Source organism: Mucilaginibacter psychrotolerans, from assembly GCF_004519315.1.
GTDB lineage: Bacteria > Bacteroidota > Bacteroidia > Sphingobacteriales > Sphingobacteriaceae > Mucilaginibacter > Mucilaginibacter psychrotolerans.
The window spans coordinates 57,352-115,022 of record NZ_SOZE01000001.1 but is presented as its reverse complement, the minus strand read 5'-3'; the positions used below and the strand labels follow the sequence as shown (position 1 = coordinate 115,022).

General features: G+C 44.8%; 46 protein-coding genes and 1 tRNA gene (2 of these 47 only partly in view). 17 read left to right on the top strand and 30 right to left on the bottom strand.

The window, feature by feature from the left end; all coding sequences use genetic code 11:
- Both E2R66_RS00500 and E2R66_RS00495 read right to left on the bottom strand, forming a co-directional pair.
- Window positions 1-857, bottom strand: the 5' portion of a protein-coding gene (locus tag E2R66_RS00500) for an ATP-binding protein (protein ID WP_133230311.1). 307 nt of this gene lie to the left of the window's left edge; 857 of the gene's 1,164 nt are visible here — the first part of the coding sequence; its start codon is at window positions 855-857; its stop codon lies beyond the left edge, outside the window.
- Window positions 858-973: 116 nt separating this feature from the next.
- Window positions 974-1,969: a ligand-gated ion channel gene (locus E2R66_RS00495; protein ID WP_133230309.1), complete on the bottom strand. Its 996-nt coding sequence runs from the start codon at window positions 1,967-1,969 to the stop codon at window positions 974-976.
- Between the two features lie 328 nt (window positions 1,970-2,297).
- Here E2R66_RS00495 and E2R66_RS00490 point away from each other — a divergent pair, with 328 nt between their 5' ends.
- From E2R66_RS00490 to E2R66_RS00480, 3 genes are all read left to right on the top strand, one after another.
- Complete coding sequence (locus tag E2R66_RS00490) at window positions 2,298-2,828, top strand: helix-turn-helix domain-containing protein (protein WP_192901932.1); 531 nt, start codon at window positions 2,298-2,300, stop codon at window positions 2,826-2,828.
- Window positions 2,829-2,976: 148 nt separating this feature from the next.
- Window positions 2,977-4,860: an ice-binding family protein gene (locus E2R66_RS00485; RefSeq protein WP_158288302.1), complete on the top strand. Its 1,884-nt coding sequence runs from the start codon at window positions 2,977-2,979 to the stop codon at window positions 4,858-4,860.
- 75 nt (window positions 4,861-4,935) lie between these two features.
- On the top strand, window positions 4,936-6,864 hold the full coding sequence (locus tag E2R66_RS00480; RefSeq protein WP_133230305.1) for an OmpA family protein: 1,929 nt from the start codon (window positions 4,936-4,938) through the stop codon (window positions 6,862-6,864).
- A 127-nt stretch (window positions 6,865-6,991) separates the two neighbouring features.
- Here the strand turns inward: E2R66_RS00480 and E2R66_RS00475 are convergent, their stop codons facing one another.
- The 13 genes from E2R66_RS00475 to E2R66_RS00415 all read right to left on the bottom strand — a co-directional run bounded on the left by E2R66_RS00475 (window position 6,992) and on the right by E2R66_RS00415 (window position 24,678).
- Window positions 6,992-7,411: a DUF5675 family protein gene (locus E2R66_RS00475; RefSeq protein WP_133230303.1), complete on the bottom strand. Its 420-nt coding sequence runs from the start codon at window positions 7,409-7,411 to the stop codon at window positions 6,992-6,994.
- A 40-nt stretch (window positions 7,412-7,451) separates the two neighbouring features.
- Complete coding sequence (locus E2R66_RS00470; RefSeq protein WP_133230301.1) at window positions 7,452-8,234, bottom strand: hypothetical protein; 783 nt, start codon at window positions 8,232-8,234, stop codon at window positions 7,452-7,454.
- 236 nt (window positions 8,235-8,470) lie between these two features.
- The gene (gene ku, locus E2R66_RS00465) at window positions 8,471-9,235 is read right to left on the bottom strand and encodes a non-homologous end joining protein Ku (protein ID WP_133230299.1); all 765 of its coding nucleotides are present in this window, start codon (window positions 9,233-9,235) and stop codon (window positions 8,471-8,473) included.
- Between the two features lie 50 nt (window positions 9,236-9,285).
- Window positions 9,286-12,012, bottom strand: a complete 2,727-nt coding sequence (ligD, locus tag E2R66_RS00460; protein ID WP_133230297.1) for a DNA ligase D — start codon at window positions 12,010-12,012, stop codon at window positions 9,286-9,288.
- A gap of 113 nt (window positions 12,013-12,125) precedes the next feature.
- Window positions 12,126-12,202: transfer RNA gene (locus tag E2R66_RS00455), tRNA-Ala, on the bottom strand.
- Window positions 12,203-12,555: 353 nt separating this feature from the next.
- Entirely contained in the window at window positions 12,556-13,689 is a 1,134-nt protein-coding gene (locus tag E2R66_RS00450) for an efflux RND transporter periplasmic adaptor subunit (RefSeq protein WP_133230295.1), read from the bottom strand.
- Between the two features lie 10 nt (window positions 13,690-13,699).
- Window positions 13,700-18,052 carry a CusA/CzcA family heavy metal efflux RND transporter gene (locus tag E2R66_RS00445; RefSeq protein WP_133230293.1) on the bottom strand — a complete coding sequence of 1,451 codons (4,353 nt, stop codon included), beginning with the start codon at window positions 18,050-18,052 and terminating at the stop codon, window positions 13,700-13,702.
- Between the two features lie 94 nt (window positions 18,053-18,146).
- A complete protein-coding gene (locus E2R66_RS00440; RefSeq protein ID WP_133230291.1) occupies window positions 18,147-18,533 on the bottom strand; it encodes a hypothetical protein in 387 nt (128 codons plus the stop codon).
- 149 nt (window positions 18,534-18,682) lie between these two features.
- The gene (pstB, locus tag E2R66_RS00435; protein WP_133230289.1) at window positions 18,683-19,444 is read right to left on the bottom strand and encodes a phosphate ABC transporter ATP-binding protein PstB; all 762 of its coding nucleotides are present in this window, start codon (window positions 19,442-19,444) and stop codon (window positions 18,683-18,685) included.
- Window positions 19,437-20,282, bottom strand: a complete 846-nt coding sequence (pstA, locus tag E2R66_RS00430) for a phosphate ABC transporter permease PstA (protein WP_133230287.1) — start codon at window positions 20,280-20,282, stop codon at window positions 19,437-19,439. Before pstA ends, pstB begins: the two co-directional genes overlap by 8 nt.
- On the bottom strand, window positions 20,279-21,169 hold the full coding sequence (pstC, locus tag E2R66_RS00425; protein ID WP_133230285.1) for a phosphate ABC transporter permease subunit PstC: 891 nt from the start codon (window positions 21,167-21,169) through the stop codon (window positions 20,279-20,281). Before pstC ends, pstA begins: the two co-directional genes overlap by 4 nt.
- A gap of 3 nt (window positions 21,170-21,172) precedes the next feature.
- Window positions 21,173-22,021, bottom strand: coding sequence for a substrate-binding domain-containing protein (locus E2R66_RS00420; RefSeq protein ID WP_133230283.1), 849 nt, complete (start codon window positions 22,019-22,021; stop codon window positions 21,173-21,175).
- A gap of 131 nt (window positions 22,022-22,152) precedes the next feature.
- Window positions 22,153-24,678 carry a cation-translocating P-type ATPase gene (locus tag E2R66_RS00415; protein WP_133230281.1) on the bottom strand — a complete coding sequence of 842 codons (2,526 nt, stop codon included), beginning with the start codon at window positions 24,676-24,678 and terminating at the stop codon, window positions 22,153-22,155.
- Window positions 24,679-24,912: 234 nt separating this feature from the next.
- On the opposite strand from E2R66_RS00415, the gene E2R66_RS00410 reads away from it, so the two are divergent.
- The 3 genes from E2R66_RS00410 to E2R66_RS00400 are packed head-to-tail and all read left to right on the top strand — an operon-like array spanning window position 24,913 to window position 27,089.
- On the top strand, window positions 24,913-25,398 hold the full coding sequence (locus tag E2R66_RS00410; RefSeq protein ID WP_133230279.1) for a hypothetical protein: 486 nt from the start codon (window positions 24,913-24,915) through the stop codon (window positions 25,396-25,398).
- Between the two features lie 8 nt (window positions 25,399-25,406).
- A complete protein-coding gene (locus tag E2R66_RS00405; protein WP_240049195.1) occupies window positions 25,407-26,006 on the top strand; it encodes a CDP-alcohol phosphatidyltransferase family protein in 600 nt (199 codons plus the stop codon).
- 12 nt (window positions 26,007-26,018) lie between these two features.
- The gene (locus E2R66_RS00400) at window positions 26,019-27,089 is read left to right on the top strand and encodes an AI-2E family transporter (RefSeq protein WP_133230278.1); all 1,071 of its coding nucleotides are present in this window, start codon (window positions 26,019-26,021) and stop codon (window positions 27,087-27,089) included.
- Here the strand turns inward: E2R66_RS00400 and E2R66_RS00395 are convergent.
- Genes E2R66_RS00395 through E2R66_RS00385 form a run of 3 tightly spaced genes read right to left on the bottom strand, consistent with a single transcriptional unit; the run spans window position 27,086 to window position 31,770 of the window.
- Window positions 27,086-29,779 carry a cation-translocating P-type ATPase gene (locus tag E2R66_RS00395; protein WP_240049194.1) on the bottom strand — a complete coding sequence of 898 codons (2,694 nt, stop codon included), beginning with the start codon at window positions 29,777-29,779 and terminating at the stop codon, window positions 27,086-27,088. The two genes, E2R66_RS00400 and E2R66_RS00395, sit on opposite strands and share 4 nt — an antisense overlap.
- 50 nt (window positions 29,780-29,829) lie before the next feature.
- On the bottom strand, window positions 29,830-30,678 hold the full coding sequence (locus tag E2R66_RS00390) for a universal stress protein (RefSeq protein WP_133230274.1): 849 nt from the start codon (window positions 30,676-30,678) through the stop codon (window positions 29,830-29,832).
- A 54-nt stretch (window positions 30,679-30,732) separates the two neighbouring features.
- A complete protein-coding gene (locus tag E2R66_RS00385; protein WP_133230272.1) occupies window positions 30,733-31,770 on the bottom strand; it encodes a zinc-dependent alcohol dehydrogenase family protein in 1,038 nt (345 codons plus the stop codon).
- Window positions 31,771-32,292: 522 nt separating this feature from the next.
- Here E2R66_RS00385 and E2R66_RS00380 point away from each other — a divergent pair.
- The 5 genes from E2R66_RS00380 (at window position 32,293) to E2R66_RS00360 (ending at window position 41,438) form a co-directional block, all read left to right on the top strand.
- Window positions 32,293-33,024, top strand: a complete 732-nt coding sequence (locus tag E2R66_RS00380; RefSeq protein WP_133230270.1) for a hypothetical protein — start codon at window positions 32,293-32,295, stop codon at window positions 33,022-33,024.
- 5 nt (window positions 33,025-33,029) lie between these two features.
- Window positions 33,030-34,430, top strand: coding sequence for an RtcB family protein (locus E2R66_RS00375; RefSeq protein WP_133230268.1), 1,401 nt, complete (start codon window positions 33,030-33,032; stop codon window positions 34,428-34,430).
- Window positions 34,430-35,044, top strand: coding sequence for a peptide chain release factor H (gene prfH, locus E2R66_RS00370; RefSeq protein ID WP_133230266.1), 615 nt, complete (start codon window positions 34,430-34,432; stop codon window positions 35,042-35,044). Before E2R66_RS00375 ends, prfH begins: the two co-directional genes overlap by 1 nt.
- 157 nt (window positions 35,045-35,201) lie before the next feature.
- Window positions 35,202-37,034, top strand: a complete 1,833-nt coding sequence (locus tag E2R66_RS00365; protein WP_158288301.1) for a glycoside hydrolase family 13 protein — start codon at window positions 35,202-35,204, stop codon at window positions 37,032-37,034.
- Window positions 37,035-37,307: 273 nt separating this feature from the next.
- Window positions 37,308-41,438 (top strand): hybrid sensor histidine kinase/response regulator, encoded by a 4,131-nt coding sequence (locus E2R66_RS00360; RefSeq protein WP_133230262.1) that lies wholly within the window; start codon window positions 37,308-37,310, stop codon window positions 41,436-41,438.
- Window positions 41,439-41,590: 152 nt separating this feature from the next.
- On the opposite strand, the gene E2R66_RS00355 is transcribed toward E2R66_RS00360, so the two are convergent.
- Genes E2R66_RS00355 through E2R66_RS00340 form a run of 4 tightly spaced genes read right to left on the bottom strand, consistent with a single transcriptional unit; the run spans window position 41,591 to window position 48,165 of the window.
- Window positions 41,591-42,757: a Wadjet anti-phage system protein JetD domain-containing protein gene (locus tag E2R66_RS00355; RefSeq protein WP_133230260.1), complete on the bottom strand. Its 1,167-nt coding sequence runs from the start codon at window positions 42,755-42,757 to the stop codon at window positions 41,591-41,593.
- On the bottom strand, window positions 42,758-46,162 hold the full coding sequence (locus tag E2R66_RS00350; RefSeq protein ID WP_158288300.1) for an ATP-binding protein: 3,405 nt from the start codon (window positions 46,160-46,162) through the stop codon (window positions 42,758-42,760). It lies immediately after the preceding gene.
- A gap of 9 nt (window positions 46,163-46,171) precedes the next feature.
- Window positions 46,172-46,738 carry a DUF4194 domain-containing protein gene (locus E2R66_RS00345; RefSeq protein ID WP_133230256.1) on the bottom strand — a complete coding sequence of 189 codons (567 nt, stop codon included), beginning with the start codon at window positions 46,736-46,738 and terminating at the stop codon, window positions 46,172-46,174.
- A 2-nt stretch (window positions 46,739-46,740) separates the two neighbouring features.
- Window positions 46,741-48,165: a DUF3375 domain-containing protein gene (locus E2R66_RS00340; RefSeq protein WP_158288299.1), complete on the bottom strand. Its 1,425-nt coding sequence runs from the start codon at window positions 48,163-48,165 to the stop codon at window positions 46,741-46,743.
- A 696-nt stretch (window positions 48,166-48,861) separates the two neighbouring features.
- Here E2R66_RS00340 and E2R66_RS00335 point away from each other — a divergent pair.
- The 4 genes from E2R66_RS00335 to E2R66_RS28225 all read left to right on the top strand — a co-directional run bounded on the left by E2R66_RS00335 (window position 48,862) and on the right by E2R66_RS28225 (window position 50,838).
- Window positions 48,862-50,049 (top strand): MFS transporter, encoded by a 1,188-nt coding sequence (locus tag E2R66_RS00335; protein WP_204985839.1) that lies wholly within the window; start codon window positions 48,862-48,864, stop codon window positions 50,047-50,049.
- A gap of 231 nt (window positions 50,050-50,280) precedes the next feature.
- On the top strand, window positions 50,281-50,469 hold the full coding sequence (locus E2R66_RS00330; RefSeq protein WP_133230252.1) for a hypothetical protein: 189 nt from the start codon (window positions 50,281-50,283) through the stop codon (window positions 50,467-50,469).
- Between the two features lie 17 nt (window positions 50,470-50,486).
- Complete coding sequence (locus tag E2R66_RS28230) at window positions 50,487-50,639, top strand: hypothetical protein (RefSeq protein WP_158288298.1); 153 nt, start codon at window positions 50,487-50,489, stop codon at window positions 50,637-50,639.
- 40 nt (window positions 50,640-50,679) lie between these two features.
- The gene (locus E2R66_RS28225; RefSeq protein WP_158288297.1) at window positions 50,680-50,838 is read left to right on the top strand and encodes a hypothetical protein; all 159 of its coding nucleotides are present in this window, start codon (window positions 50,680-50,682) and stop codon (window positions 50,836-50,838) included.
- A 71-nt stretch (window positions 50,839-50,909) separates the two neighbouring features.
- Here E2R66_RS28225 and lpxB read toward each other — a convergent pair whose 3' ends face one another.
- On the bottom strand, window positions 50,910-52,025 hold the full coding sequence (gene lpxB, locus E2R66_RS00325; protein WP_133230250.1) for a lipid-A-disaccharide synthase: 1,116 nt from the start codon (window positions 52,023-52,025) through the stop codon (window positions 50,910-50,912).
- A 63-nt stretch (window positions 52,026-52,088) separates the two neighbouring features.
- Here lpxB and E2R66_RS00320 point away from each other — a divergent pair, with 63 nt between their 5' ends.
- Window positions 52,089-52,556, top strand: a complete 468-nt coding sequence (locus E2R66_RS00320; protein ID WP_133230248.1) for a DUF7684 family protein — start codon at window positions 52,089-52,091, stop codon at window positions 52,554-52,556.
- Between the two features lies 1 nt (window position 52,557).
- Here the strand turns inward: E2R66_RS00320 and E2R66_RS00315 are convergent, their stop codons facing one another.
- Window positions 52,558-52,824 (bottom strand): hypothetical protein, encoded by a 267-nt coding sequence (locus E2R66_RS00315; protein ID WP_133230246.1) that lies wholly within the window; start codon window positions 52,822-52,824, stop codon window positions 52,558-52,560.
- Window positions 52,817-53,593: a 5'/3'-nucleotidase SurE gene (surE, locus tag E2R66_RS00310; protein ID WP_133230244.1), complete on the bottom strand. Its 777-nt coding sequence runs from the start codon at window positions 53,591-53,593 to the stop codon at window positions 52,817-52,819. Before surE ends, E2R66_RS00315 begins: the two co-directional genes overlap by 8 nt.
- 28 nt (window positions 53,594-53,621) lie before the next feature.
- Between surE and E2R66_RS00305 the strand changes: the two genes are divergently transcribed.
- Window positions 53,622-54,176, top strand: a complete 555-nt coding sequence (locus E2R66_RS00305; protein WP_158288296.1) for a Uma2 family endonuclease — start codon at window positions 53,622-53,624, stop codon at window positions 54,174-54,176.
- Here E2R66_RS00305 and E2R66_RS00300 read toward each other — a convergent pair.
- From E2R66_RS00300 to E2R66_RS00280, 5 genes are all read right to left on the bottom strand, one after another.
- Complete coding sequence (locus tag E2R66_RS00300) at window positions 54,173-55,327, bottom strand: acyltransferase family protein (RefSeq protein ID WP_133230240.1); 1,155 nt, start codon at window positions 55,325-55,327, stop codon at window positions 54,173-54,175. The genes E2R66_RS00305 and E2R66_RS00300 overlap by 4 nt on opposite strands.
- Before the next feature lie 35 nt (window positions 55,328-55,362).
- The gene (locus E2R66_RS00295) at window positions 55,363-56,703 is read right to left on the bottom strand and encodes a hypothetical protein (protein WP_133230238.1); all 1,341 of its coding nucleotides are present in this window, start codon (window positions 56,701-56,703) and stop codon (window positions 55,363-55,365) included.
- Window positions 56,704-56,839: 136 nt separating this feature from the next.
- Complete coding sequence (locus tag E2R66_RS00290; RefSeq protein WP_133230236.1) at window positions 56,840-57,025, bottom strand: CsbD family protein; 186 nt, start codon at window positions 57,023-57,025, stop codon at window positions 56,840-56,842.
- Window positions 57,026-57,100: 75 nt separating this feature from the next.
- On the bottom strand, window positions 57,101-57,490 hold the full coding sequence (locus tag E2R66_RS00285; protein WP_133230234.1) for a VOC family protein: 390 nt from the start codon (window positions 57,488-57,490) through the stop codon (window positions 57,101-57,103).
- 30 nt (window positions 57,491-57,520) lie between these two features.
- Window positions 57,521-57,671 carry the 3' portion of a Txe/YoeB family addiction module toxin gene (locus tag E2R66_RS00280; protein WP_317130755.1) on the bottom strand. 74 nt of this gene lie beyond the right edge of the window, so the window shows 151 of its 225 coding nt (coding positions 75-225); its start codon lies beyond the right edge, outside the window — the gene reads right to left on this strand; the stop codon is at window positions 57,521-57,523.

The following is a 57,671-nucleotide window of genomic DNA, read 5'->3' as shown; positions in this document are numbered from 1 at the left end:
ATATTGCCTTTAAGCCTGTTCCCGGCAAGTTCATCAGCAGACCGAACTCCTAAAAGATGACAAAGCAGCCCGGTATCATAAAAATAAAGTTTGGGGGTTTTAACGAGGCGTTTGTTAAAATTTTGATGATAAGGCTGTAACCGGAAAATGATATAACTGCTTTCTAATATGGATAACCACGCCTTCGCCGTGGGTTGGGCGATATCGCATTCATTGGCCAGGGCACTGATATTGAGTAATTGGCCTGCCCGACCTGCACATAGGCTTAAAAAGGTGCGGAACTGCCGCATATCCCGTATATTCAACAATTCGGTAACGTCTTTTTCTAAATAGGTTTGAACGTAGTTAGCATAAAATACAACCGGATTAATATCACGGTCGAAAATGGCGGGATAAAACCCTTTAAACGCAGCCGATAGATGATCATTCTCAAGCATCTCATTCGAATTCAGTTCTTTAAAATCGAGCGGGAGCAACTTAAAAAGAGCCACCCTGCCTGCCAGGGTTTGAGTTATGCTGGTTAGCAGGTGGAAGTTTTGCGAGCCTGATAATATAAACTGCCCCATTTGGCCGGATTCATCTACCCGTGCCTGTATATAGGAGAATAAGGAAGGCACGCGTTGCACTTCATCGAATATTACCTGGCTGTTGTATTGATTCAAAAAACCAACCGGATCTTCTGACGCAAATGCGCGTGTATCCGGATTTTCTAACGAAAGGTATTTATAATCGCCGAATAGCTCCTTCAACAACGTGGTTTTACCCGACTGCCTGGGGCCGGTGATTGCAAGCACCGGGAATTTAGATTGCTGCGTCTTTATTACAGGGGCCAATTCCCGCTGAATAAATTTATTCATAGTCAGCTGTTTTTCAATTCAAAGTTACATTTTATTTTGAAATTGCATGACTTCTATTTTGAAATTACACACGTTCTATTTTGAAATTGCAAACTTTCTGTTGAAAGAAGATGCCTTTACTGAGGTATAGTGGCTAATACGGGTACATGGTTTGCGCCATAAATCAACCAGCCATTTATCAACAGATAAGCTACCAACAAAACCTGCGCGCAAAGGAAATCGAATTTTTTGGCCTGGGCGAGTTTCTCCAACTTTACCAGCCGCAAGGAGTAGGATGTGCAGATGATAACCGTTAGGATAAAACCGAGGGTCACGCCGTGCAGGCTATCCACCAGCGTAAACGTAGTAGATTCGGGCAGCGTAGAATCGATAATATACTTATTACCGATTACTGCGAACAACGCGCCTACACTAAGGCCAAAACGCGAATCGATACTATCCGTATGGATGTAAAAACACATATATGATATAAGAAAAGCCACGTACATACCCAGGAACATTTTCCAGAACAGGCCCATGGCATCGCGGTCAATCTGCAGGCGCACCCTGAAGTTGCTGTACTCGGTATGTGGTTTGGCCAGGCTCTCGTCGCCAAATCCGGTTTCGTATTTTTTTACACCCGTTTTTACATCCAGGCTGTCAACGCGCCAACCCCGCAGGGTAAAACGCGGGTCGAAATGCTTGCCCAGCGTATCTGCTTTAAATGCCAGCGAGTGCGAATCGAACTGCGAATTTTCGATAGAGAAACGCAGCTTTTGCTTATCGAATGGAAAGTTATCTATCGCCCAGGAATCTTTCATTACGCATTGCAGCTTCATTAGCAAATACACGCGCCCGCCGGTGGTATCAATGGTAGAGAACGAGGTGGTGTACGATTTGGCCTGCGGCACCTCCAGGTTATGCAAAAAATCGAACTTCTTGTTTTTGTATTTAAGCCACAACCACAGGTTTACACTATACTCTTTGTCCTTAAAATTAATATCGTGGATGCTGGTGATGTACACGCCCGCCGTCACGGTATCGGGTTTGGGCTTTTGGGCATAGGCCGATGAGGCCAAAATAAGCAGGGTAATGAAGGTTGCGATTAAACTTTTGCCGTGTAGTTTTGCCATGAATATTTGTATTGGGGACTGGCTAAAAATAAGGATTTTTATCGGAAGATAGCGCTTTCTGCCAGGTGGCGTACATTCGTTAAAGCGCTAATGCAATCCTAAATACTATCCATAATTATTTTTTTTATTAATAAAATATCGTTGGATTAATTTTCCTTCAAAAAATTAATAGTTAATTTTTATTCCTTTAAAGATACTCCTAATTGGAATACTTGTTTTGACAGAGATAGGGCACTTTTAATTTAATATTAAATTAATGCAAGAAGCGCACTAAGGCGGGGTGTGCAAAACGCTATTCGGGGCACTTATATTGTAACGCTGCTACCGAATGATATTTTACATAAAAAATATGGTATGCATGAGCTGCCAGGTAGTAGTAGCGTATGAGTTGGAAAAACTCGGCTTAAACCAGCACAAGGTTGAACACGGAAAAGTTGAAATACTCGAGCCGATTTCTGATGAGCAAATCCAAACATTTAAACTGGCACTAATGCGCTCGGGGTTAGAACTAATTGATAATAAGAAGAACATTTTAGTTGAAAATATCGTAAACGCGATAACAGAAATGATAAATTATCGCCACGACGAACTAAAAATAAATTTCTCTCATCATTTGAGCGAGAAGCTAGGCCATGATTATACCTATCTGGCCAATGTATTCTCTGAAGCAAAGGATACTACGATAGAACAATTTATTATCCATCATAAAATACAGCGGGTAAAACAACTCATTTGTGATAAAGGGCTCAGCCTAACAGAAATATCATGGAGGATGCATTACAGTAGTGTAGCACACCTTTCCACCCAGTTTAAAAAAGTGACTGGAGTTACCCCGTCTAACTACAAACAGACGTGCTGAACTAGTAATACATTGCCCCAAATGTGTGAATTATAGAACATTTTAAAAAAGTTATGTAACAGCCCGGCCCCATGCCTGGTGTAGGTTTGTAACGTCCCGGCGTTTTGCTAAAAAAACCCTGGCACTCATTTCTAATAAACATAGTTACATGAACAAAAAAATTACTTTCACCGCTGGTGGCATTTTACTGCCTCAGCGTAAAAACTCCTGCGGCATATTCAAGGCGATCGGTGTGCTGGCTTTAGCCCTTACCTTTTTTACAGCCTGCAAAAAAGACGATTATAAGGGCGAAATTATTGGCGACTGCCCCGTGGTAGTAAGTACAGACCCAGCCGACAAAGCTGTAGACGTTGTATTGGCAAAAGTGATAACGGTAACATTTAATACCGCTATGGCACCGTCGACCATTACTGATAAAACCCTCATCATAAAACAGGGCGCCACAGTGATAACGGGTACTGTTGCGGCCACCGCTGATAACAAGGTTTATACATTTACACCTGCGCAGCCCTTATTGCCGTTTACGGTTTATAACGGCACAGTTACCACCGGCGTTACCGATACGCTGCGTACTGCCATGGTAGCAGATTATGTATGGAGCTTTACCACCATCCCCCAGACAACCTTATCTGTTAACCCGGCCATTGGCGGTACAGTTACGGGTGCCGGTGTATTTGCACAGGGCTCTACGGTAACGGTTGCAGCTTTGCCAAGTACAGGGTATGCCTTTACAAACTTTACCGAAAACGGTAACGTGGTTTCTACAAGTTCCAGCTACCAGTTTACTATGGCGGGCAACAAAACTTTAGTTGCCAACTTTATGCTGATACCCCCGGCCCAGTTTGCAATTGTATTATCATCGTTACCGGTAGCAGGAGGCACCACCAACGGCTCCGGTGCTTTTAATGCGGGTAGCACGGTAACCGTGAGTGCCAATCCTAACAACGGCTACACCTTTGTAAACTGGACGGATAACGGCAACGTAGCATCTACAAGCTCCAGCTATCAATTTGTATTAACGGCTAACCGCACGCTTATCGCGCACTTCCTGGCCATACCGGCATCGCAGTTTGCGCTGGTACTGAACTCCAGCCCCGCAGCGGGTGGGTCAACTACAGGTTCGGGCGCATATAACTCGGGCACCAATGTATCGGTAACCGCAACTGCTAATCCGGGTTACAGCTTTACCTCATGGAGCGGCGATGCATCAGGTTCAAACAACCCATTGACCGTTACCATGAACGCCAATAAAAACATCACGGCGAATTTTGCGCCAATAGTGGTTATCATACCACCGGCATTAGGCACGGCAGCTTTGTTTGGTGCATTTGGAGGTAATGCGGGCATTACCAACCAGGGCTTAAATACGGTAATTAACAATGGTAGCATTGGAACAACCGCCGCTGCAACATTAATAACAGGTTTCCATGATGGTACTTCGGGTGATATTTATACCGAAACGCCCCTTAATACAGGGAACGTTACCGGCAGAATTTATACTGCACCACCAGCACCTGGCACGGCAACTTCTTTTGCCATTGCCCAACAAGGGCTTTTAGATGCAACGGTAGCTTATAACAGCATATCACCAGCCTCAAAACCGGGCGGCATAGACCCCGGCGCCGGCGAGCTGGGTGGTTTAACCCTGGCACCAGGCGTTTACAAATCGGCCGCCGGTACCTTCAAAATAACCAATGGCAACCTGGTGCTTGATGCCAAAGGCGACCCTAACGCTACCTGGATATTCCAAACGGCAGCAGGGCTTACGGTTGGCATAGCGGGCCCGGAAGGTGCGCGCAGTGTAAGCCTGATTAACGGCGGCCAGGCTAAAAACGTGTTCTGGTACGTTGGCAGCGCAGCTACTATTAACGCAGCTGGCGGCGGTATCATGACGGGTACCATCATCTCATCGGCAGGTGTTACTTTCTCTACGGCTGGTAATGCGGTACAAACGGTATTGAATGGCCGTGCAATATCATTGGTAGCGTCGGTTACCATGGTAAACACTACCATAAACGTTCCGTCTAATTAATCAACAAAACAATAGGTATCAGCCCCTTCGGGGGCACTACCAAACCGTACGTAATAACCTTTAAAAAGAAATCTTATGTTACCCATAAATAAAATCATCCCAAAAGCCATCATTTTTTTGCTGGTGGTAATCATGGCCGGCACAACGGCTAAGGCGCAAACCACGCAACCTACCTGGTGGTTTGGCGTATCGGGCGCAGCCAACTTTAACATTTATAACGGCACAACCCAGCACTTAACCAATACTTTAACAACGCCTACCGCTTTTCATAAAGGCAATGGTGTGCGGCCATACGGTTCTATACTGATGGAATACCGCCCCAAAAGTGTTGTAGGCCTTATGCTGAATGTAGCCTATGATGGCCGCGGTGGTAAGTTTAAAGATGTGGTTGCCCCCTGCAACTGCCCCGCTACCCTGGGCACAGGTGCCAGCTATATAGCCATAGAGCCCAGCCTACGCTTAGGCGGCGCTTCGGGTTTATACTTTTTTGCAGGCCCGCGTGTTGCCTTTAACGTAAACAGCGATTTTGCTTACACCCAGCTTAAACAACCCAATACCAACAGCCAGTTCAGCGCTATACGTAAATCGCTTGTTTCGGGCCAGGTAGGGCTTGGTTACGATATCATGACCTCGTCGGCAGCAAACGTTAATAAAGTGAGTATATCTCCCTTTGTTTCTTACCACCCCTACTTCGGGCAAGATCCACGCAGTATTGAAAGCTGGAACATCAGCACCGTACGTGCAGGCATAGCGCTTAAATTTGGCAAGGCAACAAAAATCATCACCGAAGTAACCCCTCCCCCTGCCGCGCAGCACGATTTTGTATTCAACGTGAGGGCACCATTAGCCGCGCCGTTGAAACGCAGGGTAAGCGAAACATTGCCGTTGCGCGCATCGGTGTTCTTTGATGAAGGCTCCACCCAACTGTCGCCGCGTTATATTACCTTAACAAGCGAGCAGGCGGCCAGCTTTAAAGAAACCCAATTGCAGGACGCAACCACTGATATGACGGGCCGTAGCGCAAGGCAATTGAACGTTTACCATAACTTATTGAACATTACGGGCGACAGGCTACGTGCCAACCCCGAGGCTACCATTACGCTTACCGGTGCATCTCGTGCCGGACGTTCGGAAGGTACCTTACTGGCCGAAAATGTTAAACAATACTTAGTTACCGCATTCGGTATAGATGGCGCAAGGATTACTACTGTGGGCCGTACCAAACCGGTTATCCCATCTGAGCAACCAGGCGGCACTAAAGAACTGGTATTGCTGCGTGCAGGCGACCGCAGGGTTGATATCACCAGCGAATCGCCACAATTGCTGATGGAAGTTGGCGGAGGCATGATGAGGCCAGTGCAGATAAACACCACGCAAACAAACCCAATGGATAGCCAGGTGGTAATGAACATCGATAGCGCAAGCCAATTGCTTAAATCATGGTCGGTTGATGTTACAGACGATAAAGGTATCGCGCAACATTACGGGCCATACACCCGCGATCAGGAGAGTATCCCGGCTGCAAGTATATTAGGCAGCAATGCATCGGGCAATTACAAACTGGTGATGACCGGCGAAACACGTAAAGGTTTCCCGATACGCAAAGAAAGCACGCTGCAACTGGTACGCCAGGAGGAAGCACCTACCGTTGGCCTGCGTTACAGCATCCTGTATGATTTCAACAAATCCGACGCTACTAATGCCTATGACAAATTCCTTACGGATATCGTAGCGGCATCGATAGCAGATGGGTCTACCGTAATTATACATGGGCATACGGATGTTATTGGTAACGATGCATATAATATGCAGTTATCACGAGACCGCGCACATGATGTACAACGGGTTATAGAAGCAGCTTTAAACAAAGCAGGCAAAACGAATGTAAAATTCGAAACGCTTGGCTTTGGTGAAGATGCAGGCAATGCACCTTTCGATAATAATCTACCCGAAGAACGTTTTTACAACCGTACCGTTATTATTGATATCGTACCGGTAAAATAAGCGGCAATAACATTATCTACTAAAAAGGCCGGCCCTCAGGTAAAACTGAAGGCCGGCCTTTTTTTAAGCTAAACAGCCATAAGATGAAGATGTAAAACCAAAGTTGATTGCCTAACTGGCTTTGCTATCAGTCCTTCACTATTTCTATAAATATCTTTTCCTTCTTTTCTATAGATTTTAGCAAAGCTACCAGGTTAGCCACTTTGCTGGCGCAGTTCCATATTTTGGATTTCATATCGCTTTCGGCACCTACTAAAATACAGCCTTCCGAATCTGCAGCGGTGTTACCGCCATGGATGCGTATGCCTTCAAAGCATTTTACGTTGAGTAGCAAGGGCAGATATTTTTGAAAATGGTTACTAAAAGTTAAAGCCACTTCATATTTGCCAAAATCAATAGCCGTTTCATTTTTTATTTTGTTGCCGCAGCCACCGCTCAGGTCGCGCACCTTATCCTCGCAGGTGTAAGCGTAAAAGGCGCCGTTGATGTAAAGTTTACCAAAAGTGCTGTCGGCGTTAAATACCGAGCGGATAAGTTTTAGTTCCATAAGATTTATGTTTTAAGGGTACTATATAATGATCTGTGAATTATAACCTTGGGTCGCCGTTTAAAAAGCTGCCGGTAATGGCCTTGTAGGCATCGCTGGTGTTTTTGCCGGCCTTGCCATCTATTTTGATAATAGCACCGTTGTGTACCAGCAATTTTTGCAGTTCTTCTGCCTTTACGGCGTAGTTAGCCGAATAAGTAACCAGGGCACCCAATTGCTTTATTAATGTTAAAATACTGGAGGTGTTCACCACTATTTGCTGTTCATAAAAGCGGCGTAGTAATACCGCTGCCCCGCATTGCAGCGAAATGGCTTCCGGGTCGTAATGCCCGTCGGCCACATACTTGCCTTTGGTGTACTGGTTAGAAAAACTCCAGAGGTAGGGGCTGTTGATAGGTACAGCAAGCCTGCGGTAGCCATAACCATTATACCCCTCCAGTTTGTACAATATGCCGGGGATATCCCAATCTGGCCAGGTAGTAAGGCCCTGGTAAGTAAGCGCATCAACGGCACTGTCGCGCCAGGTAAAGGGCGGCGAGCCCTTAACGGGCCTTCCCTTGGGCACTTGTACGGTACGCGCGGTAAGCGGGTCGCCGTTGTGCAAGTGGGTGGTAAACTTACTGCTGCCCTCCATATAATGCACTATGGCAATAAAATACCAGGGGATATTTAGCTGTTTGCCCACGTCTTCATATTGTGGCCGGCCGGGTAGTATCTTTTTTATAATCGCGTCAACGGTAGCATATTTATCCGGTTTAATTATACAGGTATCAAAAACGCGTTGATACTCCGAGCGAAGTTTAGCATCATAAATTAAAGCCATAATGATATTATTTAGGGTTATAGGTGCATTGGTTAAGCAGCACAATTTAACCAATCTATCATTACGCAAACACCGTTAAAACACTGTATTGCAGGGGTATAAAAACGCAAAAAAAAATCGCAGTACAATCATTAAAAAGAAAGCATCTGAAACAAAAAAGCCCTCAGAAAATTGATCTGAAGGCTTTTGGTGGAGAATAGCGGATTGCTATGAAGTAAAAACGGCAGCTCGTAATTTTACGATACCTTTTTCAAACTGCGCTGCAACTGTTCGAATAAATCGTCGCTGCTGGCTTTTTGGGGTTTAAGTTTTTTCACTGTAGGCCGTTTGCCTTTTGCCTTCAGTTTGATAATTTTCAGTAATTCGTCGGAATACTGGTTCTTGAATTCTGATACGTCGAACTTACCTGCGTACTGGTTGATAAGCGTTATGCCCATATCCAGTTCTTTTTTGGCTACGGTGGCGTTATCGGGCACGGTAACTTCATCAGCCGGCCGTATCTCCTGCGCAAAGCGGATGCGCGTTACCACCAAAACATCGCCCACCGGGTGAACAATGCAAAGGCTTTCGCTGCTGCGCAGCACAAACCTGGCCAGGCCCGCTTTCTTGGTTTCCTGCAATGCTTTTACCAATAGCGCATAGGCCTTGCTGTTTTTACCCTCGGGTTCTACGTAGTACGATGTTTCGTAAAACATGGGGTTCACTTCGGCTATATCCACAAAGTTTTCTATGGCTATCTCCCGGCTTTTTTCGGGGGCGGCATCGGCGAAGTCTTGCTCATCCAATATCACGTAATCATCGTCGAGTTTGTAGCCCTTTACTATTTTATCGTAAGGCACTTCTTTCTTGGTGCGCTCGTTTATGCGTTGGAAACGGATGCGTTCATGGTCGCGCGAATCAAGCATATCAAAATCCAGGCTACTGGTTTGCGTTGCCGAATATAATTTTATGGGGATGTTCACCAACCCAAACCCTATCGAACCTGTCCATATTGCTCTCATGTTCCTTATATTTAATTGTTTAACAACAACCCTACGCGGCCCAAACGGTTTTATCCAAAAATACTTTTCGCTTTTTTAAGCACTTTGTCCAGCTCGATGCCTTTGCCCAATACACCTTTGAAAAGGTCGCCGGTTTCTTTAAGCCTGTCGACTGCGTTGTTTATGGTAAAGTGCTTCATGGTTAAGCCGGGCTTTACCTCGTCCCACAACACTGGCATGGATACCGTTGCGCCGGGTTTGGGCCGCAAAGAATACGGACCAGCGATAGTTGCTCCCGGCCGGTTCTGTAAAAAATCGAGGTACATTTTGCCGTTTCGCGCAGCTATTTTGCGCTCCAGGCTGGTATAATCTGGTATTTGTTTGTGTACGATGTTGACGATGATGCGGGCAAACATCTGCGATTGCTCATACGTGTATTTAGCAGATAACGGAATATAGATATGCATGCCTGTAGAGCCCGAGGTTTTGCAGTACGAGGGCACATCGATAGCGTCGAGCACCTTCTTCACTTCTAAAGCAGCTTCGATTACCTGGTCGAAGGTGTTTTTATCGGGATCGAGGTCTATAACGCAATAGTCGGGGTTATCGGGTGATTGCACCCGGCTGAACCAGGGGTTCATTTCTATACATCCCAGCGAGGCCATCCACAGCAGGTAAGCTTCATCCGAGCCCACCAGGTATTCCTTGTGTTCGCCCTCGCCATTGGTGTAGGGGAAGGTTTTGGTTATCCAATCGGGCGCCTTTCCTTTGATATCCTTCTGATAAAAACTGGGGCCGTGTATGCCATTTGGGAAACGGTTTAGCGACATTGGCCTATCCTTCAGATAAGGCAAAATATATTCGGCTACCTGGTAGTAGTAGTTGAACATATCGCGCTTGGTGATACCGTCTTCGGGCCAGTACACTTTGCTCAGGTGGGTAAACTTCAGGTCGTGCCCGCAAATTTTGCGCACCTGTGTTTCGTCTTTTGGGTTCAGCAGCGTTTTACGGGTTTTATCGCCGGGTGGCGTAATCGCTTTAGCATGGCTGCTTTCAGATTTTTTTTCATCCTCATGGTCAACTATCGCTTCGGTATCTGCGGGCGTTTCTAAAATAACATCTTTGGCGGGCTTATCGGTACGCATACCTTTAAAGGAAGCTTGCCTAAACACCCCGTCGCTGGTAACTTCTGCAAAGGCAACCTCGCAAACCAGCTCAGGTTTTAGCCAGGTGGGTTTGGCACCCATACGCTGCGGGCGGAAACGCGATGGCTTGTCTACATCAGGCTCCTGCTCAAAAGCACTTGTTTTGGTAATGAGCGGCTTAAACTGCTCCATCATCTCCTTTTGCAGCTTATCAGAAAAGCCGGTACCCACTTTACCCACATATTGCAATTTGCCTTTACTGTACACGCCCAGTACCAGTGCACTGAAAGATTTTGCCGTACCTTCATTTTTAGTAAACCCGGCAATTACGGCTTCCTGCCGCCTGCTTACTTTTATCTTCAGCCATTCTTTAGAGCGCAGGTCGGAGGTGTAGATGCTATCTGCCTTCTTTGCGATGATGCCCTCCAGCCCCATCCGCCCGGCAGCGTCGAAGAACGCAATACCGCCGGTATCAAACACCTGGCTTTGGCGTATGCTATCATTATCCTTTGGCAACACCTCCTTTAATATTGCCTGTCGTTGGGTAAGCGGTAAATCCATCAGGTTTTTACCATTGTACCATAATATATCAAAAACGTAGTAAACCAGGCTGCCATCAGCCTCGCTGCGCCAGTTCTGCAGCGCGCCGAAATCGGATATACCTTTATCGTTTAGCACCACAAGTTCGCCGTCTATTACCGCATCTGCTTTCCAGGTTTGGAGTTGTTTGTTGATTGGGTAATATTTATCGAACGGCAGGTTATTGCGCGAGAGGAGTTCCGCTTCGCCTTTTTGGATGGTGGCCAGCGCACGGTAGCCGTCCCATTTCACCTCGTACAACCAGCCGGGTTCGTCAAATGGCTCATCAACCAACGTGGCTTTCATTGGTTTGATATTTTGAGGGATGCTGCCCTTTGGCACTTTTTTCAGTAGCGCGGCAACGTCCACTTTCGCTGCATCGGGTGTTTCCACCGCATCGGCCAGTCCCTCTTCAACATCGGGCGTAGCCTTTTTCTTTGCGCCCTTCTTCGGTTTTTCTAATGCTTCTTCATGGCCGTGCTGCCATACGGCATCACTGGTTTTCTCCATCTTTTCGATGGTTTTGCCCGATATCACCGATTTATCCTTTTTGGTGATATCCGTTGCCGACGCGAATTCGTCCTTATGTTTAATCAGCAGCCAGCCATTCTCGCCCATGCCGTGGGTCTTCACCAGGGCATACTCACCCTGCAACTTTTCGCCATGAAGCTTTATCTTCAACGAACCTTCGGCAAGCTGTTTCAACAAGTGTTTTTCCTGGGCTTTTTTGCCTTTGATCGCTTCTATCGGCTCATAAGTACCCTCGTCCCATACGATAACCGTGCCGCCGCCATATTCGCCTTTGGGGATGAGGCCCTCGAAACTGCGGTAATCGAAGGGATGGTCTTCTACCATCATGGCCAGGCGTTTGTTCTTTGGGTCGGTCGACGGCCCCTTGGGTACGGCCCAGCTCTTGAGTACGCCATCCATTTCCAGCCTGAAATCGTAATGCAGCCGCGTGGCATCGTGTTTTTGTATCACGAAGACCAGTTGCTCTTTATTCTTACTGGTGCCCGCCTTAGGTTCGCGGGTTTTGCTGAAATCGCGTTTTTTTACATATTTCTCCAGTGCCATAGCCATCGGGTTTGATATGGAGCAACAAGCGGTGTGGGTAAATGGTTTGGGCTGCGGATGCAGCGGTTCGATATGAAACAGGCCTCACGGTATTCCGTAAGGCCTGTTTGTTTTGGTGGAGAATATCGGAGTCGAACCGATGACCTCTTGCATGCCATGCAAGCGCTCTAGCCAGCTGAGCTAATCCCCCATAGTTTCCCATTGGGGCTGCAAATATATTATATTGTGCAGGATTTTAAAATTATAAAAAATATTTCTCACGAGCGGCAGTGGCCCGCCAATAACTTCGAGCGTCCCGGCCTCGTCGGGAAGGGTATCGGTTTTTCTCCGATATTCTCCACATCGACAAACAGGGCTTTACAAAATATCCTAGGAACAGGCTGAAAATCAAGCATGGGCAGAGTCGCTGAATCCAACTTCTCCGCCCCGCTCATTGATTTTTAATTTAGATAGCATATAACGGGCATCTTTGCACCAGTAGTAAAGTACAGAAAACAGCGAGCCCTCGCTTTACGCCTGTTGCAAAAAATGGCACAACGCAAACTATTCAGCTTTATTCTTCATCATCATTAACAGCGAATAAGCGCCCTTAGTAACAAAAACCGCATTGGACGTCATATCCTTTGTTGGGGAAAGGATTTCTGTAAAGCCATTTTCACTTTCGCCCGTGTTTACCGGCGTCATCTCAAATTGCCGGGGCCCTGTAACTTTGTAGATATACTGTTTGCCTTCAAACTGAACGATCGCTTCGTTGGGAATGGCAAAAGCCCTGGAGTTTTTTACCTGTATTTCGGCATTCATGTAAGTGCCCGGAACGAGCGTTTTATCGTAGATCTCGAAATGGCAATGCACATCTGCGTTCCTGTCGGCCGAGAGGTCCCTGGCTATGAGCAATATCTCGGCCTCGTGTTTTTTTGCAGGCTCATTGTTGGTATAGGCCACCAGCTTTTGACCGATATATAATTTTTCCAGATCCTTCTCATATACTTTTAGTGCCAGGTGGATATCTGTTGGGTTAACCAACTCAAACAACACCTCCGTTGGTGACACGTATTTGCCGATATTGACATTTACTTTTGATACAAAACCACTGATGGGCGAGTAGATATTTACGCTCCGGGATATTTTTGACACGCTGATATTTCGCACGTTAATACCAATAAGCTGCAATTTCTCTGCTAATGAACTGATCAGCACTTGTTGGCTTCGAAACTCTGCTTCGGCCTGCTGATAAACCTTATCGCTGCTGGCTTTGCTTTGGTTAAGGTCTTTTTGACGGTTGTATTCATTCTCCAGGTAGCCGATGCGGGCCTTCGCTGTAAGGTAATCTTGTTGTAGCTGAATGTATTGCTGGTCTTCTATCACGGCAATAGCCTCACCTTTATTAACATGCATGCCGGGGAGCAACTTTGTCGACTTCAAATACCCTCCAAGCGGTACACTAATAGAAACCATGTTTTGCGGCGGAACATCAATTTTACCGTTGAGTTTTAAAATGGAAGATATTTCCTGTTGCGCGATTTTACCAGTGGTTATGGCTGCATTTTTTAGCTGTGCATCTGTTAAGATAACGATATTGGGGTTGACGGCTTCGTCTTTAGTTTCTACTGCCGTTTTTTTACCGCCGCAAGCGGATAACGTTAATATAATTGCTGATAAATATATGATGGATTTCATGATCTGAATTTTAGTTGTTTGAAAGATAGTTAAGTTGGATGATGGCCTCATTGAGGTTACGTACTGCTTCCAGATAATCATTTTTAATGGTTGTAGCCTGGTTTACCAACTGCGTCCATTCCAGATAGTTGATGTTTCCGGCGGCAATTTGTTGGTTGGCGGTATTGGCAATCAACACGGCATTTTTTAAGGGTTTACTTTCAAAGTACCGAACCGTTTGCAGGTATTTGCGGTATTGGAAAAGGGCAGCCTGATAATTGGCGGTCATACTTTGTACCTCTGCCGCAAGGTTACTATCCGCTACCTGCTTGTTCACACGGGCACTATTGATGCGGGCTTTTTGCGCGCCGGCAAAAATGGGGATACCTATGCCCACCTGTACGGAATTAAACCGTTTTGAACCATTGTAAAGCTTATTATCTGCACCGATACCTTTAATACTGGTGTTGTTATACCCGATGGAAAGATCGGGCAAAAGCTTGCTTTTTTCTAAACGGATTGCGGCATCTGCAACCTGTTGTTGCTGCGCAATCAACTTTATCGCCGGGTGTTCGGTTAAATTAAGCGTGTCTACGGCGGTTGCAAGGGCCAATTGATGATCGGAATTATCGAGCGTGAACTGCGCTGTGGTGTTGAGCAGCAGCTGGAATTGTAACCGCACGATGCTTACATCTTCTTTTAGTTGATTGAGCTGCATTTGCACCTGGCCGAGTAAGGTTTCGGCACTGGTTTTCTCCAATATATTGGTCTCTCCTTTCGCGAGGCGTAGCTCGGCTTTTCTATAGAAGCCGAGGTATAAACTATCGGTATGTTGCAGTAATAACCTCTTCTCTTTTAAATATACTAGTGTGTAAAATGCTTGCGTAACCTGTTTTTTTAACATGGCCTGGTTTACCGAAACATTTAAAACACTGCTGCTCCATTCCGCTTTAAGCAATTCCTTTTGCCTGCTATAAACCGTGGGGAAGTTGAAGGATTGCGAGATACCGAATTTAGTATCGCTATAACTGCTGTTTATCTGCCCAACTTCGCCAAAAAGCGTTGCCTGGGAGATGTTTGCCGAAGTACCGATCAGCATTTGCTGATATTTTGCCTTTAACTGTTCGTGTTTTACCTGCAAATTATTTTTTAAAGCAGTATCAATTGCGGCTTTAAGCGTAATGGGTGTTTGAGCATTTGAAGCCTGGCTAAGTACGGTCAATAAGACGATGGAAACTAAAGTTGTTGTTGTTTTGCTAAGCCCGGTTTTGAAACCTTTTTCAAACATGATATACAAAACAGGCAATACAAACAACGTAAGAAAGGTTGCTATCAATAAGCCACCTATAACTACCGTGGCCAAAGGCCTTTGTACTTCGGCACCTGCACCATTACTGATAGCCATAGGGAAGAAACCCAGTGAAGCCACAAATGCGGTCATCAGAACGGGTCTTAACCTTACCTTGGTACCCATTAAAACAATTCTTTTCAGATCTGTCATACCTTCTTTTTTTAGTTGATTAAACTCCGAGATCAATACAATACCGTTGAGTACCGCCACCCCAAACAGTGCTATAAAACCCACACCAGCACTAATACTGAAGGGCATACCACGCAACGCCAGGAAAAGGATGCCCCCGATAGCGGATAAGGGAATTGCAGAGTAGATCAATAAGCCATGCTTAATAGAGTTAAATGCGAAATAAAGCAACAGAAAGATGAGCAGCAATGAAACAGGCACCGCTATCATCAGGCGTTGCTTTGCGGCATTCAGGTTTTCAAATGCGCCGCCATAGGTAACATAATACCCGGTCGGGAATTTAAGCTGTTTATCTACCTTGGCTTGTAACTCGTTTACAATGGTTTGTACATCCCTGCCGCGTACGTTAAAGCCCACTACAATGCGCCGTTTGGCATCCTCCCGCTGTATCTGGTTAGGGCCGTTTTTTATCTGCACATCTGCAAGCTGGTACAATGGAATTTGCGTACCCTGCGGGGTCGGGATCAGTAAGTTTTGAATATCCTTCAGATCTCTCTTCTGCTCTCCGCTTATTCTCACCACTACCTCAAAGCGTTTTTCGCCTTCAAACAGCGTACCTGTGCTTTGCCCGGCAAGAGCGGTATTCACCACTTTATTAATGTCGGTTATGTTGAGGTTGTACTGTGCAATGGCACTGCGGTTATAATTGATGATGATCTGCGGCATGCCTGCAACTGCTTCTACATACAGGTTTTTTGCACCATCTACAGTATTAATGATCTTGCCCAGCTTATTCGCGTAAGCTGCAAGGGTATCCAGATCTTCACCAAATATTTTACAAACCACATCCTGGCGTGCGCCGGTCATCAGTTCGTTAAAACGCATTTGCACCGGAAACTGGAAACCCGCGGTAACACCGGGCACGGCCTGTAAGGCATTCCCCATTTTTTCAGACAGTTCATTAAAGGTTTTGGCTGATGTCCATTCGTTTTTAGGCTTTAAAATTACCATCATATCGCTGGCATCCATGGGCATGGGGTCTGTCGGTACTTCGCCGCTGCCTATTTTGGTTACCACCTTTTCTACTTCAGGAAACTGTGTTTTTAAAATATGCGCGGCTTTTTGCGTATTGGCAATGGTTGTATTCAGGCTGCTGCCCGTTAACACCCGGGTGTCCACCGCAAAATCCCCTTCTTCCAGCGCGGGAATGAACTCACCGCCCAACGTAGTTAATATAAAAGCCGAAAATATAAACAGCCCCACAACCGCCAGCAATACCACTTTCGGGAAAGCAATTACCCGGTTAAGCGCCGACTGATACGCTCTTTCAACCCTGGCCATCAACCGGTCCGAAAAGTTAGGCTGGTGCTTGATCTTCTTGCTCAGAAACACTGCGCTCATCATAGGGATATACGTGAGTGATAATATAAAAGCTCCTAATAAAGCAAAAGCTACGGTTTGCGCCATAGGCTTAAACATTTTACCCTCAATGCCTTGCAAAGTGAAGATGGGCAGATACACCACTAGTATAATAATCTGCCCAAAAACGGCACTATTCATCATTTTGCTGGCAGAACTGTTCACCTCCCTATCCATATCTTCCTGACCCAATACACCAACCTTGGTAAAATGCTTACTATGGCTAAGCGTGTGCATGACGGCTTCTACAATAATTACTGCCCCATCTACTATCAAACCAAAGTCGAGCGCGCCAAGGCTCATGAGGTTACCGCTTACGCCGAAAAGGTTCATCATAATTATGGCGAACAACATAGCCAGCGGAATTACGGATGCTACCAATAATCCCGCCCTGAAATTGCCGAGGAATAACACCAGCACGAAAACCACGATGAGCGCACCTTCCAGTAAATTATGTTCTACGGTACCAATAGCATTATTCACCATCTTGGTGCGGTCCAGAAACGGTTCTATCACCACCCCTTCGGGCAGGGTTTTCTGTATCTGTACAATACGCTCCTTTACATTTTTAATTACCTCGCTGCTGTTAGCACCCTTAAGCATCATTACCACCGCACCCGCAACCTCGCCTTCATCGTTATAGCACATCGCTCCATAGCGGGTAGCGTATCCTATTTTTACATCGGCTACATCTTTTATAAAAAGCGGCGAACCGTCAGCAGTATTTTTAATGACCGTGTTATTGATATCGTCAATACTACCAATCAATCCTTCGCTTCTTATATACAAAACGGTAGGCCCCTTTTCAATGTAAGCACCACCGGTATTCTGGTTGTTATTTTCCAGTGCCTTGAAAACATCAGTTATATTAATATTATGCGAAAGCAGTTTATTAGGATCAACTTCTATGGAGTACTGCTTCAGCTTTCCACCGAAGCTGCTCACTTCGGCAACGCCTTTAACACCAAGCAACTGGCGGCGAACGATCCAATCCTGCATGGTACGCAGGTCGGTTTCGTTGTATTTACCGGCGTAGCCTTTTTTAGGGCGCACTACGTACTGGTAAATTTCGCCCAGGCCGGTACTTACCGGTCCCAGCTCTGGGGTTCCGATACCGGCGGGTATCTGCGTTTGCACTTTTTGCAAACGTTCGGCAACCTGTTGCCTTGCCCAGTAAACATCCGTGGCGTCGTCAAAAACAATGGTCACGAGTGAAAGACCAAAACGGGAAAAACTTCGGATCTCTTTTAAGCCCGAAATATTGCTATTGGCCTGTTCTATAGGATAAGTAACTAAACGTTCAATGTCTGTGGCCCCAAACGATGGAGCGATGGTAATGACCTGTACCTGGTTGTTGGTAATATCGGGTACGGCATCAATAGGCAGTTTGGTGAATTGGAAGCTGCCATAGCCGATCAGGGCGATCATAAAAAGCCCGATGATCAGCTTATTCCGCACGGAAAAAGCGATAATATGATTTAACATAAAATTAGATTTCGAGAAATTAGTAATTCAAAAAGTACCGTATAGCAAAAATAGCCATGCTAAGCACGGTCAGTAAAATTAGATGCAAGACTAATTAACAAGATTTTGGCGGCTGCCACACGCGGGATAAGTAAGAAGATGGGATCAACTCATCCTTTGGTATGTACAATTCCTTTTCAGGGATATGTACAATATGATTCTCTAATAGATGTGCCACAGGCGGGATAACTACCGGCGATACCATGGACGCACAATTGTCTGCTGTTTTAAAAGGCAGTTTCATGTCTTCACTGTAATCTTTGTCTTTCGGGCTGCCATGCATATAATGAATGTCCAGGAACTGAAGAAAAGAGATGTTTTTATTTTTTTGCTGATGTGCTGCAAAGTGTTCAAAAACCACAGGCAGCCTCAGCAACTGGTGGAGTTCAGTTGTTGAAAACAGGTAAGCTGTTAATAAAAATATGGCTGCGAACTTTTTCAATACTGACAAAAATAGGAATAATTATGATTCACTTTTCGTTTTAATAACAGCTGATTGTCAATCGATAATCATTTCATTCTGTTTTAAATCTGAATATTTTAAGCATTAAAATCAGATAGTTTTCGATGCGTTAACTAATACGTATAATGCTACCCGAAATGACCCTGCACATAATTTTTTGTTAATTCCATACCAGGTTCATCAAATATCTGGCTCGTATCGCCCGCTTCAATAATTTCTCCGAGGTACATAAAAACCGTCTGATCCGCCACACGTTGCGCCTGCTGCATATTATGCGTTACGATTACGATGGTATAGTCTTTTTTCAATTTCAATATCAGCTCCTCTATCTTCGAGGTGCTTATAGGGTCTAATGCCGAACAGGGTTCGTCCATCAGGATCACTTCGGGGCGCAGCGCTACCGCCCGTGCAATGCATAGCCGCTGTTGCTGCCCTCCGGATAACCTGGTGGCGGGTTTCTGCAGGTCATCTTTTACTTCATCCCATATATAGCTTTCTTTCAAGGCGTGCTCTATAATTTCCTGGCGCTCTTCTTTCGGGATATCATTGATCTTTAAGCCATAATTGATATTTTCATAAATACTTTTAGGGAAAGGGTTAGCTTGTTGGAATACCATACCAATGCGCCTGCGGACTTCCGTTGCCGAAAGAGATCCTTTGTATAGATCCTCACCTTCCAGCAAAAACTTGCCCTCAATTGTTACATCGTTTGAAAGGTCATGCATCCGGTTAAAACACCTGAGCAGGGTGCTTTTACCACAACCCGAAGGGCCAATGAGCGCGGTTATTTTATTTTTCGGGAAAGCAACGCTAACGTTTTTCAATACCTGCTTACGGCCAAACCATAAGTTTGCAGCTGTCGCCGCCAGTTTAATTTGTTCTTCATTCATGCTTACTATGTTGATATCGGATATAAAAAGCGGAAAGATTTAAAAGGAATACCACAATGATCAATACCAAAGCCGTACCGTAAGCTAATGGCCTTACCTGTTCTATAGCCTGATGTTGGGTGGATAACATGTATAGATGATATGGCAGCGCCATAAACTCCTGGTTTAAATAGCCAGCCGGTTTATTGATATAAAAAGCTACGCCGGTAAACAAAATAGGCGCCGTTTCACCGGCAGCTCTGGACAGTGTTAGCACCAGGCCGGTGAGCATGCCCGGAATGGCAGACGGTAGCACCACATCGCGGATAGATTCAAATTTGGTAGCCCCAACGGCCAATGCGGCCTCGCGCATCCGGTTGGGAATACGGCGTAATGCTTCTTCTGTTGTGATGATAATGTAGGGCAACGACAAAAGGCCCAGCGTTAATCCCGCAGCCAAAAGCGAAGTACCCATTTGCAGGCCCTGAACAAACAGTGCCAGCCCGAATAAGCCATAAATTATGGAAGGCACACCTGCCAAATTCCGGATAGAAGCTCTGATGATTCGGGTTAACCAGTTATCAACTGCGTATTCATTCAAATAAATAGCACAGCAAATGCCAAAGGGCGCCGCCACCAGGGCGGTTATCAGCGTGAGTAATATGGTGCCTATAATTGCAGGCAGGATACCGCCTTTGGTCATGCCATTTGTAGGTGAGGTACTGATGAATTGCCAGGATAAGGACGGCGCTCCTTTACTGATTAAATCCCAAAGGATGGCAATCAGGAAGAAACAGACCAAGCCGGTGCTGACCAGCAAGGTGCCCCATTCAATAATGGCTGTGATTTTTTTGTTCATGAAGCCTGGTATTTGCGGTATTTGTTTACAAAATGTTCACCTACGATATTAACCAGCAACGTCATCAAAAACAGCACCGCCGCCACGGCGAATAGCGCATAGTAATGGGTGGTTTGATAAGGCACTTCGCCCATTTCTATGGCGATGGTGGCCGTCATGGTCCGCACAGAATGAAAAAAACCCTTTGGAAAAGCAGATGTATTACCGGTAGCCATCAGCACGGTCATGGTTTCTCCGATGGCGCGGCCCACACCCAGCATAACAGCGGCCAGTATGCCGGGAGCTGCGGCCGGTATAGTTACCTGGATTAACGTTTGCCACCGGTTGGCGCCTACACTGTAACTGGCCTCTTTGTATGTGTTCGGCACTCCTTCCAGTGCATCCTGGGTAACGGTAATGATGGTAGGCAAAGACATAATGGCGAGTAACACCGCCCCGTTTAACGCGTTTAATCCGTTTGATTGACCGGTAATCCCAGCGATGCCTGGGCCTAATACCACAATGCCTAAGAAGCCAATAGCCACGGAAGGAACAGATGCCAGCATCTCAATAGCTGGTTTTAAAACACTTTTAAGCTTTTTACCAGCATAGTCAGACAGGAAAGAAGCGGTTCCGATGCCTAAGGGGATGGCTATACCCATTGCCCCGAAAGTGACCAGCGTGGTGCTCATCAAAAGCGGCAGCATACCGTAGTTGGCCGGGTTACCCGATGGATCCCATTGGGAGCCGGTAATAAAATCAAAAGCCCTCACTTTCAAAAAGAAAGCAACCGTATTCCAAAGCAGCATTAAAAATATCCCTGCCAAAATTGCAATAACCATGAGGCCGGTCATCCTGAATATTAACCTGGCAGCTTTATCCGTTTTTTCTCTGATCGCTAATTTCATGGCTTATTTAGGGATAATATAGTAACCGGATGTAGTAATGATCTTTTGCCCCGCCGGGCTTTTTTCAAACTGAATAAATGCGGCCACCTTATTCCATGACTTAACCGGTATGAACTGGTATAAGGGGCGCTGAAAATAGTACCGGCGTGCTGCAATCGCTTTTACATCTAAAGGCGATATCGCACGGCTTCCCGGTTTTTCCATAATCTTTAAAACTTTAACAGGCTGTTCGCTTCCGTTATTAAGTATATAACCCGCCCCTACATAGCCGATGCCTGATTTATCGCGCTTAATGCCTTCCACTATCTGGGCACTACCATTCATTTCCTTGGCATCCCGGCTAAATTGAATCTTCAGTTTTTTACCTATAAAGGAATGCGTTCCCGAATTACTTTGCCGTCCGTAAATATTAATCAGTATATCCTGCCCGGTAACCGGTTTCCATGTTTTGTATTCCCCCTTTAATACTTTAGTTAATGTCACCACATCGATTGAATCAAGTGGGAAGTTTTTATGAACGATAAAGGCTGTAGCATCCTCTGCGAAAACTACTGTTCGTATTGGGATTCCTTTAGCTTTTAAAAGGGAAACTTCTTCAGCATTTAAGGGGCGGGAAGAATTAGCAATATCGGTTTGCCCGTTAAGCAGCGAGGCAATACCTAAGCCCGAGCCACCGCCAGAGATAGCCACACTAAAATCCTGGTGGACCTTGTAAAAATTCTCGGCCAGGCTTACAGCCAAGTTAACTTCGGTGTCGGAACCCTTAACTTTGATAGATTTGTTTGCATTACTGCAAGAAATGAACAGGACGACAAATAAGCACGTTAAGTATTTTATTATGAACTTATTCATTTTGGTAAAGTAAGAAACGAATATGTTATTGATGTTAAATATTTAATACCAATGCATTCAAAATAAGTGAGGTTGATTATACACTATTTTGGTTGACATTATCGGTATTGTACTTAAAAAGTAGTTCATGGTTACTTACGATTTTTAAGCGTATTGCCGCCAGCCATTCGTTTTCGCCATTTAAAAAGTTCAAACCATATCACAGACACAATGCCTATAGCCACGCTTATTAAAAGTTCGGATAAGGTCAACGGCTCGAAACCAAAGAAACCGGCTAACGGTTTAAGATAGATAAGCGAAGCTGTAATCAACAGCGTGATGCCAATGATTAGCAACACCAGGTTGTTTTTATACCTGATGGTTGTAAACAGCGAATAGTAGAATGAACGGTTGACCAGGGTTAGAAAAATGTTAGCCGCTATCAAGCAGGCAAAAACCATGGTACGGGTCAATTGCTCATCCGCGCCTTTGCTTACGGCGTATTGGTAGGTTGCCAGCGTGCCGATAGTGATTATTAGCCCTTGTATAATACTGGTGGTGAGCTCTTTCCAATTAAAGAAAGTGGTACTGAACGGACGCGGCTTTTGCAGCATGGTATTCTTTTCCATGGGCTCATTCTCATAAATAATGGAACAGGTGGGCCCCATGATCAATTCCAGGAAAATGATATGTACAGGAGAAAAAATATTAGGGTATATCCAACCCAGCGCCAGCGGGATAAACACGGTTAATACGATAGGGATATGGATGGAAATGATGTACTGTATGGCCTTTTTCAGGTTGGTGTAGATGCGCCGACCCATGGCTATGGCATCAACCATTTTTGATAGATCATCTTCCAGCAAGATCAATGAGGCCGCCTGCTTGGCAATTTCGGTGCCTTTTTTGCCCATGGCAATGCCAATATGGGCAGCTTTTAAAGCAGGCCCGTCGTTTACACCATCACCCGTCATCGCTACTATTTCATGCTTGGCTTTTAAGGCATTAATAATCTTTAGCTTGGCATCCGGAAACATGCGGGTAAAAATATTCACGGTTTCTACTTTCTCTCCAAGCGCCTTTTCTGAAAGCTTCATGAGTTCATCTCCGTTAATACATTGCTCCGCTCCTTGAAAATCAATTTGCCGGGCAATAGCGCCGGTGGTTTCCGCATTATCGCCGGTAATGATCTTAACCGAGATACCCGCCTGATAAAACCCCTCCAACACCGCGTTTATGTTTTTCTTAGGCGGGTCATAAAAGGCGACGAGTCCTTTAAATGCAAAAGTAAATTCCTGCTGGGTACCAGGGAAGTCATTACCTGTAAAACTCGCTTCGCCCACAGCCAATATCCGGTAACCAGCTGAGGCAAGTACCTCAATTGCGCCAGCTACCTGTTCCTTTTGCGTGCTGCTTAAATGGCTAATGCTTATCAGCGCTTCGGCTGCGCCTTTAGCCGCGATGATGCGATGCCCCTTTGCATCTTCAAACAGGTGGGTCATCATAGGCGGCTTCCCCCCTAATGGATATTCGTGGATCATTTTATATGCCGGACGCTCATCCGCAAGGCCTGTTTTGGAATAGGCTTCGTGCAGGGCAATTTCCATCGGATCGAAAGGGATTGGTTCGCTGGCCCACATGGCCAATGCTATCAGTTCTTGCTCAGTACTACCCGTTATCTTTTCCGCTGCGTCAGCGATTCTATTATCTGGCAAGGTGTACACTTTCGCCAGGCTCATCTTATTCTCGGTTAAGGTGCCGGTTTTATCCGTGCATATTACAGACGCACTGCCCAGGGTCTCCACTGTTTTCATTTGCTTCACCACGATACCCATTTTCATTAGCCGCCAGGCACCAAGTGCCATAAAGGTGGTAAAGGCAACCGGGATCTCCTCGGGCAAAATGCTCATGGCCAGGGTGAGTGCTTTAATAAGACTGTCTAAAACATTAGCCGAATGCAGATAGTTAATACCCCACACAATCAGGAATACAATCACGCCGGCAATCACCATCTTTTTTACAAAATTGTTGATCTGTAGTTCCAGCGGGGTTTTCTCTTCTGTAATAGATTCCAGGCTTTTACCTATTTTTCCAAGCCGGGTTTGATTGCCTATGGCGGTTATAGTAGCGATAGCCAAACCGCTTGCTACCGTGGTACCATGAAAAATTAAATTGTCATCAGCGGCTTTATCTTTATATACCGGCATGGATTCGCCAGTGAGGATACTTTCGTTAACCGAAAAATCATTAGATTGTACAATAATCCCATCTGCGGTTATCGATGTTCCTTCTTCTACCATCAGGCTGTCGCCAAGCACAAGTTCTTCGCTTTTTATTTCTAAAACTTCTCCGTTTCTGATCACCTTACATTTCGGTTGCGAAAAATCCTTCAATTTTTCCAGCGCGTTGCGGCTTCGCGAGTCCTGGTATAAAGAAATACCCGCAACAAGCAGAATTGCTGAAGCAAGAAAAATGCCGTCGCCGGTTTTTCCGCTAACAAAGTAGATACTCGAAGTGACTAAAAGCAGTATCACCATCGGCTCTTTTGCAAGCCCTTTGAGTGCATCAATAAATCCGTTTTCCTTTTTAAACGACAAGCTGTTAGCCCCATGTTTCAGCCTTGCGGCAAGTACCTCCTTTTCACTTAACCCGGTTATGTTAAAATTATTTACTGCCATTTTTTTTGATTGATCAATGATGATTTGTGGGCCTGCTAGATGATGTCGCTACCGGAGGTAAAGTGCTAATTGAAACACCGGGAAGCTGCCGCCATACATATGCATGACGGCATCTTTTCTAACATATAAAATTGATACTTTGTTTATCAAAAATAAATGACAGGTATCACTAAAACGCTTGATAGCAATTACTTAAATAGTGTATTTAAATAGTGAACTTGGAGAAAAAAAGTCATGAACGAGACGCACATTCACCTGCTGATCACCCACCTGCCAATCGTTGGCGCTGCGCTGGGTGCATTTGTTTTAATCCATGGGATATGGACAAAAAGCAATGCTACTTTAATTGCCGCCTATAATGTTTTGATCATATCTGCTATAGGAGCTGGTATAGCTTATGCAACCGGCGAAGGTGCAGAAGAAACGGTAGAACATTTACAGGGCATATCCAAAGATGCGATAGAAGAACATGCGGAGTCGGCCTTGATTTCGTTAATTAGCTTAATGGTTACAGGTGTGGCAGCCTTAACCGGGATTTTTGTTACACTGAAAAGTCCTTCTCTAACCAGGCCTTTGGCATTGCTTACGCTTATGGCATCATTAATTGGCTTCGGGCTGATTGCTAGGACAGGTTATTTAGGCGGACAGATCAGGCATACAGAAATTGGAACGAATACGACATCGCCGGTTAAAGATGGAACCGGTAAGGATAATGATTAACCGTAACCATGCTGATCAACCCCACCCATAAACCAAGTTACTACATGGTCAATGCGATCACCTTTTACAGGTTATTAGCAGCACCGGTACTTCTGACATTATTATTCCGTAACCATCTGGCCGTTTTTAAATGGCTGCTGGCGGTTAGCTTCCTTACAGATGCCATTGACGGCTACCTTGCCCGCCGATATAAAGTTACCAGCGTCTTCGGTTCCATCCTGGATTCTGTTTCAGACGACCTGACCATCGCGGTGGCAATTTTCGGTATAACTTTAGTGAACCCGGATTTTCTGCGGAAAGAATTGGTGTTGATAGTAGTACAAGTATTGCTTTTTATAACCCAAATCTGTTTTGCATTGATCCGTTATCGTAAAATCAGTAGTTTTCATACCTACCTGGCCAAATTTGTTACTGTTTTCCAGGGCATATTCCTGGTACTTTTTTATTGGCTGCCCGCACCTGTTTATGTACTGTTTTATTGGGTATCAGCGTTAACCATCCTCGACTTATTGGAGGAGATCGCGCTCGTCCTTATTATCCCCAAATGGGAAACCGATATAAAAGGCCTATATTGGGTAATTAAAAAACGTGCATTACAAAAAGCATAAAAACTGTACCCCATGGTAAAAGAAATGCCGGCGACCGTAAAGCGGTCCATTGAACTCATAGGTCTGTTTGTTTTAGGAACCATCATAGTGGCGGGAAACACGGTCATCATGCCGTTGTTGATGGCATTTTTCTTCAGCCTGGTACTTTTACCCGTCTTTCGCTTTTTCAGGAAATTAAAAGTACCTGAAGCGATTGCGGTTTTTTTACCGATATTATTATTGGCGATTATCCTGGCGTTGATCATTTGGCTGTTCTCCAGCCAGATTGGTGCTCTGTTAGATGATTTTCCGCAGATTCAACGCACTGTTGCCAAACATTTGGACAATTTAAGCATCTGGATCAGCAAGTCGTTTGGATACTCGCCGGCAGAACAGGTGAAATTTATTAACGTGCAGAGCAAGAAACTATTCAGTTCACTCGGCGGAGTTTTGAGCGGCGCAGCGGGGTCATTGTCGGGCGTTGCCATCTTTATAGGATTATTGCCCATTTACATCTACCTGATAATGCTGTACAGGAACCTTTTTTTAAAATTCCTGTTGATGTGGTTTAAAAAAGAGGACTATCAAAATGTGGAGCAAGCTGTAAGGCAAACTGAAAAAATGATTAAGAGCTACCTGCTGGGCTTGCTGATACAGATTACGTATATCATTATCCTGTTAGGCGGTGCCTTGTGGCTTTTCGGCATCCAAAATGCCTTACTCATCGGCATCATCTTCGCTTTTCTAAACCTTATCCCTTACCTGGGTGCCCTCATAGGCAATATCCTGGGCGTGTTGCTCACCCTTGCTTCATCAGATAGCATGGCAGATGTACTGATTGTGTTGGGAGCTATTACGGCGGTGCAGTTTCTCGACAATAATATCCTGATGCCGCGGATCGTAGGTTCGCAGGTAAAAATCAACCCGCTTGTATCCATTGTGGGTATAATCATTGGCGGGGTTATGGCGGGGCTTTCGGGCATGTTTCTCGCTATGCCGGTGCTGTCTATTTTGAAGATCGTGTTTGATCGTAGCGAAAATTATAAGCAATGGGGCGTGTTGCTGGGCGATGAACGGCCGGTAAAAAACGAGATGCAGGTTTAGCCCCTTCGGCTCTTCATTTTCTGAACGGCTTTGACGGCCTGGAAGACAAGCAATGGCAGCAGGCTGGCAACTGTAGCGACTGCCCATAATGTAAATGAAAGTACCGATAGCCCTAAAACTAAACGCATACCGGGCACAGCGAATACCATTATTGTAAGCCCACTGCAGATCAACATAGCTATCCATACCCATTTGTTCCGGGTAATTTCATTATTTATAAAACCTTCGCCATCCGATGACATGTTGAACACATGAAATAACTGGGCGAAGGTTAGCGTGATAAAAGCGATATTGTTGCAGATACGATCATCGCTATGCAGTACTTCTTTGCAATAAACAACTGCAATGACCACCGCCGAGGTGATAGAAGCCGAGTATAAGGCGATAATCAGCCATTTTTTGTTGGTGATGATATTCTTTTCGGGGGCTCTTGGCGGTCTCAACATCACCGTTTTATCGCCTGTACCCAAGCCTAAGGCCAATGCCGGGAAGATGTCAGTAACCATGTTAAGGAACAATATCTGTAACGGCAACAAGGTAGCGCCCGGTATTGCTACGCCCAATATCGTCACAATAAATATCTCGCTCAGATTGCACGATACCAGGTACACGACAAACTTTTGGATGTTCTGAAAAATCTCCCGACCATGGGCCACCGCCTGGGCAATGGATGTAAAAGAATCATCTTTCAAAATAATACTCGCGGTTTCTTTGGCTACCTGCGTTCCCCTAATGCCCATGGCAATACCCACATCTGCTTTCTTTAATGCCGGTGCATCGTTTACACCGTCGCCCGTCATGGCAACTATTGATCCCGCCTTTTGAAAAACATCCGCTATTTCCAGTTTTTGTTTGGGGGAGGCCCTGGCAAAAACAGCTGTTTCCAAAATACGTTGCCGCCATGCTTTTGTTAATAGTTCTGTTTGGGGCAGCTCCTTTCCGGTAATCACCGCATCGTCGCCCTCATCTATCAAGCCTACCTTTCGGGCAATATTTAATGCTGTTTGCGGATGGTCGCCGGTGATCATCACCACTTTAATGCCCGCTTTTCTACAACTCAGGATAGCTCCTTTGATGTCCAACCGGGGTGGGTCAAGAAAGCCGGCCATTCCAATATACACCAGCTCATTCAAATAATTATGCGTATCAAACCCTTCACCCATCCGGTAAGCAAATGCCAATACCCGCAGCCCGCCGGCGGCCATTTTTTCCGATTTCAGCAAGATGGCTTTGCGAGATTCGCTATCAAGTTTTTTGATGAGCGCCCCCGACTGTAATTTGGTGCATTTCTCCAGCAAGTTTTCAACAGAGCCTTTGGCCGCCACAAAATAGCCCGACGGTATTTGATGCAAGGTGCCCATCATCATGATCTCCGAACTAAAGGGTACTTCTGCAACACGCACATACTGCTTTATTAAAGCGCGTGTATCTAAACCGGCAGCAATGGCCATTTGTATTAACGCAACTTCTACCGGGTCACCACTAAACAGGGCTTGTTTAGCACTTTTGTCTTCCGTTTCAACAACGGCATCGTTGCATAAAATACCGGCTAATAATAGCTTATCAAAATTTTCGGCGCTTAGCTTAACTGCTCCGTCGGGGAAGTTTAAATGATTCTTTTCTACTTGTACTTTGATTGTTTCATCCGGAAACGCCAACGTATCTGCATGTATCTTGTTCTCGGTTAGGGTGCCCGTTTTGTCCGTCAGGATAACCCCGGTGCTGCCCAGCGTTTCAACAGCAGACAGATTTTTTACTACAGCGTTACGCCTGGCCATCAATAACATGCCGTAGGACAACGCAATCGTTGCAACAATAGGCAATCCTTCGGGTATAGCGGCTACTGCCAACGCAATGGATGTTTCTATGATAGTTAGTAAAGCTTTGCCCTGAATAAAGCCGGTTACCGCAAATATGGCGGTCATTACAAGAGTGATCCAGATCAGTTTCCGGGTCAATCTGTTGAGCTTCTTATCCAGAGGTGTTGATGTATCGGCAGAACTTTCTACCAGGGAGGTAATGGTACCTAATTGCGTATTGGCTGCAATACCCGTAATCACCATTTTGCCGTTCCCGTTAATAACCGATGTGCCTTTAAAAACCATGTTATGCTGGTCGCCAACAACGGTATCTGCTTTTAATGCTGCAATAGTTTTATCCGAAGGAAGAGATTCGCCGGTAAGTGACGATTCATCGCATTGTAAGCGGTTGACCGCAACCAAGCGGCCGTCTGCAGGGATAATATCTCCGGCTTCCAGCGGAATGAGATCGCCGGGGACTAGTTGTTCTGACGGGATCGATCTGGATTTGCCACCACGGATAACCTTTGCCAGGATGACATCCATTTTTTTTAATGCATTCATGGAACTGCGTGCCTGAAACTCCATAAAAAAACCGATCAGGGCGTTAATCAAGATGACGGCCAAAATGGCTGTCGTTTCTAAAATATCCTTGAAGTAAAGTGAAACAGCAGCCCCAACTATCAGCAGGTAAACAATAGGGCTTTTGAACTGTAAGAGCAGTATCAGCCACAAGCTTTTTTGTTTTTGAGTTTTGTAGCTATTAGGGCCGTAGGCACGGCCCCGCTTTTCGGCCTCATGATGGGAGATGCCTTCAACAGTATTGGTTTGTATCAGCTTTACAACTTCTTCAACAGCTAATGAAAAAGGCTTTTTTAAAGGGTATTTCATCAGCATGTTGAAATTGGTTTTATTACCTGCAATCAAGGAAACAGAAATAATTAGCTTTTACTCGCCTTATTTTTATTGAAGGTGAGTAAAGGAATTTTTCCGTAAAAAGAGTATTCTTCGGCATTGGAAGGAAAAAATAATTTTTCAAACATAGATCTTGACTGATGAGTGAACAGAACCAAAACAGAGGGTTTGCTAATTTTAACAGCATGATCTATATCCTGAAGCAAGGCATTGGTAATATCCCTTTGAGGATTTAGTATAGTCACTTTATAATCCGTTTTTTTCTGTAGTGTCGCCTCTACCAATTCCTTGTCAAAAGCAAATTCCGAGGGATAGGCAATATGCATCATCTCTACAGTAGCATGAATAGGCCGGGCAAAATCTACAACCTTTTTAAGTTCGTTTTCATAATCCGTCATATCCGATGCGTACAGAACGTGTTTTAACTCCTTTAAATGGTAGCCGCTTGGTATGCATAAAACAGGTACGGGAGAACTGCTGATCAATTTAGCGGTATGCGTGCCAAACATTTTTGTAAGGGCACCGGCACCCCGTGTACTGATACAGATATAAGAACAATTGTGCTTTCCGGCGTAATCTATGACCCCATCTACCACGTCGATATTAGATACCAGCGCTAATTGGTGGTTAATTTCGGGTTCATCAATATCATGATAGATACCGGCAATAAAAGACGATAGTTCTTCCGTTGTTTTTTCTCTAAAGCTATCGCCATACTCCGCAAATGCATGCTCGGTCCACGTGAACGGTTTTAAAAGATGATACACGTGAAGAATGATCAATTCCGCTTTACGCAGTTTGGCCAGTTTAATGGCAAAACGGATGGCGGCTTTTGAATTGGTAGACTGATCTGTTGTAACAAGTATCTTTTCCATAATATGACTGGTGCTTAAATCGTTATAGGACTACAATAATTACAGGGCTGGTGATCAGGAACTCAAAATCACTTTCAATGCTTTCTCTTTGGCTGCATTGCCAAACGTATCGTATGCATCCACAATTTGGTCTAACCTGAAATGATGCGTGATCAATTTAGCGGGTTCTATTTTTTTCGATTGTATTGTTTTCAATAACATTGGTGAAGTTACGGTGTCAACCAGCCTAGTCGTGATCGTAATGTTTTTCGACCATAAGCTTTCCAGGTGCAAACACACACTCTTCCCATGAACGCCAATATTAGCAATGTGACCACCCGGGGCTATAATTTCCTGGCATAACTCAAACGTTTCCGGAATACCTACCGCTTCAATGGCTACATCAACCCCGATATGATCAGTTAATTGCATCACCTTTTCAACTACATTTTCGGCAATGCTATTGATCGTATGTGTAGCACCGAATTTTTCAGCCACCTCCAGGCGATTTTCATCCTGGTCTATCATTATTATTTCTGCGGGCGTATAAAATTGTGCAGTAAGTAAAGTGGCAATGCCAATGGGCCCTGCACCTACAATGGCAACGATGTCGCCTGGTTTCACTTGCCCGTTCAACACACCGCATTCAAAGCCGGTTGGTAAAATATCGCTCAACATAACTAAAGCTTCTTCATCAGCACCGGCCGGGATAGGGTAAAGACTATTATCAGCATGGGGGATCCTTACATATTCAGCCTGGGTACCATCAATCAAATGACCCAATATCCATCCACCATCCGTACAATGAGAATACATGCCTTTTTTACAATAATTACATTTGCCGCAGGAGGTTATGCAGGATATAATTACGTGATCGCCTGGTTTAAAATTGGCAACCCCGGTGCCCACTTCTTCAACAATACCCACACCTTCATGCCCGATGATCCTGCCATCAGTCACCTCCGGAACATCGCCTTTCATAATGTGCAGGTCGGTACCGCAGATTGTAGTTTTTAGGATTTTGATGATGGCATCACCCGGTGATACGATAGTTGGTTTGGGTTTTTCTTCCCAGGATTTTTGACCTGGCCCATGGTAAACTAATGCTTTCATGTTTCTGGTATTAACGCTGTGCTGATAACTACAAACCTGCTATTAATCTTTTTATTTAAGATGCTGACTATCAGTAAAAAAAATGACACACGTCACTATTGATCGATGTAAACATTAACCATGATATTGAACGGCGGGCACGCCAACTGGAAACCGGGAACAGGCATGATGTTCCGGTAAATATTTTTACCGGTTTTAGAACTCCATGACTACACTTTTTTTTGATAATCAAATAAAATTCTATATTTGCACCCAATTCCTGATTTGTTAACCTTTTAAATATCAAGGAATCATGACAGAGCAACGCTACATATCGCCCCTTTCGCTCATTGCCCATTAGGTAGGCAAACAATATGCTTTTTTATTGAATTAAGTTATGCCCTTTTTTGGCTATGCTTATTGTTTTTGCCTGCCGAATTAATTTATTGGGTTTTTATTGAGCGCACTCAAGAGGGTATATCCTTACTCAAGGACGAAATAGAGATCCAATAACATTTCAAAACACCATTAACTGCAAGTGTGATGAACACACAGGAATGGCCGCGCTGTATTAAATCGGCGCGGCAAAAAAGGCGGCTCGTAAAAACCGACAGGGATAAACAACTGATACAGCTTTACAAAAGGCGCTGGGCATTGTGGCTACAACGCGCACAACTACCCCCGGTAGCGCTTGCAGAGCCTTATCAGAGCGGGTGGATGCGCTTTTTCGTGTTGCGCGATGACATTAAGCGCGGCCCGAAGGCTGAGTTTTATGAGACTTTGCTGGCGAAGATAAACACCGTTGAATGTCATCATGATAAATCGTTCAAACGGAAAAAGCGGCGCAAGGGGCGATACATTTACAAAGCGAAGGAACAAAAGCTACGTGAACTTGATCTATATGATTGGTATCATTCAAAACCAATACTAACAGAACGTGAAAGAGTTTGCTTTATCCGCGTAGAGAGCTATAATGTTAAGGCGCGTAGTTTACAGGTCAGATATGTGTTTACTGAACCCTGGCGTTACGTGCTTAAAATAGCCCCGTATATCATAACGCACAAAAAAGCGCTTGATGTAGATATAGAAGCGGAGCTGGCATATATAGCTGATCGTATCGATAGCAATTATCTCGAACCACGTCTAAATCGCTTAACCCGCGGTCGATGTTTTCGCTGCAGGGATGATTTTAAAGAGCCCGCCAAATACATTAACAAATTTAAAAACATACCAAAGTATGCTCATAAAGAAGCATACCTGGAATTAGAAACATAACCCACATGGGCAATTTAAGAACAAAAGATTTAAGTAAAATAGGTTACCATAACGATCAGCTGCGAAGCCTGGTTATCGGTATTGCCTCTAAAAATTTCAAGCACCACAGTAAGCAGCAATTGCTGGATTTGCTGGTGAATATTATGAACAACCCGGAAGCATTTCTGGATGATGAATTAACAAGTAAAATAGCCGAAAAGGTAATCGGTAAAACGGATGCACCGTTGTTTAAAACATTTGAATTGCGCGATGAACCGGTGTATTGTAAAACTTATGGCGCAAAGGGCATTGAACAATCGGCCAAAAAGCAAATGGAGCTGGCCAACCTGCTTCCCGTGAGTGTGCAGGGTGCTTTAATGCCTGATGCACACATGGGTTTTGGTTTGCCCATTGGTGGCGTGCTTGCTACAGATAACGCGATAATTCCTTACGCAGTAGGTATGGATATTGGCTGCCGCATGGCGCTATCCGTTATCGACGAAAGCGATGGTTTTTTGAAACGGTTTGAATACCAGATTAAACAAGCGTTAAAAAATCATACCCATTTTGGTATGGAAGGCGGCTTGGATGTAAGACAGGAGCATGAGGTGCTGGATAGTCCGGTATTTAATGAGATCTCATTTTTGAAACCGTTGCGTAGTAAGGCCGTAAGGCAGTTGGGCACATCGGGTAATGGCAACCACTTTGTGGAATTTGGCGAGATAGAACTTTTGGCCGGTAATACATTAGGCTTACCTGCTAAAAAATACACGGCTTTGTTAACGCATTCAGGCAGCCGTGGATTAGGTTCGGCCATAGCCAGGCATTACACGCAAATAGCCATGAATACCTGTAAACTTCCGCGCCACGCACAGCAATTGGCCTGGCTGGATATGAACAGCGAGACTGGCCAGGAATACTGGTTAACGATGAATCTGGCGGGTGATTATGCCAAAGCCTGTCACGAGCGCATACACGATAACCTGTTACAGGCTTTAGGCTTGAAGGCGCTGCACGTGGTAGAGAACCACCACAACTTTGCCTGGAAAGATCAGTTGGCTGATGGCCGGAATGTAATTATCCACCGTAAAGGTGCTACACCGGCACATAAAGGTGAATTGGGTATTATTCCCGGCAGTATGACTACGCCCGCTTACCTGGTATCGGGCAAAGGTATCGGTGATGCTTTGTACTCCGCGTCGCACGGGGCGGGCAGGGCCATAAGCAGGCAAAAGGCCAAGGATAGTATGACGGTATCGGCTATGAAAAAAATGCTGACCAATGCGGGTGTAACCTTAATTGGCGGCACGGTTGAAGAGAACCCCTTAGCCTATAAGGATATTGAAACAGTGATTGCTGCGCAGCATGATCTGGTCGAAATTCAGGGCAAGTTTTATCCACGCATCGTTAGAATGAATAAGGAGTAATGATGAAAAAGATGATACAAATCACCTCAGGCAAAGGCCCGGCAGAATGCTGCCGGGTTGTAGCCTGTGTACAAAGCCTGATGATGAAACAGGCCAGGCAACAGGGCATTCAAATTGAAGTACTGGAAAATAAAGCCGGCGAATTAAACGGCACCTTACTATCTGCAACAATGATGGCCACGGGCGATAACGTGGATGCATTTGTAAAGGAATGGACCGGCACTATACAATGGATAGCGCAAAGCCCCTATCGTAAATATTATAAACGCAAGAACTGGTTTGTAGGCGTGGCCGTTTTTGATGTGAAAGAATTGATGCAATGGAACCCTAAAGATGTAAAACTGGAAACCTGCCGCTCATCGGGACCGGGTGGACAAAACGTAAATAAGGTTGAAACTGCTGTGCGCGGCGTTCACCTCCCTTCGGGATTGCATGTTATGGCCATGGATACGCGCTCACAGTTGGAAAACAAAAAGCTATGTTTAGCCAGGCTGCAAGCTAAAGTAATGGTTTGGCACACCGAGCAACTTATAGAACAACAACAAAGCCAGTGGCAGGAACATAACGCTTTAGAGCGGGGAAACCCTGTTAAAACCATCAGGGCGACAATGTAAACAAGAGCGTAAAATAACCGGATTTTTTCGGAGATTCTCCATCAAAAGCCGTCAGATTATTCTGGCGGCTTTTTTTATGACTAATTGGGCGGGCAACAATATTACTTATATTTGAAACGGGCACCGCCCGGCAATTATTAACCCGTTCATGCCCGTCATGAACAAAACCACTATTATGCTCATCTGCCTGTTCGCCGCTTTTGCCTCAGAGGGACAAAACCCTGCAACGCCTTTTGATAAAGCGCCCGAATGGAGCAAGAGTGCTATCTGGTACCAGATATTCCCCGAACGTTTCCGCAACGGCGGTAGCAGGAACAACCCGAGGCCGCAGGATATCAGCATCCCACCCATGGGGCAAATCGCCCCGGAGGGTTGGGCCGTAAACCAGTGGACAGAGGACTGGTACGGGCAGCAAGGCTGGGAATTGAACCGCAGCTTTAACGACAACATGTACTATCGCCGATACGGTGGCGACCTGCAGGGTGTTTTGGATAAACTGGACTACCTGCAAAACCTCGGCGTGACGGCCCTCTTCATGAATCCGCTGAACGATGCGCCCTCGGCACATAAATATGATGCCCGCAATTATCACCATATCGACGTTAACTTTGGACCCGACCCGGACGGCGACATCAAACTCATCGCTACTGAAAACCCCGCCGACCCCGCAACCTGGAAATGGACTGCTGCCGATAAGCTGTTCCTGAAATTGGTGCGCGAGGTGCACCGCCGCGGTATGCGTTTGATTATGGATTACTCATGGAACCACACCGGCGTAATGTTTTGGGCCTGGCAGCATGTGCTGAAGAACCAATCGCAGTCGGCCTATAAGGATTGGTACGAGATACGCTCCTTTGATGATGCCAATAATCCCGGGAATGAATTTGCTTATACGGGCTGGGTGGGTGTTGCCAGCCTGCCCGAGATACGCAAGGTTGATATTACCACCCATCGCCAAAACGGCCAGCCTTACGAGGGGAACATCAACGAAGGGGCCAAAAAACACATCTTCGCGGTAACGCAGCGCTGGTTGGCACCTAACGGCAAGGCCGCCGATGGTATCGATGGCTTCCGCCTGGATGTTGCCGACCAAATAGGGCTTGGTTTTTGGCGGGATTTTCGCAAGAAAGTGCGCAGCATAAAACCCGATGCTTATTTAGTGGGCGAAATTTGGTGGGACAACTGGCCCGATAAACTGATGGACGCAACGCCCTACACACAGGGCGACGTATTTGATGCCGTGATGTTTTACCACGCCTACCGCCCGGCACGATACTTCTTTGCCAAAACCGATTTCCCGCTGGATGCCGCGCAGTTGAGGAACGAATTGGAACATGAATGGAGCCGCCTCCCAGAAGATAAGCGATACGCCATGATGAACGTATCCAGCACGCATGATACCCCACGCCTGCTCACCGATTTTTACAACGCCAATAAGTATAAGTTCCAGGCAAACCCGCGCGAAAACCCTTATTACCGCACCGGCAAGCCCGACGAGGAGACCTATAAGCGCCTGCGCCTGTACCTGGTGCACCTGTTTACCAGCATTGGCGCCCCACAAATTTGGAACGGCGAAGAAATGGGCATGTGGGGTGCCGACGACCCCGACCCGCGCAAACCCCTCTGGTGGGCCGATTACCAATTTGCAGACGAAACACGCAACAACCTGCAGCCTGGCGACAAGCAGTACGACCAGGTAGGTTTTAACCAGCAACAATTCGATTGGTATAAAAAGCTCATAGCCATACGCAAGGATAACCAGGTGCTGGTAAACGGCAAAATAGAATTTATTGTGGCCGAAGGCCATACCCTGGTATACAGGAGATACGACGAGCTAAACGAAGTGCTGGTATTTTTTAACCTGGAGGAGGGGGCAATCAACTTTCCGCTGCGCGAAGGCACGGTATATAAGACCTTATTAAATGATAGCGCCATCAGCGGTATGCTGCACCTGGAACCATTGGAGGCTGCTATTTTGATGAAGCGGTAGTATATCGTAGTAGTATATAAACCTGGGTATTGATAAGGGATGTAAAAAAGCAACATACTCCGCACTGGAATATTAATTGCAACAAATTTACGCTGTCGCCGTATCAATGCATATCAGGCTATACCAATAAAAATTAGGAAGATCCTGAAAAAAAACCAATTATCTCCCCCATAACCGGTATTTTTATTTTGTTGATGTAAGTTGTTTTGGCTATTGCTTGCGGTGTTACATTTAAAATAATTTGCAAGCAAATCACTAAACTAGTAAGAAAAAATGCAGCGTATATTTCTCTTTATAATGTACTTATGCCTGCTTGTTCCCGGTTTGGCATTCGCGCAAGCTGCAGGGTTCAAATTTAAACAACTTGGCACCAACGATGGCCTTTCGCAAAGCCATGTGTGCACCATTATTAAAGATAGCCGTGGCTTTATGTGGTTTGGAACCGAAGATGGTTTGAACAAATATGATGGTTATCAATTCACTCATTACAAGCACGACCAAAGCAACAAAGCCTCCATTATCGACAATTATGTATTATCTTTAATGGAGGATGGAGACCATAATTTATGGATAGGCACAGCAAGCGGCCTGGATAGATTTAACCGGGCTAAAAACACCTTTACCCACTACACCAACCATTTAACCTTCGCCGTCCAGTCTATCTTTTTAGATCACAAAAAACGAATCTGGCTGGGTGCCAGCCAAGGCCTGTACCTGTTAAATGCGGCGAATGACTCATTTAAGCAATTCACCCAAGCCGATAAACAAGCAAATGGCTTAGCCCATGTTTTTATCTCTCAAATCACCCAGGATAATACCGGCTGGCTGTGGATAGCAACTGATGATGGCTTATACCATTTCAATCCGCAGAACGGTAAATCCATTCGCTATGCGCATGATGATGCAGACCAAAACAGTATTGGCTCCAGTTGGATAAAGGCCGTTTACAAAGATAGCAAAGGCAATATCTGGGCTGGTACGCATGGCGCCGGGCTTGCATTATATCAGCCAAAAACCAATTCGTTTATCAATTTTAAGCACAACCCCAATAACAGCAACAGCATCGGCTTTAACGATATCCTTACCCTAATGGAAGGCACCGACGGTAAACTATGGGTTGGCACCGAGAACGGCGGGCTGAGCGTGTTTGATTATCCGGCCAATAAGTTTGTCACTTATAAGTTCGATGCAAATGACCGTTCCAGCCTCAGCAACAACTCCGTTTATTCTTTATATAAAGATAACAGCGGCAATACCTGGATTGGCACTTACGCCGGCGGCGTAAATTTTTTGCCACGGTTTGGCGATAAATTCATCTCCTACAGCCAAAACCCAAACAATGCAAATAGTTTAAGTAATAACAATGTGCTCTCCATCTCCGGGGATGAAACTGACGACAACATTTGGATCGGTACCGATGGTGGCGGGCTCAACTTATTTAACCGCAGGAAAAAAACCTTTGTGCGTTACGCGCATAACAACAATAACCCAAATACTATTAGCAATAATTTTGTAACGGCTATAGTCCCTATTGATAAAAACCTGATGGGCATTGGCTATCACAATGGCGGGTTTGATCTGTTTGATAAAAAAAGGGGCACGTTTACGCACCATATGCCGCAGCCAAATAATCCGCAAAGCCTGTCGCTGTCTGATGTGAGTAACATTTGCAAAAGTCGCGATGGCAATTTATGGATAGGTACCTGGAAAGGGGGCATTAACCATTACAATGTTAAAACCGGTGTATTTACGCGCTATCAAAATAAGCCCGGAGATAAAAACAGCATAGCCAGCGATATCAGTAATACCATATTTGAGGATACGCGGGGCAATGTATGGGTGGGTACAGATAAGGGTGTGGATATGCTGAACCCCAAAACCGGCCGTTTTACCCACTATGAACACGATGAGGGCAATAAGCGCAGCCTATCAAACAATACCGTAGAGTCTATTGCCGAGGCGGGCAACGGCGATATGTGGGTGGGCACCAACGGTGGCGGGCTTAACTATTTAAACAGGCGTACCCAAACCTTTACCGTGTACACCGAAAAAGATGGCTTACCCAATAATGTGATCTTTAATATTTTAAAAGATCGCACAGGCAATTTATGGCTAAGCACCAATAAGGGCGTTGCCCGGTTTAACCCGCAAACCAAATCTGTTCGTAATTATGGCATGTCTGATGGTTTGCAGGGCGATGAATTTAAAGGCCACTCGAGCTTTCAAACCAGGGATGGAGAAATATTTTTTGGCGGCGTAAACGGATTCAGCACTTTTTATCCCGACAGCCTGCAAGACAATAACTTTATCCCACCGGTATATGTAACCGGCTTGCAGATATTTAATAAAGACGTAATTGCGGGCGGTAAAAACTCACCGCTTCAGCAGGATATTGCCGAAACAGAAACGCTCAACCTGTCTTACAAACAATCTGTATTCACCTTTGCATTTGCAGCCCTTAATTATAACCACCCCGAAAAAAACCAATACGCCTATAAGCTGGAAAACTTCGATAAAGACTGGAACCATGTGGGTACCAAGCGCACAGCTACTTACACCAACCTCGACCCCGGCTACTACACGTTCAGGGTCAAGGCTTCCAATAACGATGGCAAATGGAACGACCAGGGCACTGCAATCGATATCTACATTAAACCACCGTTTTGGCTCACCTGGTGGTTTAAGTTAGCCGCAGGTTTACTTTTTGTTTTTAGCGGTCCCGCGTTTTATTTTTTTCGTACAAATACCATCAAAAAACAAAAAAGCGTACTGGAGCAACAGGTTAAACTACGTACAGAACAGTTGGCGCGCGCTATCGAAGTTGAAAAAAAATCGGTGCTCGCTGCCGAAGAAGCCAACCGTGCTAAAAGTATATTCCTCGCTACCATGAGCCACGAGATCCGCACGCCCATGAACGGCGTGATAGGGATGGCTTCCCTGCTTGCCGAGACGCCTTTAAATGAAGAACAGCTAACCTTTACCGAATCTATACAAACCTGTGGCGAAGACCTGCTTAAGGTGATCAATGATATCCTGGATTTTTCTAAGATAGAATCGGGCAATATGGATCTGGAGGAGAAAGACTTTAGCCTGCGCACCTGTATCGAGGAAGTTTTTGATGTTTTTGCTTTAAAAGCAGCGGGCTCCAACCTCGACCTGGTTTATCAGATAGACTACGATGTGCCGCCACAAATTATCGGCGATGGTTTAAGGCTTCGCCAAATCCTGATCAATTTAATAAGTAACGCTATCAAGTTTACCCAAAAGGGCGAAATCTACGTAGCAGTACATCTAACGGGCATTGCAGCGGATGGCCGCATCGAAATAGGCTTCGAGATAAAGGATACCGGCATTGGCATTTCTGCCGATAAGCTGCACCGTTTGTTTAAGGCGTTTTCGCAGGTAGATTCATCTACCACACGGCAATATGGCGGCACCGGGCTTGGCCTGGTGATAAGCGAACAGCTGGTGAAATTAATGGGCGGCAAAATTAATGTTGAAAGCGAAATTGGCAAAGGCAGCACCTTCCGCTTTTCCATTTTTGTGCAACAAAGCCTTCAGGCAGATCAAACCAATGGAAACACCACAATGAGTGGTTTCGAAAACAGCAAAATTTTGATTGTTGATGATAACGCCACCAACAGCAAAATTTTAAAAGGCCAGCTGGAGCATTGGCAGCTAAGCCCCGTGGTAGTAAACTCGGGCGAAGAGGCACTTAGCCTGTTAGCACAGCATAACGATTTTAAGCTGGTTATTACCGATATGCAAATGCCCTCTATGGATGGCATTGAACTGGCCACTTTAATACGGCATCAATACCCCGCTTTACCCATTATGCTTTTAAGCTCGATAGGCTATATTTTGCATAAAGATAATCCGGGCCTTTTTTGTGCCATATTAACCAAACCCGCCAAACAACGTAATTTATACACACACATTTTAAAAGAACTTAGCCGGCAAACAGGTACTGCCACTAATGAAAACCTGCAGGCCGACCTGCAGAAGCCAAAACTGCCCGATAATTTTTCTGAAAAGCACCCGCTGCGTATTCTGGTTGCAGAGGATAACCAGATGAACCAAAAGCTAATTTTGAAGGTATTGAGCAAGTTAGGATACGAAGCCGATTTGGCAACAGACGGCCTCGAAGCCCTGGAAAAGGTGAATAAAAAAACGTTCGACGTGATTTTAATGGATGTGCAAATGCCCAAAATGGACGGGCTGGAGGCCACCCAAATCATCAAAAAACGTTTCCCTACCCGGCCCTACATCATTGCCATGACAGCCAACGCCCTGCAAACCGACTTACAAACCTGTATGGATGCCGGCATGGACGATTATATCAGCAAACCATTCAAACTCGATGACCTGGTGAGTAAGCTGGAAAAATGGGCATTGGCGGGGTAGCGGGGGCAATAGGGGTAATGGCATAGGTATTTGTTGCCGCCGTAAACATGCTCCCGGAACCGGCCAAAGACCGTCAGTGGCTGTATTAGTTATATTAATAATCAGTATATCAATTTAATGGGGGAACATAAATTTGCAATATCTAACCTTATTTACAGAATGATTTTCCTCAATTCCTGGTCGATATAATACTGCGTTATTTTTTCCTGCTCCAATCTGTTCTTATCTGGCTGCAATTTGATAAAGGCATATAATTCAGCTTCAGCAGTACTTAAAAGGCTTAATCGTTCCGATGTATTTCGTTCGCCTTGTGCTGCATATGGCTCGAAAGTGTCATATGTTAATCTGTCCATCATCACGCTCTTCGTGGATGGATAATAGCTGCGCAGTTGGTGCAATATCTGAAAGCCATGCTCGTCAATGTCTCCCCAGTAATAGATATTTTTACCGGCGAGCCATTCACTGTTCTTCAAATAGCTCACATTAAAACCGCCTCCGCTCCATACAGCGATAGTTGACTTCAAAAACGGCAAGGTCAGGAAGTTCATTTTGTTCTCGGCAATTAGAACATAATCGCAATCAAATACCGTTTTTTCAAAATCGGATAATCGAATGCTGACATCCATTATATCTTTATGAAGTGCTAATCTTTCGTCCAGTATCCGGATACGGACCAACGGCTCATCATGCTTTAGAAAGTAGCGTTCGGCAAACCGCTTTTGATCTTTGTTCCGAATATGGTCCGGGATAAGAAAGTCAAGCAGGGATTGAACAACGGCCGTGTTATCTTCAATGAATTTGGTATGTACCTGGATTGGTAATTGTCGTAGGTAAAGATTAGGTCGGGGACTGATTAAAAAATATTTGCAAACTTGGATTATATCCAGCCAGTTTTTATCAGCGACGGTTAACAGCGTTACATGATTTACTATCCACCCCTTTAAGTGAGGAAAGCTTCCAGAAAGCAATTCATAATTCCGCTGAAATAGTTTCCATTCCTTTTTTTTTGCAATAAAGTGTAAGTAATCGTCCGCAGTTTCAAATTCAATGCTGTCCGGCAAATCATGTGGCCCACTTCTCCGAAAATTTCGGCCCGCTGTTTTGATAAGATAACCGTTACCTATTTCATTTTTCGACTCCCTATATAGCAATTCTATTTCCTGTTGGAGGGTTTCAAATTGACGGGTAATCTGTCCGGGCTTTACCTTTCCAATCCGATCTATTTGTCTAGGAAAGAAATTCTCGTTGGCAATATAACTTTGTAAAAAAGGCTTCCACCACTTGAGGGCTTGCAGTTTTATTTCTTCCGGGCTGATCATTTAAGATGCTTGATTAGCTAAAGTTTGAAACAAACTATTATGTTTTGCCTTTTCCAACAAGTATTCCTCTTTAGTAAAATTGCGGACCTGCGAGTTGTTGCCGTCCTTGTTGCTGATAAAGTGAAAAGAATTTGCATGACCTTCAATGATGTGTATCTTTTGTAGTGGGGTCACAATGAGTAATTGCAGGTTCAACTTCTTGAAAAGCTCCAGACCGTAGCGTGTGCTTTCATCGCTTCCCCTTCCAAAAGCCTCATCAATAACCACAAATCGGAAGCTGCGGCTCTTGCTTTCTCCGAATTGTAATCCGAACTGATAGGCAAGGGCACTAGCTAATATCGTGTATGCCAACTTTTCCTTCTGACCGCCGCTTTTACCGCCCGAACCTTCATAAAATTCCTTTTCCGAATCATCTTCCAAATATTTTTCACTGGCATTAAACTCGAACCATTCCCTCACATCGGTGACCATACTAGTCCATTCTTTATCGCTGCCGTCGGCACTCGCAAAACGATCTAAAATCCTCTTCACCTGTTCGTATTTATCTTCTGTGTACAGATCCGCATTGTTGCTGAAAGAATGGATATAACACTTTTTCAATTCCTCTTTAAATAAACGGACATCCTTATTAGGTGTACTGTCCATCAATATCTCGATATAAGTTCCCTGGGCGGTATTGTAAACAATCTCCCGAAGGTGCTGATTAATGGTTTTTATTTTTTGCCGGATATCTTTTTCATGTTTTTCCAACTGGCTGTCAAAAACGGCGATGCTGTTGATAGTGTTTTTATTTAATTCTTCCTTGAACCGGTCTTCGTGACGTTTTAAATCTTCGGATACCAGTTTTTCAAACTTACCGATATACTCGGCCCGGGCTTCAATACTCTCACCGATTTCACTGTACTCTGCTTTAGAGTGCTCCTTGATCTCGCGCATCCTTCTTTCAATGCCGGAACGCAACGTACTCAATTTATGACGCATCTTTTTCAATTCGCCCGTGTCTCCTTCGAACAGTTTTTTAAATTGATCCTGTTGCCTGTCAATCGTCGACAAACGTAAAGCCTTATCAAGAAGTTTTTCTTCAATAACGGGAAAGTAAAGTTCTCGTTGCCGGTTTTCAAGCTGGCTGATAAGTTCGTCGGTATCCTGCAATGTCCTTTCATGGCCTTTGATGACTTCCTGTAGTCTTCCAATTTCCTGATTCTTGTCTGTTTCCTTCTGTTTGGCCTGGTCGATTAGGGCTATTACTTCTTCTTTCTTTTGCTGAAGCAGAGCTAGTGTATTGTTATTATTCAGCAATTCGTGACGTTCTTCTTCCAGTTGGTGTATTTTTAACGCTGGATACTGCCAGTTGATGCGACTGTATTCTTTCAGAAAAAGCAGCTGACTGATTACCGCCTTCAAATCAGAAGATTCCTGTTGCGCCTTTTCGATAGCGTACCGTTGGGATTTAAGCGAGTGGATTTCACGCTCCAAGCCACTGATCACTTCTTCCAGTGCCTTGATTTTTTCCACATTGCTCCAACCCAAGATATAATTGCGGCGGTCGTTTATTTTGCTTCGGTCGTCTTTGGTATGCCTTATTTTTCCACTCTTGATTAACCCCTGCTGGGTAATGCCATAGGACACATGCTGTAATTCGGTGACATCCACGCAGCTATAGTCCCCGAACATACGGCGAAGGTAGTTTTCCAGCCAGTCGTAAAATGCTGTGTCAGGTTTGATATCAACTTTATAAACGATGCTACTATTATCCAACTGCCTGGTCAGCCGGTTAAAGTTTTCGATGTCAGCTTCGAGGTAAGTCAGCTTGATTCCCCGGCCATCCCGGCTCCGCAAAAAATTATCATTTACATATTTACTTGTACTCCGGTAATGCTGCTTGGGCACCAGCATACTGATACCTGTTTCGTGCAGCAGTTTCTCAATCGCCCCCTCCCATTCCCCCTCATTTTCGTTAACCTGTAAAAGCTCGCCTATAAAAGGAATGTCCTCTTCACTTATCCTTAAATCTTCGCACAATTGTGTTCTGAAGCCTACAAGCCATCCGGGAATTTGTGTTTGTCTAGCCTTCAGCGATTGCAATTCTTTTTGTTCCACCTGTAAATCGGTTTCATGCTTACGCAGTTCGCTCATGACGTTATCTCTCTGCTGCTGGAGCTCGGCTTCCTTTTTTTCACTTGAATCCTGCATGGCCTTAGCCTGCCTTATATTATCATGAAAGTCTTTTTCATCAAGTACTTCGCCTAAGCCGCATTGGTTGGCCAACCTTGCATAGTCGTCAAAATCATTTCTCCGGTCGGTCTTTTCTTTTTCCAACTGCTTGATTTCAGTGGCTATTTGCTCCAGCCGTTTGCCTCCATTATTATCAATATCCTGCAAAATCCCTAATTTCCGGTTTTCTAATTCCTCCTTTTCGTCGGCCAATATTCTTTGCACCCTAGTGGCTTTCTGCAATTCTTCACCTTTTTCTTCGATTGCCGTCTTCAATAGTTCCTGCTTCTGCAACGCAAACCAGGCGGGTATCACTTCCAACATTGCTTCGATATTTTCGATATCTCTATTGACGTTACCATATTCGATGGATGATTCGGTCAGGGGCTTTAATATCTGAAATTGCTCTCTTGAATTGACAACCGCAGCGTGGGCCTTATTTAAGTCGTCAAAACGCTTCAGCAAAGCAGCGATTTGTTCTTTGACATCGGTTCGTTCCAGCATTTGTTCCCTGACAAAATCAGTTAAGCTACTTACTGATTTCATAGATACTGTTTGGTAGAAAAGATCTATCGCCTTGTCGCTGTTCATACCAAACAGACGCCGAAAATGCTCACTGTACTTACTGAAGTTATCATCAAATAATTGAATACCCTCGGTATTGCGTAACCTTTTCCGGAGATCCGTTATATCAGTAAATCCACTAAAATGACGAGCAATCGTCAAAGGTAATGTTCCGATGATTAGTAATTTTTCTACTTTACCTTCCTTACCAATCCAGAATACCTGAGACAAACATATATTTTCATCATAGCCACTATTGTAGAAATTACCGGTGATTACAGTATAGGTATTATCATCCGGGCGTAAATAAATACGCTTTGCTACCTTGGTGATTTCTTCCTTTTCCTTTTTATACTCACCTTTTACATAGCTCAGTAAATTCCGCTCTTTCCCTTCAGCACCAGCAGCTTTATTAAAAACAATTTTATTGTGGGGTACTAGCAGACAGGTAAGCGCATCGACCAAAGTAGACTTGCCTGAGCCAATATCTCCTGTTAGCAAAGCGTTGTATCCCCCTGGATGAATTTGCCAACGTACTTTATTAAATGTACCCCAATTCAATACTTCGAGATATTGTAGACGAAAACCAGCAATATTTGAGACTGTATCTGCTATTAATTCTTCCATGTATGACATTTAATGTGTTATGTTTTTTTCCGCAGCATACAATTGAAGTTTTTCGAGCATATCATCAATCACATCCGCATTGACGAATCCCTTGATAATCCGATGTATCTCATAATTGCTACTGTTGTCATCCAGCTTTCTTAAAAACCCGATATCAATCACTTTATTAATGGTGGTGATGATACGCTCCTGCTGCCGGGCTTCGTCCGAAACGGTGGGCAGGAATAATTTCGTTCGATTAATAATTTCCTGCTGGGTAATGATTGCTCGGACTGTACCGCCCTGGGCATCGTGTTCCAGTAAATATTTTCGCAACACAATACATAATAAGGAAGCAAAGAAGTTTAATTGCCGTTTTTCAGCCAGCCTTGGGATTTCTGATTCTTCGCCCTGTTCTTTTTGCTGTAGATAAGCATAGCCTTCACTTTTATCGAGATACACCTCCAGGTCGATAGTAGAAAAATATTTTCTTACATCTTTTTCATATTGAAGCAGGCCTTCCCAGGCATCCTTCTGGCTATCATATAAAATACCTTTGAGCAGTGCCACCAAGCTTAGCGAATATTCACGTATCATGATTATCGGTTAAAAATAATTAAAGGTGCCTCCAATTGATATTCCGTTCCGGCGTCCTTGTTTTGTACGATTAATTTTTCTGTATGCTCGCTGTTGACCAAGTGCCGACTATCAGCGGATGCAATTTGCATATATCCTAAAACTTCTGCGACGCCCTTAGTAGGTACATAATAGTCCAACACTTCCGTTAAGGAGACTTGTGACTTGTTACGCAGTAGTGAATGCACGTTGCTTCGCAATAATTCTATATCCACATAAAACTGTTCAAACAGTGCATCGGTATTTGCATCAGCAGCGCCATCTTCAACCGAAGTTTGTTCGAAAATGATTTTTACAGGCGGTTTAAACAGAGGCCGCTGCATCAGGAAGCTTGGGCGGAATAAACCATCCACCTCCATTAAAATCTGATACGGCTCCAGCTGATCGCGATGCGTAATCAATAGCTGTTCGATAGCTTCTATACTATGGAGGATATGCTTGCTTTCGGAAAGATTTTTTTGTTCAACATATTTCCGCAACTGTTCGATTAATCCGTCGTTGCTTCGGTTAACCTTATCTCCAGCGTCCACCAGGTTGGTTTTGATCCGGTCAACAATCTGTTCCTGTTTTACCAGTTTGATGGCGGGTATATTGTTCAGCTTTCCGATAAGCTCTTCCAATTCCCGCTGCATGCCCTCGCTCATCAAAAATTCCCAGAATGCTTTGAAGCTCTTTCCCTGGTCGGTATTCCACAAATGATTCTGTTGCTCAAAAATTTCATCCAGCAAAATGCCTTTTGAAAGAGTGCTCTTAATAATCGTTTGCCGAGTATTGATATCCAATTCCCTGAAGTTTTCTTCCACCTGCCTAAAATCTGCCAGCAAACGTTTAGCTGTCTCCTCGGCCAGAAAATAATCTTCCTTTAGCTGGGTATCGCTGGGCTGTACATAATTTCCTTTTTTTATCTTTTCGATTTCTATGTCCAGCTTTTTTCGTTCTTCCTGCAATTGCTGTATCCGATCATACGGTCCCGCAGTCCTGTTAACAATTTGTTGCAATAATGAAAAGAACTGCAATAAGCGGCTGTGCGTCCCAATAAATTGCTGTTTGTTCAGGTCATCCAACCATTTCAGCGCATTCTCTGTAGCGGGAGAAAGTTCAAATATCGGTTCATCTTCCGTTTCATAATACCTCCTTACAAAACCTTGCTGAGCCCATTTTTGCAGGTAATCTAAGGGTGGATGCGTATAATCAGTTATTCCTTGCCTTTCCAGGGAAAAAAGGAAATCTCCCAATAAACCCGCCAAACCGGATTGCAGATAAGAAATTTTATCTTGCTGCTTAAAAGCTAAATGGAAAAAACTAATCAGCAATGGAAAATGGTCCGCACGTAGAATTTGCAGCGTTTTATCATTTTGATACAGGGCCAATGCTTTTTCGTAAGTCATATTGGCGACGAGATGGGGATAATTATTGTTTAAACTCGGTTTTTTTTCTGCCAGTAAAAGCGTGATAAGCCGACGCATTCACATCGTATCATTGGTTATCGGTCATTCAATAATACATAAAAAATATGATATTAGGATTTTTTTAAAATTCAGGAGACGGCATTTTGTATGAAACGCAAATATTTAGCTGTTTATATGTAATTTAAATTGCTAAATCCCTAGCGACAAGCTAGAAGTCATAGCGCCGTTCGTTAGGCATTAATCAAGGCCATCTCCAAATCCTACAAATCAAGGTTCAGACAATCAACGAAATCCTAAAATCAAATAAACGGCGTAGCCCTCTTGAGTACCTTTTAAAAACAAATTATCAGCGAAATATCCACGGTCCAAATTCTTGTAAAAAAGTAAAGCCCCTGATGGGCAGGGGCCTTTACTAACCAATTATAAACCTAAATTATGAGAAGACTATTTTATGTATCAACCTGTATGTCCTTGTTGATGGTGTAAAAGTAACACTAACTTTTGAATTACAAAGAATTTATTTGTAATTTTTTTGTCATCCTTATATCAATGTACTTTTTTCGTTATTGTATTAACAAAGATAACTCAAATTGTTTGACATATTTTCAATTTTTTATGAATTTTTACTGACCATCTTGTAAAAAATTGTTTACACTTTTGTTAATATCTTAAAAAATGGCCGTTACAACACATAAACCCGAATTAACTACCACTACCCTTTGGGTGATGACCATTACCACCGGGCTAGTTGTAGCCAACCTGTATTACAACCAGCCATTGTTAGAAGATATGGCCCAAACCTTCCACGTTAGCAATGGTAAAGTGGGCCAATTATCCATGCTTACCCAGTTGGGCTACGCTGCGGGTATCTTTTTTGTGATCCCCCTGGCCGATATGGTGAAGCGCAAGCGTTTGATGCTCATTGAATTTGCATTTATCGTTTCGGCGCTGCTGTTGACGGCCTTTGCGCCCAACATACATATATTATTACTGTCGGGCTTTCTGTTAGGCGCGGCATCCGTTATGGGCATGCTGCTGGTACCTATGGCCGCACATTTGGCCAGTCCGGCCGAGCGGGGCAAAAAAATCGGCTTTATCATGAGCGGGCTTTTAATAGGCATCCTGCTATCGCGCACGCTTAGCGGTTTTGTGGGTGCCCATTTTGGCTGGCGCAGCATGTATTTTATTGCTGCGGGTATTATGCTACTGATGTGGCTGCTGATTTACCTGATGTTGCCCGAGATAGAGCCTGAGTACAAAGGCAACTACCGCCAGCTGATGCAATCGCTGGCCGATTTGGTAAAGCACGAACCCAAACTGCGCCTGGCTGCCCTGCGCGGCGGGCTTTGCTTTGCGGCTTTCAGCGCGTTTTGGACCACCCTGGTATTTATGCTCAAACAGAACTTTAACGAGGGCAGCGATGTGGCCGGAGCCTTTGGGCTTGCGGGTGCCTTTGGCGCCATAGCAGCTGGACTGATGGGCCGCCTGAGCGATAAAATGGACGCTTATAAATTATCCACCATTACGCTTGCGCTGGTTTTGGTATCGTTTATCATCTTCTGGTTTTCGGCCTATAGCATAGCGGGCTTAATTATCGGCGTTATTGTTATGGATATGGGCGTGCAGGCTACGCATATTTCTAACCAGGCCATCATCTTTTCATTAAACCCGGCGGCGCGCAACCGTATCAACACCGTTTATATGGTAACCTATTTTGTAGGCGGCGCAGCAGGCACCTTCCTGGCTACGCGTGTTTGGGGTGTTTACGGCTGGCCGGGCGTATGCGCTATCGGCATCGTGCTATCGGCCATTGCTATTGTTATACACCTGGCAACGCGCAAAACCATGCAGCGGAGTGTCTGAAAACGGACACCGTACACTTTTACCGAACACTTGCTGACTACCATTTACCACGGGCCGTACTTGTTTTTTGTACAGTAGCCGTAGGTTTTCCCTTTAAAACCCTTAAAAAAGGTACACTTTCCCTGCTTTTTGTACGCAACGTAAAAAAAGATATCGCTTGCTGTCATTTTTTTTCGCCCTGCCGGTTTTTTTGGCACAAAGTTGGAATAAGTACTATCAAACGGAGACATCATGGAAACCGAAAAGAAACCAGAAGCCCCGGCTGAACAGAAAGAATGGGAAAACCCGGTAGCCCCAGAAAAACCAGCCGATCACCGGGAAGAAGAACAACTGGAAAGGCAAATGAGGGAAGCGAAGCGCAGGCACGATAACCTTGAAGAAAACCAGGACGAAGCAACAGAGAAGGAAACAGAAAACTAACAATAAAGATATTGATTATGAAAACTGCAACACAAAACACATCGACAAGCAAATTGGTAACCCGTTTCGACAGGGAATTGAAAGTGATTTTAATGAACGACCTGAAAGCCATCAAGGCCGTAAGAGATCAAATGATGCAGATTAACGCTAACCGTTTAAGCATAGCCTAAGCAACACGAACCTTGTAAACACCTGATAAAGCATCTACCTATGAAAACCTACCAAAAACCCGCTACCAGCAAGCTTTTTGCACGTTTTGATAACGAACTGAAGAACTTATTAATGGAAGACCTGAAGGCTTTAAGGGAGAAAGGCCTATTTACCACCCGCAACAACCAGGCTGCACAACAAACTTTGTCGGCCGCCTGATCTACATATATTCTATATCTATTTTAAAACAGTATTTTGAGAAAGATAGGGCCCGGCAGCAATGCAGGGCCTTATTTTTTTGAGGCATATTTCACAATAAGCGCCGCCGTTTTTGCCGATGCGCCGGGTGTGCCCATCCGCTGGTCGAGCAGATCGTAGTTGGCCAGCATCTGTTTGCGGTAATCATCAAGCCCAACCAGCTTATCCAGTTCGTTGGAGATGTTGTGGTAATCGCAGTCCTGCTGTATCAGTTCTTTCACCACTGCCCTATCCATAATCAAATTCACCAGCGATATAAACTTGATCTTTACCAGCATTTTGGCAATGCCGATGGTTAGTGCGTTGCCTTTATAAACCACCACCTGCGGTACGTTGAGCAGGGCGGTTTCTAAAGTGGCGGTGCCCGAGGCTACGATGGCCGCTTCGGCATTGGCCAGCAAATCGTAAGTAGCGTTGAACACCACGGGGATGTGTATGCCGCCGATATAAGGTGCATAATACTGCGCATCGAATGTGGGTGCGCCCGCAATTACGAATTGGAAGTTGGTGAAGCGCCCGGCAACTTTGGCCATATCGGGCAGCAGGCGGCTAATCTCTTGCTTGCGGCTGCCGGGCAGCAAGGCGATGATCTTTTTGCCCGAAAGCAGCATATTATTTTTCAGGAAATCGGGATTGGGCGTAAAAGCGGCCACAGCATCCAGCAGCGGGTTACCCACGTAATCGATATCCATGCCCCAGGTTTTGTAAAACTCCACCTCGAAGGGAAGGATACAAAACAGGTGATCTACAGATTTTTTTATCCTGAGGACGCGTTTCTGGTTCCAGGCCCAAACTTTTGGGGAGATATAGTAGCAAACCAGCAGGCCTTTCTTCCTGGCGAACTCGGCAATCTTGAGGTTAAAGCCGGGGAAATCTATCAGTACCAACACATCCGGCTGATTGGCGAGGATGTCCTTTTTGCAAAGGCTCATGTTTTTGAGGATGGTGCGCAGGTTGGCCACTACCTCTACAAAGCCCATAAAGGCCATATCCTCGTAGTGTTTTACCAGGGTGCCACCCTCGGCCTGCATCAAATCGCCGCCAAAATAACGAAACTCCGCCTTGGGGTCTTCCTGCTTCAATGCCTTCATCAAGTTTGCGCCATGCAAATCGCCCGAGGCTTCGCCCGCAACCAGGTAATATTTCATGCTACAATGATAATAAGTAATTTATTGTTTGTCGACGATTGAATAGCTAATTTAGTTTTCACGATGATTGATTTAGCAACAGTTAATAACCGTAAAGTTTTTTACCAACGCTACGACACAGAAACTCCATGGAGTACAAACTTTCCAACGGAGAACTGGCTGGCTTTCGTATTAGTAGACAATCAACCTAAAACGAAGTTATTCGAGATTTCTAATAAGTTGATCGGTCGAAATGCTTGTTATGTTTGTGCAACAGGTGAGCAAAGTGAATTGATGCACGACATTGTGGATGAAGATATTGTCTATAGAGAAGTCGACATCGATTACGAGTATAATTATTTACCGCCTTTCGATATCATAACCACATGGCACAACACTATACAAGAAGGGTTGTGGTTTGCAATCTATGCTGCCTGCAACGACCCTATTGAAATTGATAAGATAGTATGTTTAAATGCAAGTGATGGTTTTTCTGAACCCGAAATTCGTGAACTGCTTTTAAAATTTACCGAAGGTTACATTCCTGATTAAATCATCGGATGTGTATCTTAAACAAAAAAACCACCAGCATAAACGCAAAGGTAAACATCATTACGCCTTTACCTGTATCTTCCAGTTGATTCTTGAGGCAATAACGCAGGAGCACTAAATTCAGGCCTACGGCGATAAGGTAAGGTACCGCAGGTTTATCCATAATAAAGGCATCGTTGTGCAGTATATACTCAAAAACTACCCAGCTTATTGCAGGTAATATACCGCCCAGCACAAGGCCGGTGCCTATGCTATTCTTTTCAAACATTAAAATTCCAGGTGTTTAAAACAGGTATGGCGTGGTGCGCCGTCATATCAAACTGTACGGGCACTACCGAGGCATAGTTATGCTCCAGTGCCCAAACGTCGGTGTCCTCTCCGTGATCGTTATTATGGAAAACGCCGGTAAGCCAGTAATAAGGGCGTTTGTAGGGGTCCAGCCGCTGGTCGAATTCCTCGGCCCATTTGGCATTGGCCTGGCGGCATATCTTGATGCCTTTGATATCGTTCGTATTGGGGAAGTTTACGTTGAGCAGCGTGCCAACCGGCAAGCCATTCTGTAATACCTGCATGGCAATCTCTTTGATGAATTTTTCGCAATGGCTAAAATTAGCCTGCAAAGCGTAGTCATCCAGCGAGAAACCGATAGACGGGATACTTTCTATTGCCCCCTCCACCGCTGCCGACATGGTGCCGGAGTATAGCACATTAATAGAATTATTCAACCCGTGGTTGATACCCGACACGCAAAGGTCGGGTTTCTGCCCCTTGAATACTTTGGTAACGGCCAGCTTCACGCAATCAACCGGCGTGCCGCTGCAGCTATATATTTCGATGCCCTCGTAAAGGTCAACCTTATCTAAACGGAGCGGCTTGCCAATAGTGATCGCATGCCCCATGCCCGATTGCGGACTATCCGGCGCTACCACCACTACGCGGCCCAGCTCTTTCATCACATGCATCAGGCTTTTGATGCCCGGGGCGGTTACGCCATCGTCGTTTACAACCAGTATAGTGGGTTTGGTGGGTTTTGTCATTTGGCACAAAATTAGTTATATTTGGTTGATGCTTACCGCTGAGAAGAAAAAGAAATACACAGTAGAAGACTACATGCTTCTGGAGGAGGGTGCGCCTTTTCAGCTTATCAATTACGATTTAGTTATGTCGCCTTCGCCAATCCCTTTGCATCAGGTAATATCTATTAGATTCTCCAATGCTTTAGTAAACTTCTTAGATGCTATTGGAGATAACGGGTTTATTGTAGCGGCCCCTATGGACGTAAAGTTTGATGAAGGAAACGTACTTCAACCCGATATACTTTATATTACCGAATCGCGAGCCGCTGAAATGGTAACAACAAGAGTAGAAGGTGCGCCTGATTTGGTTGTTGAAATATTATCACCCTCAACTGCTTACTACGACCTTCGCCAAAAAAAGGATATCTACGAGAAATATGGTGTGAAAGAATATATCATTATTGATCCTATACAGGAGAATGCAGAAGTGCATATAATAAAGGATGATGTTTATGTATTGCATCAAAAGGCACAAAAAACCGATACCTTACATTCTGTTGTATTGCCGGGCTTTAGTTTCGATTTGAATAAAATCTTTCGTTAAACCACCCTATTCACCCACGGTATCCTCACCACCAGCAACCCCAACAAAAAGCTGCCGATAACCGCCAACCGCGCTACCACCAATAACTTTAAAGCAGGTTCTACAACCCAGTTATGCAAAGCTACCGAAAGGGCAATCAGTATCAGCGGATGGAAAATGTAAACCGCGAAGGTGCTTCGCGATAGCAGGCTTAGAAATTGGGATGGCTTATTCCAACGTTCTTTACCGATGCAGAGCAATGCGGTTACGATACTGAAGCCTACCAGTTGCTCCCATACGGCGTACCACAAACTTTGCCAATGCCCGCCGATATTGAAGGCATCAGTTGGGAAGTCTAACATCTTTTGCGCCACAAAAAAAGCCGGGAAACCTATATATACCAAACGGAGGGCGATTGTGCGCATGGTTTTGCCTGTTTGATAATCGGCATTGGCTATCCATTTGCTGCGCGATGCGATGAGGCCCAATATAAACATGGCGATGTACTGCGGAAAATGCCCCAACTGAAAGCCAAGTGGCTTTAGCACCCACCCTACCGGGAAAACGATACGCACAGCATAACTTATCAGGCCGATGACGCCGGCGAACAGGAGCAACTTTGCTACCGAGGGTAAGGGTTTGGACATGTGCCTGTCATCCATAAACATGCGGAACAGGGCGTAGGCTAACGTAAATATCAACAGGGCGGCCACAAACCATAACACGCCGAAATTTATCCAACCATCGAACCCGCTGAGGTATTGCGCATAAGTTATCTGCGGATGCGTGCCGGTATAGTTGTACACCATAAAACTGAGGAATGGCGACAACACCAAGGCGTAAAACACCAGCGGCAACCCCAGCCTGATCAACTTATCGACAAGGAATTTAGCCGGTCCCTTTTTATCGAAAGATGAAGGGATAAACAATGCCGACAAGAAAAAGAAGAAACCCATAAAAAAAGCCTGGTTAACGGCAACAAAAACCGTCATGGGTAAAAGGGCCCCCATTAGGGTTGTTTTTTCGCTGTAATACCAGCCACCCGGTGCGCCATAAGTTACGCAAGCATGGTGCAAAATCACCAAAACGGTTAGCACTACCTTAAGGTGGTCGATATAAAGTATTTTGCCTTTGCTTTGTTCGGGCGTATTGGCGGAGTGCGTTCCGGGCATTTGATGAAGATTTTGGTGCGCGTAAAATACGAACTTTAATCTATTCTCACCTTAATGCTGTTAACCCAAAGTGCAGCGCGGTCTAAGCTTTTTGAAAACTCATTAAGCAGATAAGCTTTATCGGCCGTTACCATGCCTTTAAATACCTGAATACCATTGGCTATTACGGTTACGGGCTTCTTAAGGTCTATCATATTTGGGCTTATCTTCAATTCTACTTCGGTAACGCCGGATTTTTGCAGGGTGAATACATTGTCGCTGTAAGTGGCTTTAACGGCGGCGCTTTTCAGCGGATTGTAAATCAGGTTGCTTACCCATATCTGATCCCGCTCAAAATAATACTTATCCTTTACAGCAAACGGCTGATGCCATGCCGCAGCGTTTAATGCCGTATCGGCCACGATTGATAGCCAATGGATAGCGTTATAGGGGCTATTTTGCATAGTTTCCCAGTAAAGGTTTGTCTGATAAGGGTTACGCGACAATCCTTTCATAAATTCATTCGCAAAAGGTTCGTCAATACTGAGATGTCTATCGTAGTGCTCATAACCTGCATATTCTTTGTAAGTAATCTGCTTGCTCAACCGCTTTAAAGAATCTACAATTTGCCTGGTAATTGCGATGCGCCGCAATTTGTCTTTATCAGAATGCACCTCGTAAAGGGGTAGGTTTTGAATATTACGGATGTAATAATCATGCGCGAATAAATTATAAAACATGGTGTTATAAGCAACCACGCCGGCAAATTGGTCTGGCTTGTAAACGCCCATGCCGATTGAACCATCGGCACCATCGGAATGGCCGAATGCAAATACGCGGTTATCATCTATATTAAGCACCTGCTTCAATTGGATGATGATTTGGGCCAAAACCCCGAAAGCCCGGTTAGGCTGGTAAGGCTGGTTCCTCGGTTGCATCCTGCCGCCCCATGTAAAGCCCTTAGGCTTATCGGCAATAGGTTGTATGATGATGTACCCCTGCGTCTTCAATGGGTCCACCAAAATATCTTCATCGGTATTGCCCAGGGTGTCGATGTCTGTAAAATGGCTGATACCGACCGCTCCATGCAGCACCAATACACAGGCATTGGGCTTGCTGGTGTTATACGTCGGCGGAACAAACACCCGCAGCGGAATGGCACCGATACGCTCATCGTTATAATAAAACAGGTAGTTGATACCTTTTGCTTTGACTTCGTGGTAACGCTGCCAGCGGGAGAGTAATTTCGCGGCAGAATCAGCATCGATTTTCGGATCGACCCTAATCCTTTTGATTTCGAGCGATAGATCGTTGGATTGAGGCAGCACGGCCAGTTTGGTTTGGGCCGACAGGCAAACGGGCGCAAGCAATAACAGCAGCAGGTAAATTTGCTTCATAAGGCATTAATAGTTTAGTTAATCGACACCTGTTTAAGCCGAACGTTGCTTCCGCTACAAAATAAAAAAGCCCCGCTATGCAGGGCAATTAAAATCATTCAGGTCGGGCGAATCGCTAACCTTCAACCTCAAGTCACTACAAGCTGTTTATCCAGTCCACCAGCTGCTCGCGGGTTTTGCCGGTTTTTTGCTGGATGCGGCCAAGCGTTTCATCGTCTTTGCCTTCTTCGTGCGCCAAATCATCGTCTGTCAGGTCGCCGTAAGCTTGTTTAATCTTTCCTTTCAGCTCGTTCCAGCCGCCTTTTATTTCTAACTTATCCATGGTTTGTTCCTCCTTATTTAGATGTATAAAGAGAACAGGCCGGGGCGTAATTAGTTTTTTATTTGGGACTGTAAATTACAGTACCGATTCATCGCCCGGTTCCCAAAGCTCAATGATGTTGCCTTCGGGATCCAGGATATGCACGAATTTGCCATAATCATACTCGGCTATCTCATCTACAATGGTTACGTTTTCGCTTTTTAGTTCCTCAACCAATGCCGCTAAATCCGCTACGCGGTAATTGATCATAAAGGGCTTTTCGGAAGGGTTAAAGTATTTGGTATCGGCAGGGAAAGCGCACCAACTGGTTGATCCTTTTTTTGTGGCATCGTCCTCGTGCAGCCACTCAAAAGTGGTGCCGTATTGGCCAACGGGCAATCCCAGGTTTTTGGTGTACCAATCGTTCATGGCTTTTGGATCGGCACTTTTAAAAAACACGCCGCCGATGCCGGTTACTTTTTTCATAGATATAGGTTTAAGAATCAATGCAGCAAGTTAGATTTTATTCCTGGTATTTACGATATTCTGACGTCCATTAGTAATGGAAACGTAGTTGAGCGATAAAAACAGTATCGTCTTCTCTTTATAAACCAGTCGATGTTCGCTTGTTATCCATCGCGACCAATAACCCGCCCATTTATGTTTT

Coding starts and splice junctions, on each gene's coding strand:
- E2R66_RS00495 (WP_133230309.1), bottom strand. CDS start 1,969: ATGGCAAAACTACACGGCAAAAGTTTAATCGCAACCTTCATTACCCTG.
- E2R66_RS00490 (WP_192901932.1), top strand. CDS start 2,298: ATGATATTTTACATAAAAAATATGGTATGCATGAGCTGCCAGGTAGTA.
- E2R66_RS00485 (WP_158288302.1), top strand. CDS start 2,977: ATGAACAAAAAAATTACTTTCACCGCTGGTGGCATTTTACTGCCTCAG.
- E2R66_RS00480 (WP_133230305.1), top strand. CDS start 4,936: ATGTTACCCATAAATAAAATCATCCCAAAAGCCATCATTTTTTTGCTG.
- E2R66_RS00475 (WP_133230303.1), bottom strand. CDS start 7,411: ATGGAACTAAAACTTATCCGCTCGGTATTTAACGCCGACAGCACTTTT.
- E2R66_RS00470 (WP_133230301.1), bottom strand. CDS start 8,234: ATGGCTTTAATTTATGATGCTAAACTTCGCTCGGAGTATCAACGCGTT.
- ku (WP_133230299.1), bottom strand. CDS start 9,235: ATGAGAGCAATATGGACAGGTTCGATAGGGTTTGGGTTGGTGAACATC.
- ligD (WP_133230297.1), bottom strand. CDS start 12,012: ATGGCACTGGAGAAATATGTAAAAAAACGCGATTTCAGCAAAACCCGC.
- E2R66_RS00450 (WP_133230295.1), bottom strand. CDS start 13,689: ATGAAATCCATCATATATTTATCAGCAATTATATTAACGTTATCCGCT.
- E2R66_RS00445 (WP_133230293.1), bottom strand. CDS start 18,052: ATGTTAAATCATATTATCGCTTTTTCCGTGCGGAATAAGCTGATCATC.
- pstB (WP_133230289.1), bottom strand. CDS start 19,444: ATGAATGAAGAACAAATTAAACTGGCGGCGACAGCTGCAAACTTATGG.
- pstA (WP_133230287.1), bottom strand. CDS start 20,282: ATGAACAAAAAAATCACAGCCATTATTGAATGGGGCACCTTGCTGGTC.
- pstC (WP_133230285.1), bottom strand. CDS start 21,169: ATGAAATTAGCGATCAGAGAAAAAACGGATAAAGCTGCCAGGTTAATA.
- E2R66_RS00420 (WP_133230283.1), bottom strand. CDS start 22,021: ATGAATAAGTTCATAATAAAATACTTAACGTGCTTATTTGTCGTCCTG.
- E2R66_RS00415 (WP_133230281.1), bottom strand. CDS start 24,678: ATGGCAGTAAATAATTTTAACATAACCGGGTTAAGTGAAAAGGAGGTA.
- E2R66_RS00410 (WP_133230279.1), top strand. CDS start 24,913: ATGAACGAGACGCACATTCACCTGCTGATCACCCACCTGCCAATCGTT.
- E2R66_RS00405 (WP_240049195.1), top strand. CDS start 25,407: ATGCTGATCAACCCCACCCATAAACCAAGTTACTACATGGTCAATGCG.
- E2R66_RS00400 (WP_133230278.1), top strand. CDS start 26,019: ATGGTAAAAGAAATGCCGGCGACCGTAAAGCGGTCCATTGAACTCATA.
- E2R66_RS00395 (WP_240049194.1), bottom strand. CDS start 29,779: ATGAAATACCCTTTAAAAAAGCCTTTTTCATTAGCTGTTGAAGAAGTT.
- E2R66_RS00390 (WP_133230274.1), bottom strand. CDS start 30,678: ATGGAAAAGATACTTGTTACAACAGATCAGTCTACCAATTCAAAAGCC.
- E2R66_RS00385 (WP_133230272.1), bottom strand. CDS start 31,770: ATGAAAGCATTAGTTTACCATGGGCCAGGTCAAAAATCCTGGGAAGAA.
- E2R66_RS00380 (WP_133230270.1), top strand. CDS start 32,293: ATGAACACACAGGAATGGCCGCGCTGTATTAAATCGGCGCGGCAAAAA.
- E2R66_RS00375 (WP_133230268.1), top strand. CDS start 33,030: ATGGGCAATTTAAGAACAAAAGATTTAAGTAAAATAGGTTACCATAAC.
- prfH (WP_133230266.1), top strand. CDS start 34,430: ATGATGAAAAAGATGATACAAATCACCTCAGGCAAAGGCCCGGCAGAA.
- E2R66_RS00365 (WP_158288301.1), top strand. CDS start 35,202: ATGAACAAAACCACTATTATGCTCATCTGCCTGTTCGCCGCTTTTGCC.
- E2R66_RS00360 (WP_133230262.1), top strand. CDS start 37,308: ATGCAGCGTATATTTCTCTTTATAATGTACTTATGCCTGCTTGTTCCC.
- E2R66_RS00355 (WP_133230260.1), bottom strand. CDS start 42,757: ATGATCAGCCCGGAAGAAATAAAACTGCAAGCCCTCAAGTGGTGGAAG.
- E2R66_RS00350 (WP_158288300.1), bottom strand. CDS start 46,162: ATGGAAGAATTAATAGCAGATACAGTCTCAAATATTGCTGGTTTTCGT.
- E2R66_RS00345 (WP_133230256.1), bottom strand. CDS start 46,738: ATGATACGTGAATATTCGCTAAGCTTGGTGGCACTGCTCAAAGGTATT.
- E2R66_RS00340 (WP_158288299.1), bottom strand. CDS start 48,165: ATGACTTACGAAAAAGCATTGGCCCTGTATCAAAATGATAAAACGCTG.
- E2R66_RS00335 (WP_204985839.1), top strand. CDS start 48,862: ATGGCCGTTACAACACATAAACCCGAATTAACTACCACTACCCTTTGG.
- E2R66_RS00330 (WP_133230252.1), top strand. CDS start 50,281: ATGGAAACCGAAAAGAAACCAGAAGCCCCGGCTGAACAGAAAGAATGG.
- E2R66_RS28230 (WP_158288298.1), top strand. CDS start 50,487: ATGAAAACTGCAACACAAAACACATCGACAAGCAAATTGGTAACCCGT.
- E2R66_RS28225 (WP_158288297.1), top strand. CDS start 50,680: ATGAAAACCTACCAAAAACCCGCTACCAGCAAGCTTTTTGCACGTTTT.
- lpxB (WP_133230250.1), bottom strand. CDS start 52,025: ATGAAATATTACCTGGTTGCGGGCGAAGCCTCGGGCGATTTGCATGGC.
- E2R66_RS00320 (WP_133230248.1), top strand. CDS start 52,089: ATGATTGATTTAGCAACAGTTAATAACCGTAAAGTTTTTTACCAACGC.
- E2R66_RS00315 (WP_133230246.1), bottom strand. CDS start 52,824: ATGTTTGAAAAGAATAGCATAGGCACCGGCCTTGTGCTGGGCGGTATA.
- surE (WP_133230244.1), bottom strand. CDS start 53,593: ATGACAAAACCCACCAAACCCACTATACTGGTTGTAAACGACGATGGC.
- E2R66_RS00305 (WP_158288296.1), top strand. CDS start 53,622: ATGCTTACCGCTGAGAAGAAAAAGAAATACACAGTAGAAGACTACATG.
- E2R66_RS00300 (WP_133230240.1), bottom strand. CDS start 55,327: ATGCCCGGAACGCACTCCGCCAATACGCCCGAACAAAGCAAAGGCAAA.
- E2R66_RS00295 (WP_133230238.1), bottom strand. CDS start 56,703: ATGAAGCAAATTTACCTGCTGCTGTTATTGCTTGCGCCCGTTTGCCTG.
- E2R66_RS00290 (WP_133230236.1), bottom strand. CDS start 57,025: ATGGATAAGTTAGAAATAAAAGGCGGCTGGAACGAGCTGAAAGGAAAG.
- E2R66_RS00285 (WP_133230234.1), bottom strand. CDS start 57,490: ATGAAAAAAGTAACCGGCATCGGCGGCGTGTTTTTTAAAAGTGCCGAT.